Origin of the sequence: Ideonella sp. BN130291, assembly GCF_036231905.1 — a bacterium.
GTDB lineage: Bacteria > Pseudomonadota > Gammaproteobacteria > Burkholderiales > Burkholderiaceae_C > CAMLIZ01.
In genome coordinates, this window is the sequence record NZ_JAZARE010000005.1 from 56,624 (window position 1) to 112,689 (window position 56,066).

Here is a 56,066-nt window from a genome sequence, read left to right on the forward strand (position 1 = left end):
CATCAGCGATGCGGCGCACCAGCTGCGCACGCCGCTGGCGGGGCTGAAGAGCCAGACCGAGCTGGCCCTCAAGGAGGCCAGCGAGCCGGCCCAGCGCGCCCGCCTGGAGCGGGTGCATGAAAGCGCCACCCGCAGCGCCCACCTGGTGAACCAGCTGCTCGCGCTGGCGAGGGCGGAACCCGAGTCCGCCATGCGGCAGGCGCGCACCCGGGTGGACCTGCAGCGCCTGGCGCAGGAGGTCACGGCCGAGCTGGTGCCACGGGCGCTGAACGCGGGCGTGGACCTGGGCTATGGCGAGCCGGACGCCGAAGGGCCCGGGCCCGCGGTGGCTGGCGTGGAGCTGCTGCTGCGCGAGGCGCTGGTGAACGTGATCGACAACGCGCTGCGGTATGCCGGCCGCGGCGCGGTGGTGACCGTGCAGGTGGGGCAGGATGCCCGCCACGCCTGGCTGGAGGTCACCGACAACGGCCCGGGCGTGCCTGACGCGCTGCACCGCACGGTGTTCGAGCGCTTCTTTCGTGCCACCCACGAAGGCAGCGGCTGCGGCCTGGGCCTGGCGATCGTGAAAGAGATCGCCGAACGCCATGGTGGCAGCGTCACCCTGGCCAACGCCGCCCCGCACGGGCTCACCGTGCGCATCACCCTCCCCCTCGCCTCCTGAAAAGCGCTTCGTGCGCCTTCACCCCGCTGGGGTGGGCGCAGCCCTGTGCTCGTTATCCCTAATGAATGAATCATTAATATTTCTTTAATATTCATCCCGCATGCACAGAAGATGAACGTTCGTCGAATCAAACCCAACCGACGACCACAGGAGACTCAGATGACACCGACTCCCCGCCACGCGCTGGCTCCGCTTGCGCTGGCCGCCCTGCTTGCCAGCGGCTCCGCCAACGCGCTGGACTACTCCGGTTACTTCCGCGCCGGCCCGGGCCTGACCTCGGCCAACAACACCTCGCGCGCCTGCTACGGCCTGAACGGCGGCTCCTCGGGCATGAAGTACCGCCTGGGCAACGAATGCGACTTCTACGGCGAGTTCCAGCTCAGCCAGGGTTTCAAGAAGGACGGCATCGAGTACAGCGCCAACCTGATGGTCAACCACTACACGGCGGCCACCCAGAACAACCCGGACAAGGGCCTGAACATCGAGCAGATGTGGGCCGAGGCCAAGGGCTTTGACATCGCGCCGGAAGCCACCTTCTGGATCGGCAAGGAGCGCGGCCGCCGCGGCGACGTGCACATCGTCGACACCTACTTCATCGAGATGCTGGGCGTGGGCGCCGGCGCCAAGGGCTTCAGCGTGGGCCCGGGCAAGCTCGGCGTGGCTTACTACAAGACCGACAGCGACGCACCCCACCCTGGCAACCGGGTGAACGTGGAGTACGTGGGCCTGGGTCTGAACCCCGGCGGCACGCTGAACTTCTTTGCCACCGCCACGCAAGGTGACTTCGACGGCGGCACCAAGGGCGCAGGGCTCACGATCCGCCACGACCAGAAGGACCTCTTCGGTGCCGGCAGCGGCGTGAACAACGTGATCTGGCTGCAGGCCTCGGCCGGCTCCACCGCCCTGAACGCCAACTTCGGCGACCTCACCCGTCCGTTCGACAACAAGAGCTGGCGCGTGGTGGAAAGCATCAACTGGCAAAAGGGCGCCTTCGGCGGCCAGGCGATGGCGCTGTTTGCACGCGAGAAGGATGCGGCTGGGGTCAATACCGACTCCACCAGCATCGGTGGCCGCGTTTCCTATGCGATGACCAAGAACTTCAAGTTCCTGGCCGAAGTCGGCGTGTCGCAGTACAAGCCTGACGGTGGCGAGAAGGCCCGCCTGACCAAGGTGACGCTGGCGCCCACGTTGTCGGTGGGCCCGGGCTTCTTCGACCGGCCGGAGTTCCGCCTGTACGTGACGCACGCCAAATGGAACACCGCTGCCGGCAACATCACCGGCCAGCCGGCGTTTGCTGACAAGACCTCGGGCACCAGCTATGGCGCCCAGGTCGAGTGGTGGTTCTAATCGTTCATCCCCTCAAGGAGACAAGCATGAAGACAAAGATGTTCAAGCCGACGGTCCTTGCCCTGAGCCTGTTCGCCGCGGGCGCCAGCTTCGCCGGCGAGATCGAGGTGCTGCACTGGTGGACCTCCGGCGGCGAGGCCAAGGCCGCATCGGCGCTGAAGCTCACGCTGCAGCAAAAGGGCGACCGCTGGAAGGACTTCGCGGTCGCCGGTGGCGGCGGTGATTCCGCGATGACGGTGCTGAAGTCGCGCGTGGTGTCGGGCAATGCCCCCTCGGCCGCGCAGATCAAGGGCCCGTCCATCCAGGAGTGGGCACAGGAAGGCGTGCTCGCCAACATGGACGACGTCGCCAAGGCCGAGAAGTGGGACGAGTCCCTGCCCAAGGTCGTGTCCGACATCATGAAGTACAAGGGCCACTACGTCGCCGTGCCGGTGAACGTGCACCGCGTGAACTGGCTGTGGGCCAACCCCGAGGTCTTTAAGAAGGCCGGCGTCAAGGTGCCCACCACTTGGGACGAGTTCTTCACCGCGGCCGAGGCGCTCAAGAAGGCCGGCGTCACCCCGGTGGCGCACGGCGGCCAGAACTGGCAGGACTTCACCACCTTCGAGGCCGTGGCCCTGGGTGTGGGCGGCACCGACTTCTACAAGAAGGCCCTGGTGCAGCGTGATGCCGCCACCCTCTCCAGCCCCACCATGGAGAAGGTGCTCACCACCTTCAAGAAGGTGAAGGACTACACCGACAAGAACGCCCCCGGCCGCGACTGGAACCTGGCCACCGCGATGGTCATCAACGGCCAGGCCGGCATGCAGATCATGGGCGACTGGGCCAAGGGCGAGTTCCTGGCCGCGGGCAAGACGCCGGGCAAGGACTTCGTCTGCGTGCCGGCCCCCGGCACTGACAAGGCCTACACCTTCAACGTGGACTCCTTCGCAATGTTCAAGCTGAAGGACAAGGCCAACATCGAAGCCCAGAAGCACCTGGCCGCGGCCATCATGGCGCCCCAGTTCCAGGAGGTGTTCAACCTCAACAAGGGCTCCATCCCGGTGCGCCTGAACATGCCGATGGACAAGTTCGACGACTGCGCCAAGACCTCCTCCAAGGACTTCGTGGCCACGTCCAAGAGCGGCGCCCTGCTGCCCTCCATCGCCCACGGCATGGCGGTTCCCTCCGCCGCCGAAGGCGCGATGAAGGACGCGGTGAGCCAGTTCTGGAACGACGACAAGATGACCGCCAAGGACGCGATGGCCAAGATCGCCTCCGCTGCCAAGGCGCAATAAGCCTTCTCCTGGCGACGTTGCAAGGGCCACCAGCCCACTCTTGCCAGGATCAGGCTCGTTGCTCTTGCAAGTTGGCCGCGCACGGCCGATCCTCCGCCGTGCGCGGCCTCTTTTTCACGGCTGCATTTCCGCTCCCTCCATGTCCGCCCCCTCCTCATTGCGCACGCCCTGGCTGCCCAAGCTGGTGATCGCGCCCGGCTTCCTGCTGGCCTTTGCCTTCATCTACGGGCTGATGGCATGGAACGGCTACCTGTCGCTGTCGGCCTCGCGGCTGCTGCCCAATTACGAGTTCGTGGGGCTGGAGCAGTACGAGCGCCTGTTCGACAGCGAGCGCTGGTGGGTGGCTCTCACCAACCTCGGCATCTTCGGCACCCTGTTCATCGGCGGCGCCATGGCCATCGGCCTGCTGCTGGCGATCCTGCTGGACCAGAAGATCCGTGCCGAAGGCCTGCTGCGCACCATCTACCTCTACCCGATGGCGCTGAGCTTCATCGTCACCGGCACCGCCTGGAAATGGATCCTCAACCCCGGCCTGGGCATCGAGCACCTGGTGCGGCAATGGGGCTTCGAGAACTTCAACTTCGACTGGCTGGTCACGCCCGACCGCGCGATCTACTGCGTGGTGATCGCCGGCGTGTGGCAGAGCGCCGGCTTCGTGATGGCGCTGTTCCTGGCCGGCCTGCGCGGCATCGATGAATCCATCATCAAGGCCGCCCAGGTGGACGGCGCCAGCCTGCCGCGCATCTACTGGCGCATCCTCATCCCCTCCTTGAGGCCGGTGTTCTTCAGCACGCTGATGGTGGTGAGCCACCTGGCGATCAAGAGCTTCGACCTGGTGATGGCGCTCACCGCCGGCGGCCCGGGCTACGCCACCGACCTGCCCGCCACCTTCATGTACGCGATGGCGTTCTCGCGCGGCCAGATCGGCCTGGGCGCGGCCAGCGCCACCATCATGCTGGCCACCGTGGCCGCCATCGTGGTGCCCTACCTGTATTCCGAACTGAGGTCGCGCAAATGAGCAGCATCGCCTCGCCGCTGCCCGCGGCCCACACCGCACCGGCCGCTGGAGCCCGCATGAACCGAATCCACCTGCATCGCATCGTGCTCTGGGGCCTGTTGGCCGTGTTCGCGGCCTTCTTCCTCACGCCGCTGTACGTGATGGTGACCACCTCGCTGAAGGACATGAACGAGGTGCGCGGCGGCAACCTGCTGGCGCTGCCGCATTCGCCCACCTTCGCGGCCTGGGCCAAGGCCTGGGGCACCGCATGCACGGGCACCGACTGCGGCGGCCTGAAGCCCTTCTTCATGAACTCGGTGGCCATGGTGCTGCCGGCCGTGCTGGTGTCCACCAGCATCGGGGCGATCAACGGCTATGTGCTCAGCAAGTGGCGCTTCCGTGGCAGCGAGCTGATGTTCGCGCTGCTGCTGTTCGGCGTGTTCATGCCGATGCAGGTGGTGCTGCTGCCGATGAGCCAGATCCTCGGCTGGCTGGGCATTGCCAGCTCGATCTGGGGGCTGATCCTGGTGCACGTGCTGGCCGGCATGCCCAGCACCACCTTGTTCTTCCGCAACTACTACGTCGGCCTGCCGGACGAGCTGATCAAGGCCGCGATGCTGGACGGCGCCGGTTTCTGGCGGATCTTCTGGCGCATCGTGCTCCCGCTGTCCACGCCGATCCTCGTGGTCACCCTGATCTGGCAGTTCACCAACATCTGGAACGACTTCCTCTACGGCGTGGTGTTCTCCGGCAGCGACAGCAAGCCGATCACGGTGGCGCTGAACAACCTGAGCAACACCTCGAGCACGGTGAAGGAATACAACGTGGACATGGCTGCCGCCATGATCGCCGCGCTGCCCACCCTGTTCGTCTACATCGTGGCAGGCAAATACTTCGTGCGCGGCTTGACGGCCGGCGCAGTCAAGGGCTGAGAGAAAACAATGGGCGCGCTTTCCATCCGCAACGTTCGCAAGACCTTCGGCCACACCGAGATCCTGAAAGGGATCGACATCGAGGTGGAAGCCGGGGAGTTCCTCATCCTCGTCGGCCCCTCGGGCTGCGGCAAGTCCACCCTGCTGTCCATGATCGCCGGGCTGGACACGCCCACGGCGGGCAGCATCCACATCGGCGAGCGCGATGTGACCCACCTGCCCAGCAAGGACCGCGACATCGCCATGGTGTTCCAGAGCTACGCGCTCTACCCGAACATGAACGTGGCGCAGAACATCTCCTTCGCGCTGGAGATGCGCAAGGTGGCCAAGCCGCAGCGCGAGGAGATCGTGCAGCGCGTGGCCAAGATGCTGCAGATCAGCCACCTGCTGGACCGCAAGCCGGGCCAGCTGTCCGGCGGCCAGCGCCAGCGCGTGGCGATGGGCCGGGCCCTCGCGCGCGACCCCAAGCTCTTCCTCTTCGACGAGCCGCTGTCCAACCTGGACGCCAAGCTGCGGGTGGAAATGCGCGCCGAAATCAAGCTGCTGCACCAGCGCACGAGGACCACCACCGTGTACGTCACCCACGACCAGGTGGAAGCCATGACCCTGGGTGACCGCATCGCGGTGATGAAGGACGGCGTGGTCCAGCAGTTCGGCACGCCGGACGACATCTACAGCCGGCCCGCCACCCGCTTCGTGGCCGAGTTCATCGGCTCGCCGGCGATGAACATGATCCAGGGCATGCGCAGCGGCGATGGCCTGTCCGCTCAGGGCGTGCAGCTGGCGTTGTCGCAGGAACAGCGCGGCGGCCTGAACGGCAGCTCCGAGATCGTGTACGGCCTGCGGCCCGAGCACCTGAGCTTCGGCGCGCAAGGCCTGCCCGGCACGCTCACCATGCTGGAGCCCACCGGGCCCGAAACCTATGCCCTGGTGCATACCCCCGTGGGCCTGCTCACCGCACGCGTGCCCGGCAAGGTGAACGAACGCGTGGGCGACCCGGTGATGCTGGCCTGGGACGCCAGCAACGCGCACCTGTTCGACGCGAAGACGGATGCTCGGCTGGGGTAGCGGCACGGCGCGTCGCCGCCGGCTGTCGTTTTTCGGCGTAACAGTGTGTCCTGCGCCATACTGATTCCGCCGATGCGGCCTCGCCGCTGGCGTACCGCTTGCTCCTACCGTCTCACGCCCCATGAAGCCCCTGCCGCCCGACTTCCGCTCGCCCGAATTCCTGCGGGCACACATCCTCCACACGATGTCGTTTTATGACGGCCGTTGTGTCGATCCTTCCGGGGGCTTCTTCCATTTCTACAAGGACGACGGCACCGTCAACGACCGCAGCACGCGCCATCTGGTGAGCAGCACACGGTTCGTGCTCACCCATGCCTGGGCGGCGCGCCACTTTCCGGAGCATGAGCGTGCACCGGCCTGGCGCGACGCAGCGCGGCATGGCCTCGATTTCGTGCGCGACGTGCACCGCGATCCGGCCACCGGCGGTTATGCGTGGATGCTGAAGTGGGAAGAAGGCGGCTACAAGACGGTGCTGGACGCCACCAACCACTGCTACGGGCTGGCCTTCGTGCTGCTGGCGCATGCCCATGCGGTGCTGGCCGGCATCGAGGAGGCGCGCACCGGCATCGAAGAGACCTTCGATCTCATGGAGCAGCGCTTCTGGGAGCCGCAGCACCGGCTCTACGCCGATGAAGCCACGGCCGACTGGACGCTCTCGCCCTACCGCGGCCAGAACGCCAACATGCATGCCTGCGAGGCGATGCTCGCCGCCTTCGAGGCCACCGGCAACCCACGTTACCTGGAACGTGCCGCCACGCTGGCCACCTCGGTCACCGAGCACCTGGCGGAAAAGGCCGGCGGCCTGATCTGGGAGCATTACCACGCCGACTGGACCCCCGACTGGGAATACAACCGGCACGACAGCAGCAACATCTTCCGCCCCTGGGGTTTCCAGACCGGCCACCACACCGAATGGGCCAAGCTGCTGCTGGCGCTGGAGCGCGCCCGGCCCGAGCATCCGCACAACGAAGCGCTGGTGCACCGCGCGCGCAGCCTCTTCGCCTGCGGCGTGGACCACGGCTGGGACCGCCAGCACGAGGGCCTGGCCTATGGCTTCGCACGCGACGAGACGCCGGGCCACGAGGGCCGCTATGTGCTGTGCGATGCGCACAAGTACTTCTGGGTGCAGGCCGAGAGCTTCGCCGCCGCCGCCATGCTGGCCGAGCGCACCATCGAAGGTGGCTACTGGGACTGGTACGACCGCATCTGGGCCTATGCGTGGGAGCACTTCGTGGACCACGAGCATGGCGCGTGGTATCGCATCCTCTCCCCGGACAACCGGAAGATCACCGACGAGAAGAGCCCCGCCGGCAAGGTGGACTACCACACGATGGGCGCCTGCTACGAGGTGCTGGCGTCCCTCGCCCGCGGCTGACTTCGCGCGCCCGCCGCCTCAGCGCTGCGGCCGCACCCGGTAGATCCCGTTGTCGCGGTCCGCGCTGAAGTACACCGTGCCGTCGCCGCCCACCGCCACGCCGGTGGGCACATAGGGTGGCGGCATGCCGGGGCCGGGCTCGAAGCCGATCGGTAGGTTCTCCGCAATGCTGCGCTTGGCGCCGCTGGCGGGGTCGATCTCCGTCAGGCGGCGCGCCGCCGTCTCCGCCACCACGAAGCTGCCCCACGGCGTCTGCGCCAGGCCTTCGGGCAGCGCCAGGCCGGAGGCCAGCACCGTCCTCGCACCATCGGCGAGGGCCACCCGCAGCAGCGTGCCGGCCGCCTCGGTGACGTACAGCGCGCCATCGCGGCCCAGCACCATCTGCACCGGCCCGGCCAGGCCGCTGGCCACCACCCGCCGCTGCTGGAAGTCCGCGCCCCAGGCCTGCGTGATCGTGCCAGTGGCGATCTCGGCGAACACCACGCTGCCGTCGGGCAGCAGCAGCGCGTCGTAGGGCGCCTTCAGGCCATGGATCATCGCGGCCGTCTTCAGGGTGGCGCGGTCCACGATCTGCACGCTGCCGGTGAACCAGGAGGTGAGCGCAAAGCGGGTGGGCGACAGGCCGACCGCGAACGGGTACTCCATGTCGGAGGACTGCATGCGGAAGATGTCAGCCACGGCACCGGTGTTCACGTCCACCTTGCGGAAGCTGAAGACGTCGGCCACAAACAGCGTGTCGCCCTCCAGCTTCAGCCCCGCCGGCACCGACACCTTGCCACCGGTGAGCAGGCGCACCTCGCCGGTGGCGGGGTTCACCGCCTGCACCGAGTTGTCCGCCATGTTGGCCACGTACACGGTGCCATCGGGCGCGATCGCCAGGTTGTCGATCGCCCGGTTGAGCGTCTTCACCACCGTCTTGCGGCCACTGGCCAACTCCACCCGCGAGAGCTCGCCGGTGCGGGTGTCCACCACCCAGAGGTGGCCCTTGCCGTCCAGGTTGGCCGCGGCGGGGATCTTGAAGTCGCCGTTGATGACGGTGACCTTGCCGTCGGCCGGGTCCACCTTCACCACCTGGCCCTTGAACCACAGTGGGCCGTAGATCATGCCGTCCGGGCCGACCTCGAAGCCGTTGAGCCCGCCCAGGTCCTTGGCGATCAGGCGCGGCGGCTGCACGCCGGCCACGTCGATCTCCCACAGCGCGTCGCCCAGGAACACCTGGGTCGCGTAGAGCTTGCCGTTGCGGCGGTCGAAGTCCAGCGAGTTCAGGCCCGGCAGGCCCTTGGCGAGCTCGCGGATCGGCGCATCGTCACTCGCGCGGTAGTGCAAGGCGCCTTGCAGGTAGGCCGTCCAGGCGAGCTCGCCCTTGGGGCCGACCGCAATGTCGTCCGCCTGCCCCTGCGGCCCGCCGATGAACACCTTGGCCGCCCCGCTCTGGCGATCGACTTCCCAGATCGCGTTGCCCACGACGCTGGCCGCGAGCAGCCGCCCGCGGCCGTCCACCGCCAGGCCGTGCACGCCCTTGAAGGCGCTGGGCTGCACCAAGGCTTCCGGGGCTTGCCAACTCGCGGGCCGCGTCGGCGGCGCGGTGGAAGCGCAGGCGCCCAGAGCGAGCGCCACGACGAGCCAGAGCCAACGGACAAGGGACAGCGTCTTCATGGACCTCTCCTGCGATGCCTTGGACGGCGCATGCTAGCGCCGGCCCCGCCAGGCAGGGTCGCGGAGGTGACAGGGGAAAGGTAAGTGCCGGAGGCGCGCGTTCAGCGCGGCTCGCTCAGCAGCTTGAGCAGCACGGACTCTTCCACCGGCTTGATCAGGTGGCGGTCGAAACCCGCCTCGCTGGCCTGGCGCTGGTCTTCGGCCTGGCCCCAGCCGGTGAGCGCCACCACCGTGGCCACCCGGCCCCAGGGCTGCTGCCGCAGCTTGCGGCACACCTCGTAGCCGTTCATGCCGGGCAGGCCGATGTCCAGCAGCACGATCTCGGGCTGGAACTGCTCGGCTGCCTGCAGCGCCTGCGGGCCGTCATGGGCGGTGCGGATTTCATGGCCCATCAGCTCCAGCAGCAGTGCCAGCGTATCGGCCGCGTCGCGGTTGTCGTCCACGACCAGCACGCGCCGCGCCACGGCGCCCGGCGCTGCGCCAGGAGGCAGCTCGTGCGCGGCAGAAAAAGGACGGGGAGAGGGCAACAACAGGCGTGACATGGTGCGGAGTATCGCCTCCAAGCCTCACGAGTCAGCAAACGCCGTGCCGCTCCGCCCCGGCAGCTTCACTTCCTGGCCCGCAGCTGGGCCAGCTGCGCCTGTGTTTCATGCCAGAGGTCCATGCCGACGTTGGCCGCGATGCCGGCGTTCACCCGGGTGAGCTTGTCGCGCATGCGGGCGGCTTCGGTGGGCGACAGTTCGTTGATCTGCATGCCCTTGGCCTTGAGGTCGGCCAGCGCCTTGGCGGCTTCGTCACGCGTGTCCTTGCGCTCGAAGTCGCGGCTCTTCTTCGCCGCGTTCATCAGCACCGCCTTCTCGTCCTTGCTCAAGCCGTCCCAGTACTTCTTGCTCACCAGCACGATCCAGGGGCTGTAGACGTGGTTGGTGATCGTGAGGTACTTCTGCACCTCGTAGAACTTGCTCGACAGGATGGTGTTGTAAGGATTCTCCTGGCCGTCCACCGCCTTGGTCTCCAGCGCGCTGAACAGCTCGGAGAAAGGCAGCGGCACCGCGTTGGCACCCAGGGTCTTGAAGCTGTCGAGGAACACGTTGTTCTGCATCACGCGCAGCTTGATGCCGTCGAGGTCCTCGAGCTTGTTCACCGCGCGCTTGTTGTTGGTGAGGTTGCGGAAGCCGTTCTCCCAGTACACCAGCCCGACCAGGCCTTTTTCCTCGAGCTTGGCCTTTACCTTCTCACCCACCGGGCCGTCGAGCAGCGCGTCGGCTTCCTTGGCGTTGTTCACCAGGAAGGGCGTGTCCCATAGCGCCATCTCCTTGGTGATGCCCACCAAGGTCGCGGTGGAGCCGACCATCATCTCCTGCGCGCCGCCGATCAGCGCCTGCTGCATCTGCACGTCGGAGCCCAGGCTGGCGGCACCGAAGGGGCGGATCTTCATCTTGCCGCCGGAAAGCTTCTCCACCTCCTCGGCAAACACCTTGGTGGCACGGCCCTGGTTGGACTGCTCGTTCAGCCCGTAGCCGAAGCGGATGAGGCGCGGCTTGATGTCCTGCGCCTGCGCGGCGCCGAAGGTGGCCACGGCCAGCGCCACGGCAGCGATGAGATAACGGCGTTGCATGCTTGTCTCCTGTGAGCAAAGGGTCAGCGCATCCACGCCACCGGTGCGGTGACGATCTGTGGAAACGCAGTGAACATGGCAAGGATCACCAGGTAGGTGATGAGGAAGGGGTTCACGCCGCGGATCACCTCGTTGAGCGACATGCGCCCCACGCCAGCCACGACGTTGAGCACCGTGCCCACCGGCGGGGTGATCAGGCCGATGGCGCCGTTGAGCACGAACATCAGGCCGAAGTACACCGGGTCGATGCCCGCCTTTTGTGCAATAGGCAGCATCACCGGCGCGAAGATCAGGATGGTGGGCGTGAGGTCCAACGCGGTGCCGATCAACACCAGCGCCACCATCATCGCGGCCATGAGCAGGCGCGGGCTCTGCACCAGCGGCCCCAGCCAGGCCGTCATGGTGGACGGCAGGTCGGCCAGGGTCACCATGTAGGAGGCGACCTGCGCACCTGCGCAGAGGAACATCACGATCGCGGTGGTCTTGGCGGCGCGCACCAGCACCTGGTGGAGTTCGGCCAGGGTCATCTCGCGGTGCACGAAGAAGGCGATCACCAGCGCATACACCGCCGCCACCACCGCGGCCTCGGTGGGCGTGAACACGCCGCTGCGCATGCCACCGATGATGATGAGCGGCATCAGCAGCGCCCAGAAGGCCTCGGCGGTGGCACGCAGCCGCTCGCGCATCGGCATTGGCTCGCCCTGCGGCAAGTCGATGCTGCGCAGCTGCAGTTTCCACGCGATGACCAGGCCGGCGCCCATGATGAGCCCCGGCACGATGCCGGAGAGGAACAGCGAGGAGATGGACGTGTTGGTCGTCACGCCATAGATCACGAAGGGCATCGACGGCGGGATGATGGGCGCGATGATGCCGCCCGAGGCCATGAGGCCGGCGGAGGTGTGCATCGGGTAGCCGTGCTTGCGCATCATCGGCAGCAGGATGGTGGCCAGCGCCGCGGTGTCGGCCAGTGCCGAGCCCGACATGCTGGCCATCAGGATGGCCGCGCCGATGGTCACGAAGCCCAGGCCGCCGCGGATGTGCCCCACCCAGGCCTGCGCCATGGTGATGATGCGGCGGCTGATGCCACCCGCGTTCATCAGCTCGCCGGCCAGGATGAAGAAGGGCACGGCCAGCAGCGGAAAGCTGTCCACCCCGGCCACCAGGTTCTGCGCAAACAGCTGCGTGTCCCAGAAGTCCAGCGTCCAGGCCATCGCCGCGCCGGTGAGCACCAGCGAAAACGCCATCGGCACACCGATGCCCATGAAGCCCAGCATGGCCACGATGAACACCACCGCCACTGCCGCCTGGTTCATGCCCATGCCTCCCGCATCGCTGCGTTCATTCGACCTCCGGGTCGTGGTCGATCTGGATCGGTTTGCCGCGCAGCAGGTCCACCAGCGCCATCAGGCCGATGGCCACGGACGACAGCAAGGCGGGCAAGGGCAGCAGCGCCGCGGGATAGGCCAGCACCACGCTGTGGCTGTCCATGCCCACGACCACCTGCTGCCAGGCGCCCCACCCCACCAGCACGCAGGTGAGCAGCACCAGCGCATGGACCAGGCGTGTCAGCAAGCCCAACGCCGTGGCACCGAACCAGCGCTCCCAGGGCCGCAGCAGGCTGGTGAACGCCATGTGCTGGCCCAGCGGATAGGCCGCTGCCGCGCCGATGAACACCATCCACACGAACAGCAGCCGCGACAGCTCCTCGCTGGCCGCCACGCCGCTGCCGAAGCCGTATCGCAGCACCACGTTGAGGAACACCGCCGCCGCCATCACGCCCAGGCAGGCGGCCATGGCGCCGTGCGCCAGCCGCTGCCAGGCCGGCTCCGCGCGCTGCTCACTGCTCACGGGCCACTCCTTCGGCTTGCAACCACTGCAGCACCTGCTGCTGCAGCCGCGCCAGCGGCAAGGCGCCGTCGAGTGTCAACACACCGGGCTCGCCGGTGGGCCGCTCCAGTGCCGCGAACTGGCTGGGCACCAGGCTGGGCGGAAAGAGGTGATGCGCGGCCCGCGCGGCCACCCGCTCCAGCGCGAGCGCCTCGCTGATGTCGAGGAAGGCAAAACGCAATGCAGGCACCTGCGACCGCAGGCGTTCGCGGTAGGCGCGCTTGAGTGATGAACAGGTGACCACCGCGCCCGCCGGGCGGGCGTTCAGCTCGCGCGCCACCGCGTCCAGCCAGCCGATGCGGTCGGCGTCCTCCAGCGGAATGCCGTGGCGCATCTTGTCCTGGCTGGCCTTTGAATGGAAATCGTCGCCCTCCACGAACTCCAGGCCCAGCGCTTCGGCCACCTTGGCGCCCAGCGTGGACTTGCCACAGCCGGCCACGCCCATGGTGACCAGGCGGCAAGGTTGGAGCAGGAGGTAGGACATTTGGATAGCGCTATCTTTGACGAGAAAACAAAAGGCCCGTCGGGGCTCTTTCCCATGCGGCTTGGCATCTTCCGAAGAGCTGATTGCCGCGAGGTTTGGATAGCGCTATCCTAGGCACTCGCACTCTCCACAACATCAGGGATAACCCGTTGACACCCTCTCCTCGCCGCCGCCGCTCCGGCGGCCGTGTGACGCTGGCCGAGGTGGCCGCCGCCGCGGGCGTGAGCCCCATTACGGTGTCTCGCGCCCTGCGCGGCGAACGCAGCGTTGCGCCCGATCTCGTGGCCAGGGTGCAGGCCGCGGTGCAGCAGCTGGGTTATGTGCCGGACCCGGCCGCCCGCGCCCTCGCCTCCCAGCGCAGCACCCAGGTGCCGGTGCTGGTGCCCATGCTGTCCAACACGCTGTTCGTGGACTTGATCGAGGCGGTGCACCGCACGCTGTTTGCAGCCGGCTACCAGCCGCTGATCGGCGTCACCCACTACGCGCCGCTGGAGGAGGAAGAGCTGCTGGCCAGCTACCTGGCCCACCGGCCGGCCGGTTTGCTGGTGACCGGCTTCGATCGCACCGAGCGCAGCCGCCAGCTCATCGCGGCCAGCGGCGTGCCCTGCGTGCACCTGATGGAGACCACCGATGCGCCCGGCGTGCACTGCGTCGGGTTCTCGCAGCAGGACGCGGGCGCGGCGATCGCGGACCATCTGCTGGCGCGCGGCCGCCGCCGCATCGCCTTCGTGGCCGCCCAGCTGGACCCGCGCACCATGCAGCGCGCCGAAGGCTACCGCCGCAGCCTGCGCGCGGCCGGCTGCTACGACGCCCGCCTGGAGGTGCTGAGCCCGGAGCGCTCCTCCATCCGGCTGGGCGCGCAGCTGCTGGAGGACCTGCTGCGCAGCCGCCCCGAAGTGGACGCGGTGTTCTTCTGCAACGACGACCTCGCCCAGGGCGGCCTGCTGGCGGCCCAACGCCTGGGCGTGGCAGTGCCGCAGCGCATCGCAGTGGCCGGCTTCAACGACCTGGCGGGTAGCGACCAGATGGTGCCGCCGCTCACCACGGTGCGCACGCCGCGCAGCGAGATCGGCGAGGCGGGCGCGCGCATGCTGCTGGCGCTCATGCGCGGCGAGCGACCGCACCCCTCCTGCGTGCGCCTGGGTTACGAGGTGGTGGTGCGGCAAAGCAGCTGAAGCGGCCCGGGCAACCTGACAAAGCGTTACCCCGCGGCCCGCAAATCGGCCGGCGTGGCCACTTGCCGTATGGCGGCTCGCGGCCTATGGTCCATGCACCGGCGCCCGCTGCACCGCACGCCTGCGCCGCTCATCCCCCACCGCCTTCAGGAGGAACCGCATGGCCACCAATGCGAACCGAGCCGCGACCAGCGGCCGCAAGACCCCGACCCGCCCCGTGCAGGACAACGCCGGCGACCCCGCTGACGCACAGGCCGCAACGGCCGGCGAACCGCAAGCGACCGGCACCGATGACACCGGCAACGACGCCTGGCCGGCCCAGGCGGCACGCGACCACCTCGCCTGGGAGATCGCCAGCTGCAGCGCCGTGCTGCGCGGCGCACGCGCGCTGCGCGAAGCGCAGATGCAGGCGGCCGAACGCGCCGAGCAGGCCCATCTGCAGGCGGCGGAACGGCTGCTCACCGCCGGCGGACTGGACGAGATCGCCGACATCCAGCTGCAGCTGCTGCGCACCGACGCCGAGCAGGCCCTGCAGTACTGGCAGCGGCTGAGTGAGCTGGCCACCCGCGGCGCCCTGGACACGCTGCAGGAAGCCATGGCCGGCTGGGCCCAGGCCAGCGCGAGCGCCTGGAGCGGCATGTCGCAGTGGACGCGTCTGCCCGGAGCCTTGCAGGCGACGGCCGAGAAGGCCGAAGCCGAGGTCGAGCATGCGGCCAACCCGCTGGCTGCTTCTCCGCTGGTGTGGCCGGCGCAGGAGGCCACCCGGCAGGCCATGGACCTGGCCAACGCCACCTGGAACGACTGGATGAGCTGGACCGGCCGCCTGGCCGACGGCAGCGCACGCCCGCACTGAAGCCGGCGGGCTACCAATACAAAGGGCACCTCGCGGTGCCCTTTGTGCTTGATGCGCCCCGGCTGTTATTCCGCCGGTACGCCTGCGGCCATCGGCGCCTGGGCCGGCCGATGCCCGCGCCGGCGCTTGAGCCAGTCCGCCAGGCCTTCCATGTAGCTGTAGAACACCGGCACCACCACCAGGGTGAGCAGCGTGGACGTGACCACGCCGCCGATGATCGCCCGCCCCATCGGCGCCTGGATCTCGCCGCCGTCGTTCAGGGCGAGCGCCAGCGGCAGCATGCCGAACACCATGGCGGCGGTGGTCATCAGGATCGGCCGCATCCGGATCATGCCGGCCTGCAGCACCGCCTCGGCCACCGTGGCGCCGGCGCGGCGCGCATGGTTGGCAAAGTCCACCAGCAGGATGGCGTTCTTGGTCACCAGGCCCATGAGCATCACCAGGCCGATCATCGAGAACACGTTCAGCGTGGAGTGCCAGAACAGCAGCGCCAGCATCACGCCGATCAGGCTCAGCGGCAGCGACGCCATGATGGCCACCGGCTGCAGGAAGCTGCCGAACTGGCTGGCCAGCACGATGTAGATGAAGATGACCGCCAGCGCCATCGCGCCCAGCATGCCCTTCATCGCCTCATCCTGCTGCTGTGTGTCGCCACCCACGTCGAAGCTGTAGCCCGGCGGCAGGTTGGTGTTCTTCACCAGCTTCTGCACCTCGCCGCCCACGTCGCCCACCGGCCGGCCCTGCACGCCGGCGAAGATGGCTTCGCGCCGCTGCAGGTTCTGGCGCCGTATCACGTCGGGGTTGTTCACCGGCTCGATGGTGGCCACGGTGTCCAGGCGGATCGGCGTGCCGTCGGCGGCAAAGGCGATCGGCAGCTGGCGCATCTGGGCGATGCGCTCACGCTGCTGCTCGGGCAGGCGCAGCAGCACCTCCACCTGCTCGCCGTCGGGCGTGGTCCAGTAGGTGGCCACGTCGCCGTTGACATACGCGCGCATCGAGGCGGCGACCTGCGGCGCGGTGAGCCCCAGCTCGCGGATCGCACCGGGCTTGAGCTTCACTGCATAGGCCGGCAAGCCGGGCTTGGCCGACACGTCCACGTCCACCACGCCGGGGATCTTCTTCAGCTTCTCGGCAAAGTCCTTGGTGATGCGGATCAGGCCTTCCGGATCACTGCCCAGGATGGCCACGTAGATCGGCTTGTTGAAACCCACCGACGCCTCGATGCCCGGGATCTTGGCGATCTGCGCGCGCATCGCGTCCTCGATCTCGGTCTGCGAGCGCTTGCGGTCCTTGCGGTCCACCAGGCTGATGTTGATGCTGGCCTGGCCGCGGCCGACCGCGAAGCCGTTGCCCTGCCCACCCACGTTGGTAGACATCATCTTCACTTCCGGGAAGGACGAGACGATCTCCTCCACCTGGCGCACCTTGGCGTCGCTGCGCTCCAGGCTGGAGCCCACCGGCATGCGCAGCGACAGCTGCGTGAAGCCCTGGTCGGTCTGCGGCACGAACTCGCTGCCCACGAACGGCGCCAGCATCAAGGCGCCCACGAAGCTGGCAAAACCCACCGACATGATGATGCCGCGCGGCGTGAGCGTGGCGATGCGCAGGCGGCGCGGGCGGGTGGTGTCGCGCCGGCCCTGGGCATCGAAGCCACGGCCGTACACGGGGATGGGCAGCACCCACAGGCGGTAGCGCCGGCCGGAGAAGGCCCAGCGGATCAGCCGGTCGTACACCGTGTGCATCACCTCCAGCACATGGTCGGTGCCGGTGATGAGCTGCTTGATCACCGGCCAGTTGCGCACCCGGTGCGTCGGCGGGTCGTGCCACACCGAGGACAGCATCGGGTCCAGCGTGAAGCTGACGAACAGGCTCACCAGCACCGCCACCGCCACCGTGATGCCGAAGGGGTAGAAGAACTTGCCGATGATGCCGCCCATGAAGGCCACCGGCACGAACACCGCGCAGATCGCGAAGGTGGTGGCCATCACCGCCAGGCCGATCTCGTCGGTGCCTTCGCGTGCGGCGGTGAAGTGGTCCTTGCCCATGTGCACATGGCGCACGATGTTCTCGCGCACCACGATCGCATCGTCGATCAGCAGGCCGATGCACAGGCTCAGCGCCATCATCGTCATGAAGTTCAGCGTGAAGCCGAAGGCATACACCGCGATGAAGCTGGAGATCACCGCGATCGGCAGGGTCAGGCCGGTGATCACGGTTGAGCGCCAGGAGTGCAGGAACAGGAACACGATCGCCACCGTGAGCAGCGCGCCCTCGATCAGCGTGTGCTTCAGGCCTTCGAGCGAGCCCTTCACGAAGTCGCTGTTGGCGTAGATCAGCTCCAGCGTCACGTCCGCGGGCAGGCTCTTGCGCAGCTCGTCGGCCGCCGCCTTCACCGCCTCGCCCGTCTTGACGATGTTGGCGTCCTGCTGCTTGAAGATGTTGAAGCTCACCGCCTTCTGGCCGTTGATGCGGGCCACCGAGTCGGGCTCCTTCTCGCGCTCCACCAGCGTGCCGAGGTCACCCAGGGTCAGCGGCAATCCGCCCTTGCGGCCCACCACCACGTCGGTGAACTGCTTGGGATCGCGCACCCGGCCTTCCACCCGCAGGATGGAGTCCTGGTTGTTGTCGCTCAGCAGGCCCACCGGCTGGTCGCTGTTGGCCTGTGCGAGCGCGGTGCTGATCTGCGCCGGCGTGATGCCGTAGGCGCGCAGCCGGGTCGGGTCCAGGTCGATGCGCACCTCGCGCGTGGCCAGGCCGTTGATGTCGATGCGGGCCACGCCCTCGGCCCGCTGCAGGCGCCGGCTCACCACCTGGTCGCCCAGGATGGACAGCTCGCGGGCGGAGCGCGTCTTGGACATCAGCGCCATCACCACCACCGGCTGCGCGTTGTCGTTGTTGAAGCGCGAGATGTTGGGCGCCTTGGCGTCCTTGGGGAACGCCGGCTGGATGGCGGAGAGCCGGTCGCGCAGGTCCTCCATCGCACGCGTCATGTTCGCGTCCAGGCTGAACTCCACGCTGGTCTGGCTGCGGCCTTCGAAGCTGCGCGAGGTGATCTTGCGCACGCCGGCGATGCTGTTGAGCGCCTCCTCCACCACCTTGCTGACCTCGCGCTCCACCGCCTCGGGCGAGGCGCCCGGATAGGCGATGTCCACGAAGGCGCCGGGGAAGGTGATGTCGGGCATCTGCTCCACGCCCAGCTTGCCGTAGGCGAAAAGCCCCATCACGCACAGCGCCACCATCACCATGGTGGCGAAGACGGGGTTGTTGATCGAAACGCGGGTGATCCACATGGCGATCCCCCTACTTCACGATCACGGTGGAGGCGGCGGCAGAGGCCACCGGCGCGGTCTTGTTCACCACCACCGCCTTGCTGCCTTCGCGCAGGTTGTCGAAGCGCGCGGCCAGCACCTGGGTGGCCGGCGTCAGGCCTTTGAGCACCTCGATGCGCCCGCTGCTGTCATCGCGCCGCCCGGTGGTGACGGCCCGGCGCAGCAGTGCGCCGTTTTCGATCACCCACACATGGTCCTGGCCGGAGGTGTTGCCCACGGCGGCCACCGGCACGGTGAGGCGGTCGCTGGTGTCCGGCAGCACCACGGTGGCCAGCGCGTACTGGCCGGCGCGGAAGGTTTCCTTCGGGTTGGCCACCGTGATGGTGACGCCGATGGAGCGGGTGCCGGGCTCGGCCGCGGGCGCGATGCGCGCGATCTTCCCGCGCACGGCCTCGTCCACACCCTCGACCTTCACTTCCACCGGCATGCTGGGCGTGAGCATCGACACCTCGTGCGTGCCGACATTGCCCGCCAGCTCCAGCGTCTGCAGGTCCACGATGGTCACGATCTGCTGTTCGGCGCTCAGCTTCTCGCCGGGCACCACGTGGCGCTTGGCCACCACGCCGGAAATCGGCGCCACCAGCGCCGCGTCGCGCAGGCTGACGCGGGTGGTGTTGAGCTGGGCCTGTGCCGCCTGCAATTGGGCACGCGCGGTGTCCAGCGCAGCACGGGAGGAATCGAGCGCGTTGGAGGAGATGAACTTCTGGTCGGCCAGGCGCAGGTTGGATTCATGCGTGCGTTCGGCCTGCGCCAGCTGGGCCTTGGCCGACTCCAGCATCGCGTTGCGCTCAGCCACCCGGCTGTCGAGCTCGGCCAGGTCTACCTTGCCCAACACCTGCCCGGCTTTCACCCGGCTGCCTTCGGCCACGTTGAGCGCCAGCAGGGTGCCCGGTGCCTTGGCCCGCACCACCGCGGTGGACGGTGCCACCAGCGGGCCGGAGAACTCCACCCGCCCGGGCAGCGGCGCCAGCGCCGGCTTCACCACCTCGCGCGGCGTGAACTCCAGGGCCACCTCGGCCTTGCCCTTGGACGGCTCGGCCGCCTTGCCCTTGCTGCCCACGGCGACGGCCGCGCCGATCCCGATCGCAACCGCCAACCCCACACCCCCGATGACCCAGGCCTTGCGCATACCGCCGTCCTTTCCTCTTGTCGTGCCGAAGCTCTTTTGAAGCGATGGCAGTGTAGGCAGCCGCCCCCGGCAGAACGGCCACTATGCGACAAAGCGCGCCTTCCGGGCGACGAACTGCGAACGCGGTGGATCAGTGGTCAGGCGCCCGAGGACGGCGTGGCAGCTGCCGCCCGGGCTTCCAGCCGCCAGGCGCGCCAGCAGCTCAGGGTGGCCAGCAGCGCCACGCCGGCGGCGGCCCAGAACACCATGCGCAGGCCGTGGTGTTCGCTGATCGCGCCGCCGGCCAGGCCGCCCAACACGCCGGACAGGCCGTAGCCCAGGGTGGTGTACAGCGCCTGGCCGCGCCCGCGCAGCCGCCCGGGGAAGTGGCGGTTCACCGTGGCGATGCAGGCTGCATGCTGCGCGGCAAAGGTGATGGCATGGAGCAGCTGGGACACCACCAGCACGACAGCCGAGCTGCCGAAGGCGGCGGTGGCGGCAAAGCGCAAGGCGGTCACACCGGCCGCCGCCAGCAGCCACTGCTCCGGCGAGAAGCGGTGGAACCAGCGCCCCTGGTACAGAAAGAAGCCGATCTCAGCCAGCACGGACACGGCCCAGAACAGGCCCACCGCCGCCTTGCCGTAGCCCAGGTGGTCGAGGTAGAGCGAGAAGAAGGCGTAGAGGCTGGTGTGCGCGAGCACGGTGAGGAACACGCCGGCGAAGAACCAGCGCACGCGGGCACTGCGCAGCACATCGATCGCACTGCCGGGCAGGCCGGCCGCATCGGCCGGGCCGTCGCCGGCACCACCCGGCAGCCGCAGCACCGCGAAGACCAGGCCGGCCAGCATGGTGGTCACCAGGATGGGGAACACGCCGATGTCCAGCCCCTGCAGCAGCAGGCCGAACAGCAGCGCCGATGCAAGGAAACCCAGCGAGCCCCACACGCGCACCCGGCCGTAGCGGCCGGCGTCCATGCCCTTGTCGGTCTGCAGGTGGTGCGACAGCGCTGCTTCGGACAGCGGCACGATGCCGCCATTGGCGAGGAACAGCAACAGCACGAACAGCGCCACCCAGGAGTAGCTGCGTGCCAGCAGCAGCCCGGCCGAGGACACGCAGGCGAAGATGGCGGCCACCGCCAGCAGCTCGGTGCGCCGGCCGCTGTGGTCAGCCACCCAGCCCCAGGCATAGGGTGCCACCACCCGGGTCCAGGCCTGCAGCGCAGCCAGCACGCCGATCGCCAGGGTGGAAAAGCCCAGGTACTTGAACCACAGCGGCGCATAGGGGTTGAACAGGCCCACCGAGGCGAAGTAGGCGAAGGACACCGCGGCAAAGGCGCGCAAGGCCAGCTGCTGACGCTTGCGTTCCGTGACGCCGCCGCGCGCCGGCGCAAGCAGCACGGCCGGCGGTTCCTCGCGGCGCGGCCGGTTCGGCGGCCCGAAGTCGCTCATCGCACGCGCGGCAAGCGGCTCATTGGTGCACCCTTCGCGCTGCGCGCGTTCCCGCCACGCGGGAATTCCTCTTCGGGCGGACGGGCGAGGCTCATGCGCCGATCGAGCCGGCGATGGGCGGGATCGGCAGCTGCACGTCGCCACACTGCGCGCGGTGGCGCAGCGCATGGTCCATCAGCACCAGCGCCAGCATCGCTTCGGCGATCGGCGCAGCGCGGATGCCCACGCAGGGGTCGTGGCGGCCATGCGTCTCCACCGTGGTGGGCTCGCCGGCGCGGTCGATCGAGGCCTTGGCGCTGCGGATCGAGCTGGTGGGCTTGATGGCGATGGACACACGCAGATCCTGGCCGGTGGAAATGCCGCCCAGCACGCCGCCCGCATGGTTGCTGCGGAAACCCTCGGGGCTCAGCTCGTCGCCGTGCAGCGTGCCACGCTGCGCCACCACGCCGAAGCCGTCGCCGATCTCCACGCCCTTGACCGCGTTGATGCCCATCATCGCGTAGGCGATGTCGGCATCCAGCTTGTCGAACAGCGGCTCCCCCAGGCCCACCGGCACACCGGACGCCACCACCTCGATGCGGGCGCCACAGGAGTCGCCCGCCTTGCGCAGCGCGTCCATGTGCGCTTCCAGCTGCCCGATCACCGAGGCGTTGGGCGCGAAGAACGGGTTGTTGGGGATGTGCTCGGCGCTCTCGAAGGGAATCTCGATCTCGCCCAGCGCGCTCATGTAGGCGAGAAAGCGCGTGCCGTGCTGCGCAGCCAGCCACTTCTTGGCCACCGCGCCCGCTGCCACCATGGGCGCGGTGAGCCGTGCCGAGGACCGGCCGCCGCCGCGCGGGTCGCGCAGGCCGTACTTGCGCCAGTAGGTGTAGTCGGCGTGGCCGGGCCGGAAGGTGTCCAGGATGTTGCCGTAATCCTTGCTGCGCTGGTCGGTGTTGCGGATCAGCAGGCAGATTGGCGTGCCGGTGGTGCGGCCCTCGTACACGCCGGAGAGGATCTCCACCGCGTCAGGTTCGTTGCGCTGGGTCACGTGGCGCGAGGTGCCGGGGCGGCGGCGGTCCAGGTCGGGCTGGATGTCTGCTTCGGACAGCGCCATGCCGGGCGGGCAGCCGTCGATCACGCAGCCGATGGCGGGGCCGTGGCTCTCGCCGAAGTTGGTGACACGGAACAGGAGGCCGAAGGTGCTGCCGGACATGGGGGAGCCGAGAGTGGATCAGGGATTTTACGGGGGCCACCAACGACACAGGGCGCCTTGCGGGCGCCCTGGTGTGCGGGAAGCGGCGAGCGCTCAGAGCGAGACGCGCGGCTCCTGGTCCTCTTCCGCCGGCCAGTCGCGGATGTAGGCCTTGAGCATGCGGTTCTCGAAGTCCTGCCCGTCGACCACCGCCTTGGCGACGTCGTAGAACGAGATCACGCCCATGAGCATCAGCCCGTTCATCACAGGCATGTAGCGCGCGTGGCGGCCCAGCATCATGCGGCGCACCTCGTCGATCTCGGTTTCCGGCGTGCAGGTGAGCGGCGCATCGTCCATCACCGTGCGCACGATGGTGGAGCCCACCGAGCCGCCGTTGCGCACCACCGCCTGGATCACCTCGCGGAAGGTCAGCATGCCCACCACGTGGCCATACTCCATGACCACCAGCGAGCCGATGTCGCGCTCCGCCATGGTGGTGACCGCGTCGGCCAGCGGCTGGTCGGGGGACACGGTGTACAAGGTGCCGCCCTTGACGCGCAGGATGTCGCTGACTTTCATCTCGTTCTCCTCTATCGGCACTACGGCTGCCGTGGGGCCAACATAGCACACAATCTCGCGCACTCCCAGCCCCCGGAATGACGAGATGCCCGGCTACTCCGACCCCGCTTTCGACACGCTGGCGCTGCATGCCGGCGCTGCGCCCGACCCCGCCACCGGCGCCCGCGCGGTGCCCATCCACCTGAGCACCTCCTTCGTGTTCGAGAGCAGCGAACACGCGGCCTCGCTGTTCAACATGGAGCGCGCCGGCCATGTGTACAGCCGCATCTCCAATCCGACCAACGCGGTGCTGGAGGAGCGCGTGGCCGCGCTGGAAGGCGGCGTGGGCGCCATCGCCACGGCCAGCGGCCAGGCGGCGCTGCACCTGGCCATCGCCACCCTGGCCGGCGCCGGCTCGCACATCGTGAGCTCCTCGGCGCTGTATGGCGGCTCGCACAACCTGCTGCACTACACGCTGGCGCGCTTCGGCATCACCACCACCTTCGTGAAGCCGGGTGACATCGACGGCTGGCGCGCCGCTATCCGGCCCGACACCCGGCTGCTGTTCGGCGAAACCCTGGGCAACCCGGGGCTGGACGTGCTGGACATTCCCACCGTCAGCGCCATCGCGCACGAGCACGGCTTGCCCCTGCTGGTGGATTCCACCCTCACCTCGCCTTACCTGATCCGGCCCTTCGACCACGGCGCGGACCTGGTGTACCACTCGGCCACCAAGTTCCTCTCCGGCCACGGCACGGTGGTGGGCGGCGTGCTGGTCGACGGCGGGCGCATGGATTGGGAGCGGTCCGGGCGCTTCCCCGAGTTGACCGAGCCCTATGCGGGTTTCCACGGCATGGTGTTCACCGAGGAAAGCACCGACGGTGCCTTCCTGCTGCGCGCCCGCCGCGAAGGCCTGCGCGACTTCGGCGCCTGCATGAGCCCGCACACCGCCTGGCTGATCCTGCAGGGCATCGAGACGCTGCCGCTACGCATGGCGCGCCATGTGGACAACGCGCGCAAGGTGGTGGCGTTCCTGGCCGCACATCCGATGGTCGCGTCGGTCGGCTACCCGGAACTCGAATCGCACCCGGATCACGAGCGCGCGAAGCGCCTGCTGCCCAAGGGCTGCGGCTCGGTGTTCAGCTTCGACCTCGAAGGCTCGCGCGCCCAGGGTCGTGCCTTCATCGAGGCGCTGAAGATCTTTTCCCACCTGGCCAACGTGGGCGACTGCCGCTCCCTGGTGATCCATCCCGCTTCCACCACCCACTTCCGCATGGACGACGCGGCGCTGGCGCAGGCCGGCATCGGCCCGGGCACCATCCGCCTGTCGATCGGCCTCGAAGATCCGGACGACCTGGTGGACGACCTGAAGCGCGCGCTCAAGGCCGCGGAAAAGGTGGCGGCATGAAGCTCACCGTCAACGGCCGCAGCGCGTATGCCTACACCGGCGGCAAGCCCTTGGACCCCACCCTGCCCTGCGTGGTGTTCGTGCACGGCGCGCTGAACGACCACACCGTCTGGACGCTGCTGGCGCGCTGGTTCGCGCACCACGGCCACAGCGTGCTGGCGGTAGACCTGCCCGGCCACATGCGCAGCGACGGCCCGCCACTGCCCGACGTGGAAGCCATGGCCGACTGGGTGCTGGCGCTGCTGGACGTGGCCGGCGTGAAACAGGCGGCCCTGGTGGGCCACAGCATGGGCTCCTTGATTTCGCTGGAGCTGGCCGGCCGGGCGCCGGAGCGCATCACCCGCCTGGTGATGGTGGGCACCGCCTACCCGATGAAGGTGTCGCCCGCGCTGCTGGACACGGCGCGCGAGCAGCCGCTCAAGGCCATCGACATGGTGACCACGTTCTCGCTGTCCAGCTTGGCCAACAAGCCGTCGTACCCGGGGCCAGGCGTGTGGCTGCACGGTGGCAGCCGGGCGCTGATGCGGCTGGCGCTCTCGCACCAAGACAACCCCATGCTGTTCCACCATGACTTCTCGGCCTGCGACCGCTATGCGAACGGCGAAGCGGCCGCTGCGAAGCTGAAGTGCCCGGCGGTGATGGTGCTGGGCGCCAAGGACCAGATGACGCAGCCCAGGCAGGCGCAGGCGCTGGCCCAGGCGCTCAAGGCCCGCATCGTCACCCTGCCCGCCGGGCATTCCCTGATGGCCGAGGCGCCGGACGGGCTGTTGAATGCGCTGAAGGAGGCTCTTCGCCCATGAACACCGCCACCGCCGCCGCCGTGGACCCGCGCTCGTTCAAGAGCTTCCCCGAGTTCTACCCCTTCTACCTGGGCGAGCACAGCAACCGCACCTGTCGGCGCCTGCACTTCGTGGGCTCCACCCTGGCCCTGCTGTGCCTGGCCACGGCCTTCTGGCGCGGCGCCGGCCAGTACTTCGTCTATGCGCTGCTGTGCGGCTACGGCTTTGCCTGGGTGGGCCACTTCGTGTTCGAGAAGAACAAGCCCGCGAGCTTCAAGCGCCCGCTCTACAGCTTCATGGGCGACTGGCGCATGTACGCCGACATCTGGGCCGGCCGCATCCCCTTCTAGTGGCCGCGCCCAACGCGGCTCACTGCTTCACCAGTTCCACCCGCCGGTTCTTCTCGCGGCCCGCTTCTGCATCGTTGGACGCCACCGGCGCCAGCGAGGCCACGCCCTTGGCGAGCATGCGCCTGCCATCGATCTTGTAGCCGCCCTCCAGCGCCTTCACCACCGCGTCGGCGCGGCGCTGTGACAGCTCGAGGTTGTGCGCCAGCGTGCCCTGCGCGTCCGTGTGGCCGACGATGTACACCTTCAGCTCCGGCTGGCTCTTGAGCAGCTTGGCCATCTCGTCCAGCGCCGCCTTCGACTGCGGCTTGACTTCCGCCTTGTCAGTGTCGAAGTACACGCCATAGATGGCCACCTTGCCTTCGCTGGCGATGTTCTTGGCCATGGTCTCGGCGCTGAGGTTGGCGGTCACCTTGCCGGTGTCCATGGCACGCGCTTCCACGATGTCCAGCAGCACGCCGCCGTTGCGCTTGTCCACCGGGTCCACCACGTAAATGGCCGCATGCACCACCGAGCCATCCGGCCGGGTGCCGCGGGCCAGCAGGTAGCGCTCGGCGTCGCGGCCGTGGTTGAACGGCTCCCAGTAGGCGGTGGAGCCCTCGATCATGTGGGCATCGATGCGCGCCAGCATCATCTCGCCAAAGTCCTTGCCGCAGGCCGCGGTGGCGCAGGAGAACAGCGTGATGAACCCGGCCGCCTGCAAGGCGGCCTCGTGGTTGCGCATCACCTCCAGGCCGGAGCGCTCGGGCGCGAAGTTGTAGATCAGCCGCGTGGTCCGCCCTTCGAGCGCCAGTTCCTTCTCGGGCTTGCGCTTGGCGTCGTCGGGCACCTTGCCGGCCACCAGCGAGGCGGCGTCGAATTCCTTGGCCGCGTAGCCCACCAGCTTGGCCCCTGCAAAGCGGCTCAGCAGCGGATGGTCCTTGCCGGCCTTCACCGTGTCCTGCTTCGGCATGTCGGCCATTGCGGGGACAGTGGCCAACATGAGCGCAAGCGCGCCGGCGAGTGAGCGAATGTGCATGCGGTCTCCCAGGGAAGGCGGCGCATGCTATCGGGCGGGTGCGGCGCGCCCATCCCTAGAGTGAAAGCCGGCCCGGCGCGCGGGTCAGGCGACCTTGCGCTGCACCTGCGGGCGCAGGTTCTCCAGCATGTCGTCCACCATCGCCTGCAGGTCGTACTGCAGCCGCCAGCCCCAGTCGCGCTGCGCCACGCTGTCGTCGATGGAGTTGGGCCAGCTGGCGGCGATCTGCTCGCGGAAGTCGGGCTCGCAGCTCAAGGTGAAGCCGGGAATGCGGCGCGCGATCGCGGCCGCGATGTCCTTGGGCGTGAAGCTCACACCCGCCAGGTTGTAGGAGCCGCGTTCGGTGATCGCGTCAGCCGGCGCTTCCATCAGCTCGATGGTGGCACGCAGGGCGTCGGGCATGTACATCATCGGCAGCGCCTGGCCTTCGCTCAGGAAGGCGGTGTAGCGGCCTTCCTTCAGCGCCGCGTGGAAGATCTCCACCGCGTAGTCGGTGGTGCCACCGCCGGGTGGTGTCTTCCAGCTGATGAGGCCGGGGTAGCGCAGGCTGCGCACGTCCACGCCATGGTTCTTGTGGTACCAGGCGCACCAGCGTTCGCCGGCCAGCTTGGAGATGCCGTACACCGTGGTCGGGTCCATCACGCAGGCCTGGGGCGTGGCATCGGCCGGCGTGGTGGGGCCGAAGGCGGCGATGGAGCTGGGCCAGAACACGCGCTCGATCTTCTGGGTGCGTGCCAGTTCCAGCACGTTGAGCAGGCCCACCATGTTGAGGTTCCAGGCCCACTGCGGATGCTTTTCGCCGCTGGCCGACAGCGCCGCGGCCAGGTGGTAGATCTGGGTGACGTGGTGGCGCTTGGCCACCGTGGCCAGCGCGGAGGCGTCGGTCACGTCCAGTGATTCATGCGCGATGCCGGCCACGCGCCCCACCGGCGCCAGGTCGCTGGTGACGACCGCGTCAGCGCCATGGCGGCGCACCAGGGCTTCGGCCAGCTCGGTGCCGATCTGGCCGTTGGCCCCGATGATCAGGATCTTGGGCGCCGCGCTCATTGGCGGGCCCCGATCAGGCCGAGCTCATCCCCAGCCTGCTTGAACGCCGCCACCGCCTGCTCCAGGTGCGCGCGTTCATGCACCGCGCTCATCTGCACGCGGATGCGCGCCTGGCCCTTGGGCACCACCGGGAAGAAGAAGCCCACCGCGTACACCCCCAGCTCCAGCAGGCGCGCGCTCAGCTGCTGAGCCTTGACCGCGTCGTACACCATGATGGGGATGATCGGGTGCTCGCCCGGCTTGATGTCGAAGCCGGCCTCAGTGATCGCCTGGCGGAAGAAGCGGGTGTTGTCCTCCAGCTTGTCGCGCAAGGCGGTGGAGCCTTCCAGCAGGTCCAGCACCGCGATCGAGGCGCCCACGATGGACGGCGCCACGGTGTTGGAGAACAGGTAGGGCCGCGAGCGCTGGCGCAGCAGCTCCACCACCTCCTTGCGCGCCGCGGTGAAGCCGCCGGAGGCCCCGCCCAAGGCCTTGCCCAGCGTGCCCGTGATGATGTCGATCTTGCCGAAGACGCCGCGGTACTCGTGCGTGCCGCGGCCGGTCTTGCCGAGGAAGCCGCTGGCATGGCATTCGTCGATGCCCAGCAGCGCGCCATGGCGGTCGCAGATGTCGCGGATCTTGTCGAGCTGCGCGATGGTGCCGTCCATCGAGAAGGCGCCGTCGGTGAACACCAGCTTGAAGCGCGCGCCCTGGGCCGCGGCGTCCTGCAGCTGGCGCTCCAGGTCCGCCAGGTCGTTGTGGGCGTAGCGGAATCGCTTGGCCTTGCACAGCCGGATGCCATCGATGATGGAGGCATGGTTCAGCGCATCGCTGATCACCGCATCCTCCTCGCCCAGCAGAGGCTCGAACAGGCCACCGTTGGCATCAAACGCGGCGGCATAGAGGATCGCGTCCTCGGTGCCCAGGAAACGCGCCAGCCGGCCTTCGAGCTCCTTGTGGATGTCCTGCGTGCCGCAGATGAAGCGCACCGACGACAGGCCGTAGCCATGCGTACGCAAGGCCTCGTGAGCCGCCTCGATCACTTTGGGGTGGGACGACAGGCCCAGGTAGTTGTTGGCGCACAGGTTGATCACCTCCCGCCCGTCGGTGGTGCGCACCACGGCGCCCTGCGGGGTGGCGATGATGCGCTCGGTCTTGTACAGCCCGGCGTCGCGGATGCCTTGCAGCTCGGTGCGCAGGTGCTGGTAGAAGGGCTCGGTGGAGGTCATCGTGCGGCCTTTGATGGGTTGTGCGGCACAATCGGTCCTGTGCTGCATCGAACAAAGTTCGTTATATCGAACTGCTGTGCAGTATCTTGGATTCATTCGTGCCGGTCAAGGAGACCCGATGGCCCGACCCGGAGTTCCGGCGCCGCCCCCCGAGCCGCCCCGTGTGGGCATCACCCTGCAGCAGCTGCGGCAATCACAGGGCCTGTCGCTGGACGAGTTGTCGCGCAAGGCCGGGGTCTCGAAGTCGATGCTCTCGCAGATCGAGCGCAACCAGGCCAATCCCACGGTGGCTGTGGTGTGGCGCCTGGCCACCGCGCTGGGCGTGGGCGTGGGGGAGCTGCTGGGTGACGGCCGGCCCGCGCCACCGGCCATCGTCACCGTGCCGGCCCACGGCACGCCCACGCTCAAAAGCCCGGACGGCAAGTGCGAGCTGCGCATCCTGGGGCCGATCGACCTGGCCGGCGAGTTCGAGTGGTACGAGCTCACGGTGCAGCCCGGTGGCGCCCTGGAGTCCGAAGCGCATGAACCCGGCTCGCGGGAACACCTGAGCGTGCTGGCGGGCACGCTGGAGGTGAGCGCCGGCAGCGACACCAGCCGGCTCAAGGCGGGCGAAACCGCCCGCTACGCGGTGGACCTGCCGCACGCGATCCGCAACACCGGGAAAACCATCGCTTCCGCGCTGCTGGTGGTGCTGCACGCGGCCTGAGGGAGCGCACCCCCTGGTTTTTCGGATAGACGGCCGCTGGACAGCAGCGGATCATCCCGCGCATGTCGCTCGCACCGGTCCGCCACGATCCCGAAGACCAGCGGCGCGTGCACACCGAAACGCTGGTCGACGCGATCGACCTGCCGATCGGCCGCTGGTCGCAGGACGGCCGCCTGGTGTTCTGCAACGCGCCCTACGAGGCCTGGGCGCTGCGCGACCGGGCCGCGCTGATCGGCCGCAGCCTCGCCGAGCTGTACGGGCACGATGCCTGGCACGCCGCCCAACCGGCCTTCGCCCAGGCCTTCGAGGGCCGCACGGTCAGCTACGAACGGCGGCTGACGCACAGAGGCGGCCGCTGGGCCCGCATCCAGGTGTTCCCGGATTTCCGCCCCGACGGCAGCGTGGAGGCCGTCTACACCATCGCCTTCGACATCCACGACGACGTGGAGCAGCGCAAGGCCCTGCAGGACGCGAACCGGCGCCTGGACCGCTTCACCGAGAACATCCCCTACCCGCTGACCTACATCGACCGCGACTGCGTCGTGCGTTTTGCCAACAAGGCCTACCTGCAGGTGGCCGGGCAGACAGCCGATCAGGTGGTGGACCGCCACATCGGCGAAGTGCGCGGCCGCAAGCGCTGGGAGGAACACGAGCCCTTCTTCCAGCGTGCTCTGGGCGGCGAGATGGTGCAGTACACCCGGCTGGTGGACTGGCCCAAGCTGGGCCGGCGCTGGGTGCGCACCAGCTACGTGCCCGACTTCGACGCCGAGCACCGGGTGGTGGGCCTGTACACCGTGACCACCGACGTGCATGAGCTCACCGTGGCGCAGGAGCGCCTGAAGCGCAGCGTGGAGGTGGACGCCCTCACCGAGGTCTACAGCCGGCGCGCCATGATGGACCGCATCGATGCCGCCGTGCTGAACGCGGCGGACCATCCGGCCGCCTTGTTCTTCATCGACCTTGATGGCTTCAAGGCGGTGAACGATGCCTGCGGCCATCGTGAAGGTGACCGGGTGCTGTGCGCGATTGCGCAGGCGCTGAAGGAGGCGGTGCGCACGGAGGACTCGGTCGGCCGCTTCGGCGGCGACGAGTTCCTGGTGCTGGCGCCGGTGCATGACCGCCAGGGTGCGCATGTGATGGCGCTGCACCTGCTGGAGGCGGTGCGCGCGGCCGGTGCGCTGGCCGCGCCGCAGCATCGCGTGACGGCCAGCATCGGCTATGCGCTCACGCCGCTGGATGCCACGCAGCCGCTCAAGCTGATCCAGCTGGCCGATGGCGCGATGTACGCGGCCAAGCGCCTGGGGCAGAACCGGGTGCTGAGCGGCATGGCGCAGGCCACGCCGTGGCCCCTCGCAAGCTGATTCTCCAGCCCTCCCCTGAGCTAGGAGTCTGGGCGGCAGAGCATCGGAGCCTTCTTCGCGGGTCGAGCAGGCTTATAACGGCGGGGCACGCAGTCGCAGGACTGTCCCCCGGCGCCGTCCTGCGGCCGCCGCCTCCTCCTTTATGTCCCGCGCCTGCGCGCCCCGCCATCCTGAGCGGCACCGGTGTGCCGTGCCCCGGCCCTTCAAGTGCAATGCATCCTCGCCATGCGCCTCAGGCTCAGTGCCAGGCACACCAGCTTCCACTCGGCCTGCACACGGTGCAACCCCCGCAGGCTGAACTGGCGGAACCCCAGCACGTTCTTGATCCACCCATTGGGCGGCTCGGCGATCCACTTGCGCCGCCGGTACGCGGCCTTGCCTTCGTCGGTCTGCAGCTTGGCGGCCATGGCCGCGGTGTGGGGTGAGCGCTCGGGATCGAAGTGCAGGGCCTGCTTGCCTTCGCGCCCCAACGCCACCACCAGATCGCAGCCACTGCACGCCAGGGCCTCGAACACCGCCTCGGCCTTGTAGCCAGTGTCGGTCAGCGCCTGCTCGGGCAGCACGCCCAGGTTGTCCTTGACGGCCTGCAGCATCGTGGGCAACTGGGCTGCGTCGCTGGCGCTGTTGGTCAACTCGGCGGCCACGACGATGTGCGCCGTATCGTCCACCGCCGTCTGCGCGTTGTAGCCGGCGTCGAAGCCGCCGCCGGCGCGCTTCATGATGCGGCTGTCGGGGTCGGTGAAGTTGTCCTGCGCCTTGTCCTCGGGTTGGCCGAACTCGCGCTTGTGGCGCCCTCCGCGCGGCGGCTCGTCGGGGTCGCGCCCGCGCTGCATGTCGGCTTCGCACTGGCGCTGCTCCAGGCGCCCACGCGCCTCGGCGATGGCCGCCAGGCGTGCCTCGCGCCGGGCGATCTCGGCCGGAATGTCTAGCTCGGCCTCGTTCTTCTCGGCTTCGTCGGCCTGCTGTGCGCGCTTGAGCAATGCGTCGATCTGCGCCTTGAGCTCGGCCTCGGCCTTGAGCATGTGGCCGTAGCTCATGGCCTTGTGGCGGCTGGCGTTGGCCTTGAGCTTGGTGCCGTCCACCGCGATGGTGCCCAGCTTGACCAGGCCCATCTCGCGCGCCAGGCGCACCACCTGCACGAACAGCTCGCTCAGCTCCTTCAGATGGAAGGCCCGGAAGTCGCCGATCGTGCGGTGGGCGGGGAAGTTGCCCGCCCCCAGGCACCCTGAAGGCCACGTCCTCGTGCAGCTTCCTGGCGATCTTGCGCGAGCTGAACACGCCCGTGGCGTAGCCGTACACCAGCACCTTGACCATCATCGCCGGGTGGAACGGCTGGTTGCGCGGGCCGCCTTTGTCGTAGCGGGCGTGGAACGCGCTCAGATCCAGCGTGTCCACCGTGTCGCTGATGAAGTGCGCCAGGTGCCCTTCGGGCAGCCAGTCCTGAATCGCCTCGGGCAGCAGCAGCATCTGCTGCGGGTCGTACGGAAGGTAGTTCGCGGCCATGGCCGGCGAAGCTACCTCAACCTCCCATCGCCGTCACCTGCTTCTTCTGCCGCCCAGACTCCTAGTTTTCCAGCAGGTCCTTCAGCGTCATGTTCTCGAAGCCGGCCTGGTGCCAGAAGCGCCCGAGTTCGGGCGCCGGCTGCAGCAGCAGCTGCGCCATCAGCGGGCGCGCCGGCGTGGTGGTGGGCTCGCACAGCAGCACATGCCGCTGCGCACCGGCTTCATCCAGGCGCGCCGCCCAGTCCATGGCCACCAGCGTGTCGAGGATGGGCTCGATCTGCAGCGGTTCGGTTCGCAGGCGCTGGGCCAGGTCGGTGATGGACACGCCGTGCGTCTGCGAGCGGCGCGCCGCTGCCAGCTCGCGCAGCACCGCCACGGCCAGCACGAAGCGATGGCCCGGCGTCGAAGGCCGTCGCACCACCCGCATCTGCAGGCTGGGCGCATACGCCGCCACCACTGCGCCCAGCAGCACGATCACCCAGCCGAGGTAGAGCCACACCAGGAAGATGGGCACGGTGGCAAAGGCGCCGTAGATCGTGGAATAGGTGGGCACCGATTGCACATACCAGGCGAGCGCGCGCTTGGCGATCTCGAAGCCGACCGACACGAACAGCCCGCCCGCCAAGGCATGGCGCCACAGCACCAGCGTGTTGGGCACGTAGTGGAACAGCCCCGCGATGGCGGCCGTGAGCATGCCGAACTGCAGCAGGCCCAGCAGCACGCTCAGGCTGCCCGGCATCGCGCCCACCAGGCCGTTGGAGGCCGTGACCGCATACGAGGTGAGCGACAGGCTCACGCCCAGCACCAGCGGGCCCAAGGTGACGGCGGCCCAGTACACCAGCACCCGCTGCGCGATCGGCCGCGGCGAGCGCACGCGCCAGATGCCGTTGAGCGTGCGGTCGATCGTGAGCATCAACGCGATGGCGGTGAACACCAGCACCACCAGGCCCACGCTGCCCAGCCGGCTCGCCTTGGCCGCGAACTGCGTGAGCGCGCCCAGCACGGGCTTGGCGATGGTGTCCGGCACCAGGCTCTGCAGGAAGTACTTCTCCAGCGCACCGCGGAAGTTGCCGAACATCGGGAAGGCGGAGAACACCGCCAGCATCACGGTGAGCAGCGGCACCAGCGCGATCAGCGTGGTGAACGTGAGGCTGCTCGCCGTGAGCCCGAGGCGGTCTTCACGAAAGCGCAAGCGCAAGGTGCGAAGGGTGTCGAACCAGGGCCAGGTGCGCAAGGTGCGCAGCAGGAACGCGACCGCTTCTTTCCAGGTGGCGGTCTTCAACAAGGGGGGCACGGTCATGCTGGCTATCATGCCAAACATGGTGGTCACTTCAGACGTGGTGCGCGCGACGCGCGTGTTGGCCGTGGGCAGCGTGCTGGGCCTCATTGCGCTCGGGCTGGCATGGGAACTGTGGCTCGCCCCCACCGGCAGCCGCAGCCTTGCGCTGAAGGTGCTGCCGCTGGCCCTGCCGCTGGCCGGGCTGCTCAAGCACCGCATGTACACCTACCGCTGGGTGAGCCTGCTGGTGTGGATCTACTTCACCGAAGGCGTGGTGCGCGCCACCAGCGAGCGCGGCATCAGCGTGTGGCTGGCTTGCGTGGAGATCGTGTTGTGCCTGGTGCTGTTCACCGCCTGCGCGCTGCACGTGCGCTGGCGCCTGCGCAACGCGGCATTGCACAACCAGGAACAGGAGGCGCGCGCATGAGCGGCCCGTTGTTGAATGCGCTGCGCGACGCGGTCGGCGCGGACCAGGTGATCACCGAAGGCGACTTGTCCGCCTGGGAGCTGGACTGGCGCAAGCGCTTCCGCGGCAAGGCACTCGCCGTGGTGCGGCCGGCGGACACCGCGCAGGTGGCGGCGGTGGTGCGCGCCTGCGCCGCACACGGCGCGGCGCTGGTGCCGCAAGGCGGCAACACCGGGCTGGTGGGCGGCAGCGTGCCGGACACCAGCGGCACACAGGTGCTGCTGAGCCTGGGGCGGTTGAACCGAATCCGCGCGATCGACAAGGCCAACCTCACGCTCACCGCGGACGCCGGCTGCGTGTTGCAGACGGTGCAGGAAGCCGCCGCCGCGCAAGGCCTGCTCTTCCCCTTGAGCCTCGCCGCCGAAGGCAGCTGCACCATCGGCGGCAACCTGGCCACCAATGCTGGCGGCACCCAGGTGCTGCGTTACGGCAATGCACGCGAGCTGTGCCTGGGCCTGGAAGTGGTTACCGCCGCCGGCGAAGTGTGGGACGGCCTCTCGGGCCTGCGCAAGGACAACACCGGCTACGACCTGCGCGACCTCTTCGTGGGCAGCGAGGGCACGCTGGGCATCATCACCGCGGCCACGCTGAAGCTTTATCCACTACCGGCGGCCGAGATGACGGCGCTGGGCGCGTGCGACTCGATGGCGCAGTGCGTGCAGCTGCTGGGGTTGGCCCAGGCCAGGCTGGGCGCCGGCCTGACCGGTTTCGAGGTGATGGGGCGGTTTGCGCTCGACCTGGTGGCCAAGCACTTCCCGCAGTTGCCCAAGCCCTTGCCGGGTGCGGCGTGGACCGTGCTGCTGGAGCAGTCCGACGGCGAAGGCGAACAGCATGCACGCGCTTTGTTCGAAGCCCTGCTGGAGCAGGCGCTGGAAGACGGCCTGGTCTCGGACGCGGTGGTGGCCGAGAGCGTGGCCCAGTCGCACGCGCTGTGGCACCTGCGCGAGTCGATTCCGCTGGCCCAGGCGGAAGAAGGCCTGAACATCAAGCATGACATCGCCTTGCCGGTGTCCCGCATTCCCGCCTTCGTGGAGCAGGCCGATGCCGCGCTGCTGGAGCGCTTTCCGGGTGCGCGGCTGGTGAACTTCGGCCACCTCGGCGACGGCAACCTGCACTACAACCTGCAGGCCCCGGAAGGTGTGGTCGCCGATGAGTTCCTGGCCGCGCACGAAGCTGCCGTCAACGCGCTGGTGTACGACGCGGTGCAGGCGCACGGCGGCTCCTTCTCGGCGGAGCACGGCATCGGCAGCCTCAAGCGCGAGGAACTGGTGCAACGCAAGTCGCCGGTGGCACTGGGCCTCATGCGGGCCATCAAGCAGGCGCTCGACCCGCAGCGGCTGCTCAACCCCGGCAAGGTGCTCTGAGTCGCGCCTGCCGCAGGCTCGTGGGCGCTATTGCAGCGGCTCTTTCAGGGCCTTCGGCAATGGCAAGGCAGCCACCTCGATGCCCTCTTCCAGCAGCGCCTCCGCATCCTCGGGGGTGGCCTGGCCGCGGATGCCTCGTTGCTCGGCTTCGCCATAGTGGATGCGCCGCGCTTCGTCGGCAAAACGTTCGCCCACGTCTTCGGTATTGGCCATCACGTGGCGCACGGCCTTGAGCCACAGGGCCTGCATCTCGGCCGGTGTGGGTGGTGCCTGGGGCGCCGCAGCTGCGCCTGCCGGCGCCACGGACGCTTCCTTCGGCGCAGTGGATGGCAGTGCAGGCGCCTTCGCGCCCGACAGGTTCAGCCGCGGCGCGCTGGGCAGGCGGCTGATCACCCGGTCGGCACACAACGGGCATTCCACCAGGGCGCGGCCGTTCTGCGACTGGTAGTCGTCCTCGGAGGCAAACCAGCCCTCGAACCCATGGCCGTTGGCGCATTGCAGGTTGAGGACCTTCATGACAGCTCTATCGGCAGCCGCGGGGGGGATTCAAGCCGCCACCGGCTGCCACTGCAGCGGCCAGGCGCCTGCGCGCCAGCGCGACAGCCACAGCAGCCCGATGAGGGTCTTGGCGTCGGTCAGCTCACCGCGCGCAGCCAGCGCTTCGAGTTCTTCGGCTGCCATCGGGAGGACATCGATGTGCTCGCCATGGTCCAGGTCGCGCTCGCCCAAGCTCAAGCCGCGCGCGAACCACACCTCGATGGCTTCGGTGGAATAGGCGGCGGCGTTGTGCATCACGCAGGCCCGTGCCCATTCGGCCGCGCGATAGCCGGTCTCCTCGGCCAGCTCGCGCGCCGCGCAGGTGAGTGCGTCTTCGCCCGGATCCATCTTGCCGGCCGGGAACTCGAGCAAGACCTGCTGCAGCGGCCAACGGTACTGGCGCTCCATCACCAGCCGGCCGTCGTCGAGGATGGGCACCACCATCACGGCGCCCGGGTGCACCACGTACTCCCGCGTGGCGGTGTCGCCGGTGGGCAGGCGCACGGTGTCGCGCTGGGCGTGCAGGAAGCTGCCGCGCAGCAGCGGCTCGGACTGCAGGGGCGTCTCGATCAGGTGGGTGTCATCAGCCATGGTGGCGGCGCAGCTGGCGCCAGACAAAACCGGGGAAGGCAAAAGTGAGGAAGAGGCAGGCGAAGGCGGCATAGAACTGCCAGCCTTGCGAGTGCACCTGGCCGATGCGCGCCTCCAGCAGCCAGCCCACGGCCAGGCTTGCGCCGGCCAGCAGCACCAGCTCGGCCAGGCGCCACACAAAGGCCTTGTGCGCGGGCTTGGGCCCCACCAGCAGGATGCGCTGGCTGATGAACGGCAGGTTGGCCGCCAGCAGCGTCACCAGCAGCACCAGCCAGACCTCGGGGCCATGAGCCATCGTTCGCCCGTCAGGTGGACAAGGCCTTGACGATGGCGTCGCGGCACATCGCCATCAGGCCGTTGGGCAGCAGCCCGAAGACCAGCACCGCCGCGCCGTTGAGTGCCAGCAGCGTGCTCATGCCGCCGGTGCCCACCACGGGCTGCTCGTCCACCGGCTCGTCGAAGTACATGACCTTGACGATGCGCAGGTAGTAGAAGGCCGCAATCAGCGACAGCAGCACCGCCACCACCGCCAGCCAGATGTAGCCGATGAGGTTGGTGGTCACCAGCGCCTGCAGCACCGCCAGCTTGGCGTAGAAGCCCACCGTCGGCGGAATGCCGGCCAGCGAGAACATGAACACCGCCATCACGCCGGCCAGCCAGGGGTTGCGCCGGGCCAGGCCTGCGAGGTCCTGGATCTCATCGGCCTCGAAGCCCTGGCGCGCCATGAACAGGATGAGCCCGAAGGTGCCCAGCGTGGTGAGCACATAGGTCACCAGGTAGAACATGGACGAGCTGTAGCCGTTGGCGGCCGACAGCGTGTTGAGCGACACCACCGTCGGCGTGAGGCCGAGGATCATGAAGCCCATCTGGCCGATGGTGGAGTACGCCAGCATGCGCTTGAGGTTGCTCTGCGCGATCGCGGCCAGGTTGCCGATGACCAGCGAAGCCACCGACAGCACGATCAGCATCTGCTGCCAATCCTGGCCCAGGCCCACCATGCCCTCCACCAGCAGGCGGATGGTGATGGCAAACGCGGCGATCTTGGGCGCACCGGCGATCATGAGCGTCACGGCCGTGGGAGCGCCGTGGTACACGTCCGGAATCCACATGTGGAACGGTGCCGCACCCAGCTTGAAGCCCAGCCCGGCCACGATGAACACCACGCCGAACACCAGCACCTGCTTGTTGGGCGTGCCGGTGGAGATGGCATCGAACACGCGGGGGATTTCCAGCGAGCCGGTGGCGCCGTACATCATTGACAGGCCGTACAGCAGGAAGCCGCTGGCCAGCGCACCGAGCACAAAGTACTTCATGGCCGCTTCGGTGGACACTGCATGGTCACGCCGCATGGCCACCAGCGCGTAGGTGGACAGGCTCATCAACTCCAGGCCCAGGTACACCACCAGGAAGTTGTTGGCCGCGATCATCACCGAGATGCCCAGCAGCGAGAACAGCGACAGGGTGAAGAACTCGCCCTTCAGCATGTCGCGCGAGGCGATGTACGGTTGGGCGTACGCCATCGTGAGCATCACGGCCAGCGTGGAGAACAGCGCCAGCAGGTGCCCCATCGGGTCGCTGACCACCATGCCCTGCATCGCATAGGCGGTGGTGCCGGCGTCGAAGTTGTTCAGGTGCAGCACGGCCACCGCGGCCAGCGACGCCTGGGTGAGCCAGAAGGTCACGCGGCGCTGGGGATGCGTCACGAACAGGTCCACCAGCGCGACGCAGCATGCCATCACCAGCAGCAGGATCTCGGGGCTGATCACCAGCCAGTTCATCGAGTTCATCATGATGGGATCAGGTGGGCAGCTTGGAGGTTTGCACGTGCTTGAGCAGTTGCTCCACCGACTGGTGCATCACGTCGGTGAACGGCTTGGGGTACACCCCCATCCAGAGCACGGCAGCCGCCAGCAGCGCCAGCATCGAGAATTCACGCGCGTTGATGTCGGTGAGCGTGCGCACGTTGTCGTTCGTCACGTCGCCAAAGTACACCCGCTTATACATCCACAGCGTGTACGCGGCGCCGAAGATCAGCGTGGTGGCGGCGATGGCGGCCAGCCAGAAGTTGGCCTTCACCGTTCCCAGGATCACCATCCATTCGCCGACGAAGCCGCCGGTGCCCGGCAGGCCGCAGTTGGCCATGGCGAAGAACAGGGCGAACGCGGCGAACTTGGGCATGGTGTTGACCACGCCTCCATAGGAGGAAATCTCGCGCGAATGCACGCGGTCGTAGAGCACGCCGATGGCCAGGAACATCGCACCCGACACGAAACCGTGCGAGATCATCTGCACGATGGCACCCGACACGCCCAGCTCGCTGAAGATGAAAAAGCCGAGCGTCACGAACCCCATGTGGGCGATGGACGAGTAGGCCACCAGCTTCTTCATGTCCTGCTGCACCAGGGCCACCAGGCCGATGTACACCACCGCGATCAGGCTCAGCATGATCATGAACCAGGCGTACTCGTGGCTGGCGTCCGGCGCAATCGGCATCGAGAAGCGCAGGAAGCCGTAGGCACCGAGCTTCAGCATGATGGCCGCCAGCACCACCGAGCCGCCGGTGGGCGCTTCCACGTGGGCATCGGGCAGCCAGGTGTGCACCGGCCACATCGGCACCTTGACGGAGAAGGCCGCAAAGAAGGCGAAGAACAGCGCCGTCTGCGAGCCCAGGGACAGCGGCAGCTTGTGCCAGGTGGCGATGTCGAAGCTGCCACCCGACTTGTAGTACAGGTAGAGCAGCGCGATCAGCATCAGCAGCGAGCCGAGCAGCGTGTACAGGAAGAACTTGAACGCCGCATACACCCGCCGCGGGCCGCCCCAGACGCCGATGATGATGTACATCGGAATCAGCGTGGCTTCGAAGAAGGTGTAGAACAGCAGCCCGTCCAGCGCCGAGAACACACCGACCATGAGCCCGGACAGGATGAGGAAGGCGCCGTAGTACTGGTGCAGCCGGTCGGTGATGACCTCCCAGCCCGCCATCACCACGATCACGGTGATGAACGCGGTGAGCAGCACGAACCACACCGAGATGCCGTCCACGCCGAGGTGGTACTGCACATTGAAGCGCTCGATCCAGGGCATGTTTTCCTGGAACTGCATCGCAGCCGACGCGGTGTCGAAGCCGGTGACCAGCGGAAGCGTGACCACGAAGCTGGCGATGGCCGCCAGCAGCGCCAGCCAGCGCACCGCCTTGCCGTTGCCCTCGCGCCCCAGCGCCAGCAGCAGGCCGCCCGCAAGAATCGGCAGCCAGATCGCAACACTCAAGAGACCCATTTGTTGTTCTCCGCCTTCTGCTTCAGCGCGCCACCAGGCGCGCGAGAAGGCTTGTCAAGTCAGGCCACAGCTGCCAGGTCATCAACCCGAACACGCCCAGGATCATGACCAGCGCGTACCAGTAGAGGTGGCCGGTCTGGAAGTAGCGCGACACCTGGGCCAGCCCGCCCACGGCACGCGCCGACCCATTGACGATGGCGCCATCGATGAGGCCCACGTCGCCGCCCTTCCACAGGCCCAGGCCCAGGCCGCGCGCAGCCGCCGCGATGATGTTTTCGTTGATCCAGTCCAGGTAGTACTTGTTCTCCAGCAGCCGGTACACCGGCCGGAACGTGCGCTGGATGGCCGCCGGAATGCCGGGCGCCTTCATGTAGAACCACCAGGCCAGCACCACGCCGGCGACGGCCAGCCACAACACGGGCGAGCGCAGGCTGTGCAGCGCCATCGCGGCCGGGCCGTGGAACTCCATCGCCATCTCATGCATGGCCGGGTGCTTGTCGGCATCCACCGTGATGGCGTCCTTGAAGAAGTCGCCATACAGCATCGGGCCGATCGTCATGAAGCCGATCACCACCGAGGGAATCGCCAGCAGCAGCAGCGGCGCCGTCACCACCCAGGGGGATTCATGCGGCGTGTGCGCATGGTGGTCGTCATGGTGCGGTTCGTCTTCTTCCGGCGGGAAGGGCTTGTGGTGGAAATGCTCCTTCCCGTGGAACACCAGGAAGTACATGCGGAACGAATAGAAGGCGGTGACGAACACACCGGCCATCACCGCGAAGTAGGCGAACGGAGACGCCCACAGGTGGCTGGCGTGCACCGCCTCGATGATGCTGTCCTTGGAATAGAAGCCCGAGAACAGCGGCGTGCCGATCAGTGCCAGCGAACCCAGCAGCGACGTGATCCAGGTGATGGGCATGTACTTGCGCAGGCCGCCCATGTTGCGGATGTCCTGGTCATGGTGCATGCCGATGATCACCGAGCCCGCGGCCAGGAACAGCAGTGCCTTGAAGAAGGCGTGCGTCATCAGGTGGAACACCGCCACCGAGTAGGCGGAGGCGCCCAGCGCCACCGTCATGTAGCCCAGCTGGCTCAGGGTGGAGTACGCCACCACGCGCTTGATGTCGTTCTGGATGATGCCGAGGAAGCCCATGAACAGCGCGGTGATCGCGCCGATGACCATCACGACGTTCAGTGCGGTCTGGCTCAGTTCGAACAGCGGCGACATGCGCGCCACCATGAAGATGCCGGCAGTCACCATCGTGGCCGCGTGGATCAGCGCGGAGATCGGTGTCGGGCCTTCCATCGAGTCGGGCAGCCACACATGCAGCGGGAACTGCGCGCTCTTGCCCATGGCGCCGATGAACAGGCAAATGCAGGTCACGGTGACCAGCATCCAGTTGGTGCCGGGGAAGTTGAGCTTGGCCAGTTCACCGGCCTTGGCGAAGGTCTCGGCATAGCTCAAGGTGCCGGCGAACGCGGCGATCAGGCCGATGCCCAGGATGAAGCCGAAGTCGCCCACCCGGTTGACCAGGAAGGCCTTGAGGTTGGCGAAGATCGCGCTCGGCTTCTTGTACCAGAAGCCGATCAGCAGGTACGACACCAGGCCCACCGCCTCCCAGCCGAAGAACAGCTGCAGGAAGTTGTTGCTCATCACGAGCATCAACATCGAGAAGGTGAACAGCGAGATGTAGGAGAAGAAGCGCTGGTAGCCCGGGTCTTCCTCCATGTAGCCGATGGTGTAGATGTGCACCATCAGTGACACGAAGGTCACCACCACCATCATCATGGCGGTGAGGCCGTCCACCAGAAAGCCGACCTCCATCTTGAAGCCGCCCAGGTTCATCCATTCGTAGACGGTCTCGTTGTAGCGCGCGCCCTCGCCGGCCACGCTCTTGAGCACCATCACCGAGACGATGAAGGAGACCAGCACGCCGAGGATGGTGGCGACGTGCGCGCCGCGGCGGCCCACCACCTTGCCAAGGAACCCTGCAATGACCGAGCCGGCCAGTGGCGCCAGCGGCACCGTGAGCAGCAGCCCCTGCGTAAGTTGTGCGGACATGTTCTTGTTATCCCTTCAGCACATCGAGCTCTTCGACCGCGATCGATTCGCGGTTGCGGAACAGCACCACCAGGATCGCCAGGCCGATGGCCGATTCGGCCGCCGCCACCGTGAGGATGAAGAACACGAACACCTGCCCCGCCATCGGGTCGGACAGCTTCGGGTCCAGGTAGTGCGAGAACGCGACGAAGTTCAGGTTCACCGCCAGCAGCATCAGCTCGATGGCCATCAGCAGCACGATGAGGTTGCGGCGGTTCAGGAAGATCCCCAGCACCGACAGCGCGAACAGGATGGCGCCCAGCGTGAGGAAGTGGGCGAGTGTGATCGGACCGAGCATCAGGCCTTCCCTCCGGCGTTGGGCTCAGCGGCGGCAGGTGCCGACGGGACGTCGATCTCGGGCTTCATCGACACGATGCGCAGGCGGTCGGCCTTCTTGGCCTTCACCTGCTGCGACGGATCCTGGTAGCGCGAATCCTTGCGGGCGCGCAGGGTGAGCGCAATGGCCGCGATGATCGCCACCAGCAGCAGCACGGCCGCGATCTGCAGCGGGTACAGGTACTTGGTGTAGATCTCGATGCCCAGCAGCTTGGTATTGCCCAGCTTGGCCGCCTCGGCGGTGGGCACCGGTGCGTCGCTCAAGCGGAAGCCGCCCATCAGCACCAGCGCCATCTCCAGCGCGATCAGCGCACCGATGAAACCGGCGATCGGAAAGTGCTTCCAGAAGCCGTGCCGCAAGGCATCGGTGTCCACGTCCAGCATCATCACGACGAAGAGGAACAGCACCATCACGGCGCCCACGTACACCAGCACCAGCGCGATGGCCAGGAACTCCGCCTTGAGCAGCAGCCAGATGGCCGCGGCATTGAAGAAGGCCAGCACCAGGTACAGCGCCGAGTGCACGGTGGAGCGCGCGGTGATCACCCGGAACGACGCGAACAGCAGGATCGCGGCGAACAGGTAGAAAAGAGCAGTCGTTGTGTTCATGGGCCCTTTCCTCAGCGGTACTTGGCGTCTGCCGCCTTGGAGGCCGCGATTTCTTTTTCGTAGCGATCGCCCACGGCCAGCAGCATGTCCTTGGTGAAGTACAGGTCGCCGCGTTTTTCGCCGTGGTATTCGAGGATGTGGGTCTCCACGATCGAGTCCACCGGGCAGCTTTCTTCGCAGAAGCCGCAGAAGATGCACTTGGTGAGGTCGATGTCGTAGCGCGTGGTCTTGCGCGCGCCATCGGGCCGCACATCGGACTCGATGGTGATGGCCAGCGCCGGGCACACCGCTTCGCACAGCTTGCAGGCGATGCAGCGCTCTTCGCCGTTCTCGTAGCGGCGCAGCGCGTGCAGCCCGCGGAAGCGCGGCGACAGCGGCGTCTTCTCCTCCGGGAACTGCACCGTGATGTTCTTGGACAGGAAGTGGCGCCCGGTGAGCGCCATGCCCTTGAAGAGTTCGGTGAGCATGAAGCTCGACACGAAGTCCTTGATGGAAGCAACAGCAGACATGGTGAAGGGAACCTTCTCTTACTTCCAGATGTTCAGCGGGGACTGGATCCACAGGCCCACCACCACCAGCCACACCAGCGTGATGGGGATGAAGATCTTCCAGCCCAGACGCATGATCTGGTCATAGCGATAGCGCGGGAACGTCGAACGCACCCACAGGAAGAAGGTGACGACCACGAAGGTCTTGCCGAACAGCCAGAACCAGTCCCAGAACCACATGGTGTCGGCAATCCACTGCGGGGTGGTCATCCCGAAGGCACTGAACCCGATGGGAGCCATCCAGCCGCCCAGGAACATGGTGACCGCCAGCGCGGACACCAGGATCATGTTGGCGTACTCGGCCAGGAAGAACATGGCGAAGGCCATGCCGGAGTACTCGATCATGTGGCCGGCCACGATCTCCGATTCACCCTCCACCACGTCGAACGGATGGCGATTGGTCTCGGCCAGGCCGGAGATGAAGTACACCAGGAAGATCGGCAGCAGTGGCAGCCAGTTCCAGGACAGGAAGCTCACGCCGTGTGCGGCGAACCAACCCTTGGCCTGGCCCAGCACGATGTCCGTCATGTTGAGGCTGCCGGTGACCATGAGCACCACCACGAGCGCGAAGCCCATCGCGATCTCGTAGCTCACCATCTGGGCCGACGCCCGCAGCGCGCCGAGGAAGGCGTACTTCGAGTTCGACGCCCAGCCGGCAATGATGACGCCGTACACCTCCATGGACGTGATCGCCATCAGGAACAGCAGGCCCGCATTGATGTTGGACACGGCCCGCTCGGGCCCGAACGGCACCACCGCCCAGGCCGCGAGGGCCGGCATGATGGTCATGATGGGCGCCAGGAAGAACAGGCCCTTGTTGGCCGCCGTGGGGCGGATGATCTCCTTGAAGATCAGCTTCACGGCGTCCGCGATCGGGGTCAGCAAGCCGAAGGGGCCCACGCGGTTGGGGCCCGGGCGGATCTGCGTCCAGCCGATCGCCTTGCGTTCCCACAGGGTGAGGTAGGCCACGCAGATCATCAGCGGCGCCACCAGCGCCACGATCTTCACGAGGCTCCAGACCAGCGGCCAGGCGCCACCGAACCAGCCGGTGCCGTAGTGTTGGAAGGTGTCGATCATGTCCTGAACCTCACGCCTTCTCGACGGTGATGTCACCGAACATCGCGCCCAGGGTGGCCGTGGCGGGGTGGCCGGCCGGCACGCGCACCGCATTGGCGGCCAGCGTCGGCTCCAGGCGTGCGGGCAGTACCGCGCTGGCGTTGCCTTGTGTCACGCGCACCGCGGCACCCGGCTGGAGGCCGAGCTGGTCCCACAGGGAAGCGGAGATGCCGGCGAACGGCGCATTGCGCGCATCGCTGGTCAACTGCAGCGGCGGCGAACGCCGCACCAGGGCATCGCTGTGATAGATGGGCACATCGGCAATGCGCTCCAAGCCCTCGCCGGCCGCGGCCTGGGAGGTCGGCATGGCCGCGCCGCGGTTGGACAAGCGGCCAGCGAGCGCGGCCACGTCACCCAGCGCCTCGGCGCGCACTTCGTCCACCGTTTCCTGGTTGAAACCATCCAGCCCCAGCAGGTTGCCCAGCACGCGCAGCACCTTCCAGGCCGGGCGGGTGTCGCCCAGCGGCTTGACCACGCCGTGGAAGCTCTGCACGCGGCCTTCAGCGTTGACGAAGGTGCCGGCGGTTTCGCTGAACGGCGACACCGGCAGCAACACGTCGGCAAAGTCCTGCGCCACGTTCTTGAAGGGTGACATCGCCACCACCAGGCCGGCGCCCTGCAAGGCCGAGATGGCAGCTGCGGCGTTGGCGCTGTCGAGCACCGGCTCCACATGCAGCATCAGCAGCGCCTTCATCGGCTGCGACAACATCTGGCCGGCATGGAGGCCACCCTGGCGCGGCATGGCACCGACCAACTGGGCGCCCACCGTGTTGGCCGCTTCAGTGAGATAGCCCACGGTGGCGCCGGTCTGTTCGCCAATCCAGTTGGCGAGCGCCAGCAATTGCGAGGCTTGCGGATGATGCGCGGCGGCGTTGCCCAGCAGCACGGCCTTGCGCTCGCCGGAAAGCAAGGCCGTGGCGACGGCCTTCGCGGCATCGTTGGCCTGGCCTTGGGCCGGCGCGCCGATGCCCTTGGCGTCGGCAACCGCTGCTGCCACATCGGCCAGCGTCTGCAGCCACTGCGACGGCGCCGCGGTGATGCGGTTGGCCACCGGCATCGCCCAGTCGTCGTGCACCGCGTTCAGGCTGTGCACCTTGCCACCATGGCGCACGGCCTGGCGGATGCGCTGCGCGAACAGCGGATGGTCCTTGCGCAGGAACGAGCCGACGACCAACACCTGTTGCAAGCGGGTAAGCGACTGGATGGACGTGCCCAGCCAGCGCACGCCGTCGGCGCTGGAGAAGTCCGCATGGCGCAGGCGGAAGTCCACGTTGTCGCTGCCCAGCGAGCGGGTGAGCTTTTGCAGCAGGTGCAGTTCTTCCACCGTGCTGTGGGCCGAGCCCAGGGCACCCACGCCCTGCGGGCCGAACTCCGCGATCACGCGCTTGAGGCCATCGGCCACGTAGTTGAGCGCGGTGGTCCAGTCCACCGTCTGCCACTGGCCGCCCTGCTTGATCATGGGCGCGGTCAAGCGGTCGTCGCTGTTGAGGGCTTCGTACGAGAAGCGGTCGCGGTCGGCGATCCAGCACTCGTTGACGTCCTCGTTCTCCAGCGGCAGCACGCGCATCACCTTGGCGCCCTTGACCTGCACCACGAGATTGGCCCCGGTGGAGTCATGCGGGCTCACGCTCTTGCGGCGCGACAGTTCCCAGGTGCGGGCGCTGTAGCGGAACGGCTTGCTGGTGAGCGCGCCCACCGGGCACACGTCGATCATGTTGCCCGACAGCTCGGAATCGATGGTCCGGCCGACGAAGGTCATGATCTCGGAATGCTCGCCGCGATGGGCCATGCCCAGCTCCATCTGGCCGGCGATCTCCTGGCCGAAGCGCACGCAGCGGGTGCACTGGATGCAGCGGGTCATTTCCGCGGCGGAGATCAGTGGGCCCAGTTCCTTGTGGAACACCACGCGCTTTTCTTCCGAGTATCGGGAAGACGAAGCGCCGTAGCCCACCGCCAGGTCCTGCAGCTGGCATTCACCACCCTGGTCGCAGATGGGGCAGTCCAGCGGGTGGTTGATGAGCAGGAACTCCATCACGCCCTGCTGCGCCTTCACCGCCTTCTCGCTTTGCGTGCGCACGATCATGCCCTGCGTCACCGGCGTGGCGCAGGCGGGCATCGGCTTGGGCGCCTTCTCCACGTCCACCAGGCACATGCGGCAGTTGGCCGCGATGCTCAGCTTCTTGTGGTAGCAGAAGTGGGGGATGTAGGTGCCGGCCTTGTCGGCCGCATGCATCACCATGCTGCCTTCGGGCACCTCGACCTTGCGGCCGTCCAGTTCGATTTCGATTGCCATAGTGGGTTGGTCCCGTCAGACGTACTGCGGGACCAGGCAGGTCTTGTGATCGACGTGGTAGACGAACTCGTCGCGGAAGTGTTTGATCATGGCGCGCACCGGCATGGCCGCGGCATCGCCCAGCGCACAGATGGTGCGGCCCTGGATGTTGTCGGCCACCGAGTTCAGCAGGTCGATGTCTTCCATGCGGCCCTTGCCGTGCTCGATGCGGTCCACCATGCGCCACAGCCAGCCCGTGCCTTCGCGGCACGGCGTGCACTGGCCGCACGACTCGTGCGTGTAGAAGTAGGACAGGCGCAGCAGGCTCTTGACCATGCAGCGGGTGTCGTCCATCACGATCACGGCACCGGAGCCCAGCATGGAGCCGGCCTTGGCGATGGCGTCGTAGTCCATCGTGGTGTCCATCATGATGTTGGCCGGCAGCACCGGCGCCGACGAGCCACCCGGGATCACGGCCTTGAGCTTGCGGCCCGAGCGCACGCCACCGGCCAGCTCCAGCAGCTTGCTGAACGGCGTGCCCAGCGGTACCTCGAAGTTGCCCGGCAGGTTGACGTCGCCCACCACCGAGAAGATCTTGGTGCCGCCGTTGTTGGGCTTGCCGATCTCCAGATACGGCTGGCCGCCATTGCGGATGATCCAGGGCACCGCCGCAAAGGTCTCGGTGTTGTTGATCGTGGTCGGCTTGCCATACAGGCCGAAGCTGGCCGGAAACGGCGGCTTGAAGCGCGGCTGGCCCTTCTTGCCTTCCAGCGACTCCAGCAGCGCGGTTTCCTCGCCGCAGATGTAGGCGCCGAAGCCATGGTGGGCATGCAGCTGGAAGCTGTAGCCGCTGCCCAGGATCTTGTCGCCCAGGTACCCGGCCTCGCGCGCCTCGCGCAGCGCCTCCTCGAAGCGTTCGTACACCTCGAAGATCTCGCCGTGGATGTAGTTGTAGCCCACGGAGATGCCCATCGCGTAGGCGGCGATGATCATGCCCTCGATGACGATGTGCGGGTTGTACGCGAGGATGTCGCGGTCCTTGCAGGTGCCAGGCTCGCCTTCGTCGGAGTTGCACACCAGGTACTTCTGGCCAGGGAACTGACGCGGCATGAAGCTCCACTTCAGGCCGGTGGGAAAGCCCGCGCCGCCACGGCCGCGCAGGCCCGAGCCCTTGACCTCGGCGATCACCTGGTCAGGCGTCATGCCTTCGCCGCCACCGGTGCCGAGGATCTTGCGCAGGGCCTGGTAGCCGCCGCGCGCTTCGTAATCCTTCAGGCGCCAGTTGCTGCCGTTGAGGTCGGCATAGATCTGGGCGTTGATATGGCGGCCATGGAAGCACGTCTCGGTGCCGGCGGCCTGGAATCGCGAGAGGTCCAACATGGTCTGGGATGCCGCTGTCATTTCGCTTGCGCCTTGAGCATGGCGACCAGTTCGTCCAGCCGCTCGGGGCTCATGAAGCTCACCATCTGGCGGTCGTTGACCAGCATCACCGGTGCATCGGCGCAGGCGCCCAGGCATTCACTCTTCTGCACGGTGAACACGCCATCCGCCGTGGTGCCGCCCTCTTCCACATCCAGCTTGTGGCACAGGTGCTTGAGCGCCTTCTCGCCGTCGCGCAGCTGGCACGGCAGGTTGGTGCAGACGTTGAGCTTGAACTGGCCCACCGGCTGCTGGTTGTACATGTTGTAGAAGGTGGTCACCTCGTACACCGCGATCGGCGGCATGCCGAGGTACTGCGCGATCAGGTCTTCGGCCTCGCGCGACACGAAGCCCTGCTCCTGCTGCACGATGGCCAGGCAGGCCATCACGGCGCTCTGCTTCTGGTCCGCGGGGTACTTGGCCACTTCGCAGTCGAAGCGGGCCTTGGTGCTGTCAGAGAGCATCATCGATCGATCTCGCCAAACACGATGTCCATGGTGCCGATGATCGCGACGGCGTCGGCGATCATGTGGCCGCGCGCCATCTCGTCCAGCGCCGCCAGGTGCGGGAAGCCGGGCGCGCGGATCTTCAGGCGATACGGCTTGTTGGCGCCGTCGCTCACCATGTAGATGCCGAACTCGCCCTTGGGATGCTCCACCGCGGCATAGGCCTCGCCCTCAGGCACATGCATGCCTTCGGTGAAGAGCTTGAAGTGGTGGATCAGCTCTTCCATGTTGGACTTCATGTCCACGCGCGAGGGCGGCGCCACCTTGTGGTTGTCGGTGATCACCGGGCCGGGGTTCTTGCGCAGCCAGTCCACGCATTGCAGCACCACGCGGTTGGCCTGGCGCATCTCTTCCACACGGACGAGGTAGCGGTCGTAGGTGTCGCCGTTCTTGCCGATCGGCACGTCGAAGTCCATGCGGTCGTACACGTCGTACGGCTGCTTCTTGCGCAAGTCCCAAGCAATGCCGGAGCCGCGCAGCATCGGGCCGGTGAAGCCCATGTTCATCGCACGCTCGGGTGATACCACGCCGATGCCGACCGTGCGCTGCTTCCAGATGCGGTTGTCGGTGAGCAGCGTCTCGTAGTCGTCGACGTTCTTCGGGAAACGCTTGCAGAAGTCCTCGATGAAATCGAGCAGCGAACCACCGCGGTTGCGGTTCATCTGCTGGATGGCGCGCTCGTTGTGGATCTTGGAGGCGCGGTACTGCGGCATGGATTCCGGCAGGTCGCGGTACACGCCGCCCGGGCGGAAGTAGGCCGCGTGCATGCGCGCGCCCGACACCGCCTCGTACATGTCGAAGATGTCCTCGCGTTCGCGGAAGCAGTAGATGAGGATGTTCATCGCACCGCAGTCGAGCCCGTGCGCGCCCAGCCACAGCAGGTGGTTGAGGATGCGGGTGAGCTCGGCGAACATCACGCGGATGTACTGCGCGCGGATCGGCACGTCGACGCCCAGCAGTTTCTCCACCGCCAGGCAGTACGCATGCTCGTTGCACATCATGGACACGTAGTCCAGACGGTCCATGTACGGCAGGTTCTGCAGGTAGGTGCGCGTCTCGGCGAGCTTTTCGGTGGCGCGGTGCAGCAGGCCGATGTGGGGGTCGGCACGCTGGATGACCTCGCCGTCCAGCTCCAGCACCAGGCGCAGCACGCCGTGCGCCGCCGGATGCTGCGGGCCGAAGTTCAGGGTGTAGTTCTTGATCTCAGCCATAACGCTCTAGTGAAGGCCGCCGTAGTTGTCTTCGCGGATCACGCGCGGCACGATCTCGCGCGGCTCGATGGTCACTGGCTGGTAGATCACGCGCTTCTGCTCTTCGTCATAGCGCATCTCCACGTTGCCCCAGGTCGGGAAATCCTTGCGGAAGGGGTGCCCGATGAAGCCGTAGTCCGTGAGCAGGCGCCGCAGGTCCAGGTGGCCGTCGAAGATGATTCCGTACAGGTCGAAGGCTTCGCGTTCGAACCAGTTGGCGGAATTCCAGATCTCGGTGATGGAGGCCAGCACCGGCAGGTCGTCGTCGGGCGCAAACACCTTCAGCCGCAGGCGCCAGTTCTTGGTGAGCGACAGCAGGTGCGACACCACGCAGAAGCGCGGGCCGTCGTACTGGCCGTCCTTGTAGGTGCTGTAGTCCAGGCCGCACAGGTCCATGAGCTGCTCGAATTTGAGAGCCTCATGGTCGCGCAGCGTGCGAGCCACCTCCAGGTAGTCGGCCGCCGCGACCGTGATGGTCAGTTCGCCCAGCTCGCGCTGGAGCCGCTTGATCTTGCCGCCCAGCACCGCTTCCAGCGCCGCCTGCAGGTTGTCGAGTTTCTGAGTCATCGTGTGAGCCGTCGATTCCCGCGTCAGCGCGCGATGGTGTTCTCGCGCCGGATCTTGGCCTGCAACTGCAGGATGCCGTACAGCAGCGCCTCGGCCGTGGGCGGGCAGCCCGGCACGTACACATCCACCGGCACGATGCGGTCGCAACCCCGCACCACCGAGTAGCTGTAGTGGTAGTAGCCGCCGCCGTTGGCACAGGAGCCCATGCTCAGCACCCAGCGCGGCTCGGCCATCTGGTCGTACACCTTGCGCAGGGCCGGGGCCATCTTGTTGCACAGCGTGCCGGCCACGATCATCAGGTCGCTCTGGCGCGGGCTGGGACGGAACAGCATGCCGAAACGGTCGATGTCATAGCGCGCCGCGCCGGCGTGCATCATTTCCACCGCGCAGCAGGCCAGGCCGAAGGTCATCGGCCACAGAGACCCGGTCTTGGACCAGTTGACAAGCTTGTCGACCGAGGTGGTGACGAAGCCTTCTTTCAGAACGCCTTCAATACCCATGGCGCAACTTCCTAATGTGTGCAGGTGATGGGCGGGCCGGGCGCCGGGCCGCTGCCGAGCTGGACGGGGAGCACATGACTACTCCCAGTCGAGGGCGCCCTTCTTCCATTCGTAGACGAAGCCCACCACAAGGATGGTGAGGAAGATCATCATGGCCCAGAAGCCGGCGGGGCCGATCTCCTTGAGCGCCACCGCCCAGGGGAAGAGGAACGCGATCTCCAGATCGAACAGGATGAAGAGGATGGCCACGAGGTAGTAGCGCACGTCGAACTTCATCCGCGCGTCTTCGAAGGCCTCGAAGCCGCATTCGTAGGGGGAGTTCTTGGCTGCATCGGGCCGGTTGGGGCCGAACACAAAACCCAGCGCCTGCGGCAGCACACCGACCGCCACGCCCACGAGGATGAACAGGATGACAGGCAGGTAGGCTTGCAGGTCCATAGCGGGGGCAGGTGGGCTGGGTTAAAGGCGTTTGGGCTTCAACCATCCGGCCATGAAAAGAGCGCGCCGTCCACAATGGCCTTGCGACCACCGCACACAAAGCGCGCCCACGTTGTTCCCTGCTTGCGTATGCCAGGGCGCCCGGTGTTCAGGCCGGATGAGGCTGACCACCGAAAAGATCTGGTGCCGACGGCGAGACTCGAACTCGCACAGCTTTCGCCACTACCCCCTCAAGATAGCGTGTCTACCAATTTCACCACGTCGGCGGCACGTCAAAACGCTGTCTGAGTGGCATGAGGTTGGCGCCTCAGACAGCCTCGAATTCTAACCCGAAAACCGTGCCTGTTTCGGGTTTTCACCACGCCTTGATGCAGCGCACGGCAGCGGTTTTTGGACCCGCCGCCACGCGCCGGAGTTCACTGCGCCGCGGAGCCCGCGGCAGCAGGCGGCGCGACAGGCGCAGCGGGCGTGACACCGGGGATCTGCGCAGCACCGGTCGGTGCGCTCGCGGCCGGTGCCGTCGGGGCGGCACGATCGAGCACGCTGCCGCCATCGGTGGCGGCCGGGCGGGCATTGCCGAGGTAGGCCAGCGCAAGCGTGCAGCAGAAGAAGATGACCGCGCACACCGCCGTGGAACGCGACAGGAAGTTGGCGCTGCCGGTGGCGCCGAACAGGCTGCCCGAGGCACCGCTGCCGAAGGAGGCGCCCATGTCGGCACCCTTGCCGTGCTGGATCAGCACCAGGCCGATCATGGCGATGGCCGCCAGCAGCTGGATCACCAGCACGATGTTCAACCAGATATGCATGTGATGTTCTCTTTGAAAAGGTTCTTATTCCGCCGCGCGGCAGATGGCGGCGAAGTCGGCCGCCTTCAACGCGGCGCCGCCGATCAGGCCGCCGTCGATGTCGGCCTGCGCAAACAGGGTGGCCGCGTTGTCCGGCTTGACGCTGCCGCCATACAGCAGCCGCATGTCCGCCGCGTGGGGCGTGGCGGCCAGCAGCTGCGCGCGCAGGAGTGCATGCACCTGCTGCGCCTGTTCGGGCGAAGCGGTGCGCCCGGTGCCGATGGCCCACACCGGCTCGTAGGCCACCACGATCTCGCCGATGCAATGCGTCAGCGTGTGGATCACCGCCGAGAGCTGGCGCTTCACCACGGCCTCGGTCTCGCCCGCTTCCCGCTGCTGCAGCGTCTCGCCCACGCAGACGATGGGCGTGACACCGCGCGCCAGCGCCGCCTTCGCCTTGTCGGCGACCAGCTGGTCGCTTTCGGCGTGATAGGCCCGGCGCTCCGAGTGGCCCACGATCGCGTAGCGGCAGCCGAACTCGGCCAGCATGGCGGCCGACACCTCGCCGGTGTAGGCGCCCTGTTCGTGGGCCGACACGTCCTGCGCACCCCAGCGCAGCTCGCTGCCCGCCAGGGTGACCGCGGTCTCCGACAGGTAGGGGAACGGCACGCAGACCGCCACATCCGTGTTGAACGGGCGTGCGCCCAGGATGCCGGCCAGCAGCTCCGCGTTGGCGGGGTGGCTGCCGTGCATCTTCCAGTTGCCGACGACCAGCTTGCGTCGCATCGTGTTCATCTCCTCAGTTCCACTGCAGCACGATCTTGCCGACGTGCTGGCTCGATTCCATCAGGGCGTGCGCCTGCGCCGCGTCGCGGGCCTCGAAGCTGCGGTAGATCACGGGCTTGATCACACCAGATTCCAGCAGCGGCCACACCCGCTCACGCAGCGACTTCGCAATCGCGGCTTTGAACGCCACCGGCCGCGGCCGCAGGGTGGAGCCGGTGATGGTGAGCCGCCTGCGCAGCACCGCCCCGGCATCGATCTCCGCCTTGGTGCCGCCTTGCACCGCAATGATCACGATGCGGCCGTCTTCAGCCAGGCAGTCGATCTCGCGGCCCACATAGGGGCCCGCCACCATGTCGAGCACCACGTCGGCCCCCCGGCCGCCGGTGATGCGCTTGACCTCGGCCACGAAGTCGGCGCTCTTGTAGTTGATCGCGTGGTCCGCGCCCAGCGCCTTGCAGGCATCGCACTTGTCGTCGTCGCCCGCCGTCACCACCACGGTGGCGCCGAACGCCTTGCCGAGCTGGATGGCCGTCACACCGATGCCGCTGGAGCCGCCTTGCACCAGCAGCGTCTCGCCGGCCTGCAGGCGGGCGCGCTCGAAGACGTTGGACCAGACGGTGAAAAAGGTCTCCGGCAGGCTGGCGGCTTCCGCATCGCTGAAGCCGCGCGGCACCGGCAGGCATTGGCCGATGGGCGCCACGCACAGCTCGGCATAACCGCCGCCGGCCACCAGCGCGCACACCCGGTCGCCCAGCGCCAAGCCGGCCGCGGCCAGCTCGGCCGCGTCGCCGCCCACCACTTCGCCGGCCACTTCCAGCCCTGGCAGGTCGCTCGCGCCAGGAGGCATCGGATAGAGGCCCTTGCGCTGCAGCACGTCGGGGCGGTTGATGCCCGAGGCACGCACGCGGATGAGCAGTTCACCCGCGCCCGCAGCCGGGTCGGGCCGAACCGTCTCGCGCAGCACCTCAGGGCCGCCGAACTGGGCGATTTCGATGGCTTTCATGCAAGCAAACGGGGCACGAGGCCCCCTGCCCTCACTGCTGCTGTTGCTGCTCGGCGTCAGCGTCGGACGGCGTTTCGGCCGGGCGCTGCTCCTGGCGCTCGGCACGCTCACCACGCGGCGGGCGGTCACCGCGGTCGCCACGGTCGCCGCGATCACCACGGTCGCCACGCGGGGGGCGGTCGCCGCGGTCGCCACGGTCGCTGCGTTCGGCCCGCTCGGGCATGCCTTCCGGCCGCTCGGCCAGCGCCTTCATCGACAGCTTGACACGGCCCTTTTCGTCGGTCTCCAGCACCTTCACGCGAATGACCTGGCCTTCCTGCAGGTAGTCGGTCACCTTCTCGACGCGCTCGTGCGCAATCTGGCTGATGTGCAGCAGGCCGTCCTTGCCGGGCAGCAGGTTCACCAGCGCCCCGAAGTCCAGGATCTTGGTGATCGGGCCTTCGTAGACCTTGCCGATCTCCACTTCGGCGGTGATCTCCTCGATGCGCTTCTTGGCGTAAGCCGCCTTGTCGGCATCGGTGGAGGCGATGGTGATGGTGCCGTCCTCGCCGATGTCGATGGTGGTGCCGGTCTCTTCGGTGAGCGCACGGATGGTGGAGCCGCCCTTGCCGATCACGTCGCGGATCTTCTCCGGATTGATCTTCATGGTGTACAGGCGCGGGGCGAACTCCGACACCTCGGCGCTGGCGCCGGCCACGGCCTCGACCATCTTGCCCAGGATGTGCAGGCGGGCTTCCTTGGCCTGCGCCAGCGCCACCTGCATGATCTCCTTGGTGATGCCCTGGATCTTGATGTCCATCTGCAGGGCGGTCACGCCGGTGGTCGTGCCGGCCACCTTGAAGTCCATGTCGCCGAGGTGATCCTCGTCACCCAGGATGTCGGTCAGCACCGCGAAGCGGTTGCCTTCCTTGATCAGGCCCATGGCAATGCCGGCCACGTGGGCCTTCATCGGCACGCCGGCGTCCATCAGCGCCAGGCAGCCACCGCACACCGACGCCATCGACGAGGAGCCGTTGGATTCGGTGATCTCGGACACCACGCGGATGGAGTACGGGAAGTCTTCCTTGCTCGGCAGCGCGGCCACGAGGGCGCGCTTGGCCAGGCGGCCGTGGCCGATCTCGCGCCGCTTGGGGCTGCCCACGCGCCCGGTTTCGCCGGTGGCGAACGGGGGCATGTTGTAGTGCAGCATGAAGCGCTCTTCAAACTCGCCGGCCAGCGCGTCGATGCGCTGGGCGTCGCGGTCGGTGCCCAGGGTGGCGATCACGACGGCCTGGGTTTCGCCGCGGGTGAAGATCGCCGAGCCGTGGGTGCGCGGCAGGATGCCGGTGCGGATCTCGATCGGGCGCACGGTGCGGGTATCGCGGCCGTCGATGCGGGCTTCGCCGCTGAGGATCTGGCTGCGCACGATGCGCGCCTCGATGTCGAACAGCAGGCCTTCGACCTTCACTTCGTCGAAGGCGGCGCCTTCGGCCTTGAGCGCTTCCTTGACGGCAGCGTAAGCCTCGCGGGTGGCTTGCGTGCGAGCCTGCTTGGAGCGGATCTGGTAGGCGGCACGCAGCTTCTCCTCGGCCAGCGCGGTCACCTTGCCGATGAACGACTCGTCCTTCGCGGGCGCCTGCCAGTCCCAGGTGGGTTTGCCAGCGTCACGCACCAGCTCATGGATGGCGTTGATGGCGATGTTGCCCTGCTCATGGCCATAGACCACGGCGCCCAGCATCACTTCTTCGCTCAGCTGGTCGGCTTCGGATTCCACCATCAGCACGGCGGCTTCGGTGCCGGCGACCACGAGGTCGAGCTTGCTGTTGGTTAGCTCGGTCTTGCCGGGGTTCAGCACGTATTCGCCGTTGATGTAGCCCACGCGGGCGGCGCCAATCGGGCCGTTGAACGGGATGCCGGAGACGGACAGCGCGGCGCTGGACGCGATCAGCGCGGCGATGTCGGCCTGCACTTCCGGGTTGAGCGACATCACGTGGACGACGATCTGCACTTCGTTGAA

The 56,066-nt window shown here is 67.6% G+C and carries 52 protein-coding genes, 1 tRNA gene and 1 pseudogene (2 of these 54 running past the window's edge); 16 read left to right on the plus strand and 38 right to left on the minus strand.

Annotated elements, in window-relative coordinates; all coding sequences use genetic code 11:
• The 7 genes from VPH43_RS11805 to VPH43_RS11835 all read left to right on the plus strand — a co-directional run.
• Positions 1-661 carry the end of a sensor histidine kinase gene (locus VPH43_RS11805; RefSeq protein ID WP_328577905.1) on the plus strand. The gene continues 770 nt to the left of window position 1, outside the view, so only the last 661 of its 1,431 coding nucleotides appear in the window; its start codon lies beyond the left edge, outside the window; its stop codon occupies positions 659-661.
• A 159-nt stretch (positions 662-820) separates the two neighbouring features.
• Positions 821-2,008: a maltoporin gene (locus tag VPH43_RS11810; RefSeq protein WP_328577906.1), complete on the plus strand. Its 1,188-nt coding sequence runs from the start codon at positions 821-823 to the stop codon at positions 2,006-2,008.
• A 26-nt stretch (positions 2,009-2,034) separates the two neighbouring features.
• Positions 2,035-3,285, plus strand: a complete 1,251-nt coding sequence (locus VPH43_RS11815; RefSeq protein WP_442909273.1) for an ABC transporter substrate-binding protein — start codon at positions 2,035-2,037, stop codon at positions 3,283-3,285.
• Between the two features lie 139 nt (positions 3,286-3,424).
• The gene (locus VPH43_RS11820) at positions 3,425-4,303 is read left to right on the plus strand and encodes a carbohydrate ABC transporter permease (protein ID WP_328577907.1); all 879 of its coding nucleotides are present in this window, start codon (positions 3,425-3,427) and stop codon (positions 4,301-4,303) included.
• 56 nt (positions 4,304-4,359) lie between these two features.
• Entirely contained in the window at positions 4,360-5,214 is an 855-nt protein-coding gene (locus tag VPH43_RS11825) for a carbohydrate ABC transporter permease (protein WP_328577908.1), read from the plus strand.
• 9 nt (positions 5,215-5,223) lie between these two features.
• Positions 5,224-6,282, plus strand: coding sequence for an ABC transporter ATP-binding protein (locus tag VPH43_RS11830; protein WP_328577909.1), 1,059 nt, complete (start codon positions 5,224-5,226; stop codon positions 6,280-6,282).
• 121 nt (positions 6,283-6,403) lie between these two features.
• On the plus strand, positions 6,404-7,657 hold the full coding sequence (locus VPH43_RS11835) for an AGE family epimerase/isomerase (protein WP_328577910.1): 1,254 nt from the start codon (positions 6,404-6,406) through the stop codon (positions 7,655-7,657).
• Between the two features lie 18 nt (positions 7,658-7,675).
• Here the strand turns inward: VPH43_RS11835 and VPH43_RS11840 are convergent, their stop codons facing one another.
• The 6 genes from VPH43_RS11840 to VPH43_RS11865 form a co-directional block, all read right to left on the minus strand.
• Complete coding sequence (locus VPH43_RS11840) at positions 7,676-9,313, minus strand: Vgb family protein (protein WP_328577911.1); 1,638 nt, start codon at positions 9,311-9,313, stop codon at positions 7,676-7,678.
• 101 nt (positions 9,314-9,414) lie between these two features.
• On the minus strand, positions 9,415-9,855 hold the full coding sequence (locus tag VPH43_RS11845; RefSeq protein WP_328577912.1) for a response regulator: 441 nt from the start codon (positions 9,853-9,855) through the stop codon (positions 9,415-9,417).
• A 65-nt stretch (positions 9,856-9,920) separates the two neighbouring features.
• Positions 9,921-10,931, minus strand: a complete 1,011-nt coding sequence (locus VPH43_RS11850; RefSeq protein WP_328577913.1) for a TRAP transporter substrate-binding protein — start codon at positions 10,929-10,931, stop codon at positions 9,921-9,923.
• A gap of 23 nt (positions 10,932-10,954) precedes the next feature.
• On the minus strand, positions 10,955-12,244 hold the full coding sequence (locus VPH43_RS11855; RefSeq protein ID WP_328577914.1) for a TRAP transporter large permease: 1,290 nt from the start codon (positions 12,242-12,244) through the stop codon (positions 10,955-10,957).
• A gap of 25 nt (positions 12,245-12,269) precedes the next feature.
• Positions 12,270-12,779: a TRAP transporter small permease subunit gene (locus VPH43_RS11860; RefSeq protein ID WP_442909275.1), complete on the minus strand. Its 510-nt coding sequence runs from the start codon at positions 12,777-12,779 to the stop codon at positions 12,270-12,272.
• Positions 12,769-13,302: a gluconokinase gene (locus tag VPH43_RS11865; RefSeq protein ID WP_328577915.1), complete on the minus strand. Its 534-nt coding sequence runs from the start codon at positions 13,300-13,302 to the stop codon at positions 12,769-12,771. The genes VPH43_RS11860 and VPH43_RS11865 overlap by 11 nt, the downstream gene beginning before the upstream one ends.
• 149 nt (positions 13,303-13,451) lie before the next feature.
• On the opposite strand from VPH43_RS11865, the gene VPH43_RS11870 reads away from it, so the two are divergent.
• Together VPH43_RS11870 and VPH43_RS11875 are read left to right on the plus strand one after the other, a co-directional pair.
• Positions 13,452-14,477, plus strand: a complete 1,026-nt coding sequence (locus VPH43_RS11870; RefSeq protein WP_328577916.1) for a LacI family DNA-binding transcriptional regulator — start codon at positions 13,452-13,454, stop codon at positions 14,475-14,477.
• Between the two features lie 160 nt (positions 14,478-14,637).
• Positions 14,638-15,330: a phasin family protein gene (locus VPH43_RS11875; protein ID WP_328577917.1), complete on the plus strand. Its 693-nt coding sequence runs from the start codon at positions 14,638-14,640 to the stop codon at positions 15,328-15,330.
• A gap of 65 nt (positions 15,331-15,395) precedes the next feature.
• On the opposite strand, the gene VPH43_RS11880 is transcribed toward VPH43_RS11875, so the two are convergent.
• The 5 genes from VPH43_RS11880 to VPH43_RS11900 all read right to left on the minus strand — a co-directional run bounded on the left by VPH43_RS11880 (position 15,396) and on the right by VPH43_RS11900 (position 22,968).
• Complete coding sequence (locus tag VPH43_RS11880; protein WP_328577918.1) at positions 15,396-18,620, minus strand: efflux RND transporter permease subunit; 3,225 nt, start codon at positions 18,618-18,620, stop codon at positions 15,396-15,398.
• Between the two features lie 10 nt (positions 18,621-18,630).
• A complete protein-coding gene (locus VPH43_RS11885) occupies positions 18,631-19,788 on the minus strand; it encodes an efflux RND transporter periplasmic adaptor subunit (RefSeq protein ID WP_328577919.1) in 1,158 nt (385 codons plus the stop codon).
• 137 nt (positions 19,789-19,925) lie between these two features.
• Positions 19,926-21,164: an MFS transporter gene (locus tag VPH43_RS11890; RefSeq protein ID WP_328577920.1), complete on the minus strand. Its 1,239-nt coding sequence runs from the start codon at positions 21,162-21,164 to the stop codon at positions 19,926-19,928.
• Between the two features lie 142 nt (positions 21,165-21,306).
• On the minus strand, positions 21,307-22,410 hold the full coding sequence (aroC, locus tag VPH43_RS11895) for a chorismate synthase (protein ID WP_328577921.1): 1,104 nt from the start codon (positions 22,408-22,410) through the stop codon (positions 21,307-21,309).
• Positions 22,411-22,503: 93 nt separating this feature from the next.
• Entirely contained in the window at positions 22,504-22,968 is a 465-nt protein-coding gene (locus VPH43_RS11900) for a CBS domain-containing protein (RefSeq protein ID WP_328577922.1), read from the minus strand.
• Between the two features lie 85 nt (positions 22,969-23,053).
• On the opposite strand from VPH43_RS11900, the gene VPH43_RS11905 reads away from it, so the two are divergent.
• Genes VPH43_RS11905 through VPH43_RS11915 form a run of 3 tightly spaced genes read left to right on the plus strand, consistent with a single transcriptional unit; the run spans position 23,054 to position 25,484 of the window.
• Positions 23,054-24,355 (plus strand): O-acetylhomoserine aminocarboxypropyltransferase, encoded by a 1,302-nt coding sequence (locus VPH43_RS11905; protein ID WP_328577923.1) that lies wholly within the window; start codon positions 23,054-23,056, stop codon positions 24,353-24,355.
• The gene (locus VPH43_RS11910; RefSeq protein ID WP_328577924.1) at positions 24,352-25,155 is read left to right on the plus strand and encodes an alpha/beta fold hydrolase; all 804 of its coding nucleotides are present in this window, start codon (positions 24,352-24,354) and stop codon (positions 25,153-25,155) included. Before VPH43_RS11905 ends, VPH43_RS11910 begins: the two co-directional genes overlap by 4 nt.
• Positions 25,152-25,484, plus strand: coding sequence for an Mpo1-like protein (locus VPH43_RS11915; RefSeq protein WP_328577925.1), 333 nt, complete (start codon positions 25,152-25,154; stop codon positions 25,482-25,484). The genes VPH43_RS11910 and VPH43_RS11915 overlap by 4 nt, the downstream gene beginning before the upstream one ends.
• A gap of 19 nt (positions 25,485-25,503) precedes the next feature.
• On the opposite strand, the gene VPH43_RS11920 is transcribed toward VPH43_RS11915, so the two are convergent.
• The 3 genes from VPH43_RS11920 to kbl all read right to left on the minus strand — a co-directional run bounded on the left by VPH43_RS11920 (position 25,504) and on the right by kbl (position 28,754).
• On the minus strand, positions 25,504-26,433 hold the full coding sequence (locus VPH43_RS11920) for an OmpA family protein (RefSeq protein ID WP_328577926.1): 930 nt from the start codon (positions 26,431-26,433) through the stop codon (positions 25,504-25,506).
• A gap of 150 nt (positions 26,434-26,583) precedes the next feature.
• On the minus strand, positions 26,584-27,546 hold the full coding sequence (locus VPH43_RS11925) for an NAD-dependent epimerase/dehydratase family protein (protein ID WP_328577927.1): 963 nt from the start codon (positions 27,544-27,546) through the stop codon (positions 26,584-26,586).
• On the minus strand, positions 27,543-28,754 hold the full coding sequence (gene kbl, locus VPH43_RS11930; protein ID WP_328577928.1) for a glycine C-acetyltransferase: 1,212 nt from the start codon (positions 28,752-28,754) through the stop codon (positions 27,543-27,545). Before kbl ends, VPH43_RS11925 begins: the two co-directional genes overlap by 4 nt.
• Before the next feature lie 118 nt (positions 28,755-28,872).
• Here kbl and VPH43_RS11935 point away from each other — a divergent pair, with 118 nt between their 5' ends.
• Together VPH43_RS11935 and VPH43_RS11940 are read left to right on the plus strand one after the other, a co-directional pair.
• Positions 28,873-29,460: a helix-turn-helix domain-containing protein gene (locus VPH43_RS11935; RefSeq protein WP_328577929.1), complete on the plus strand. Its 588-nt coding sequence runs from the start codon at positions 28,873-28,875 to the stop codon at positions 29,458-29,460.
• Between the two features lie 62 nt (positions 29,461-29,522).
• Entirely contained in the window at positions 29,523-30,821 is a 1,299-nt protein-coding gene (locus VPH43_RS11940; RefSeq protein WP_328577930.1) for a sensor domain-containing diguanylate cyclase, read from the plus strand.
• Positions 30,822-31,024: 203 nt separating this feature from the next.
• Here VPH43_RS11940 and VPH43_RS11945 read toward each other — a convergent pair.
• Together VPH43_RS11945 and VPH43_RS11950 are read right to left on the minus strand one after the other, a co-directional pair.
• A pseudogene (locus VPH43_RS11945) lies at positions 31,025-32,324 on the minus strand (IS1182 family transposase).
• A 61-nt stretch (positions 32,325-32,385) separates the two neighbouring features.
• Positions 32,386-33,624, minus strand: coding sequence for a YihY family inner membrane protein (locus VPH43_RS11950; protein WP_328577931.1), 1,239 nt, complete (start codon positions 33,622-33,624; stop codon positions 32,386-32,388).
• A 19-nt stretch (positions 33,625-33,643) separates the two neighbouring features.
• On the opposite strand from VPH43_RS11950, the gene VPH43_RS11955 reads away from it, so the two are divergent.
• The gene (locus VPH43_RS11955) at positions 33,644-34,030 is read left to right on the plus strand and encodes a DUF2069 domain-containing protein (protein WP_328577932.1); all 387 of its coding nucleotides are present in this window, start codon (positions 33,644-33,646) and stop codon (positions 34,028-34,030) included.
• Positions 34,027-35,433, plus strand: coding sequence for an FAD-binding oxidoreductase (locus VPH43_RS11960; protein WP_328577933.1), 1,407 nt, complete (start codon positions 34,027-34,029; stop codon positions 35,431-35,433). The genes VPH43_RS11955 and VPH43_RS11960 overlap by 4 nt, the downstream gene beginning before the upstream one ends.
• A gap of 27 nt (positions 35,434-35,460) precedes the next feature.
• Here VPH43_RS11960 and VPH43_RS11965 read toward each other — a convergent pair whose 3' ends face one another.
• The 22 genes from VPH43_RS11965 to pnp all read right to left on the minus strand — a co-directional run.
• Positions 35,461-35,949 carry a DUF1178 family protein gene (locus VPH43_RS11965; RefSeq protein ID WP_328577934.1) on the minus strand — a complete coding sequence of 163 codons (489 nt, stop codon included), beginning with the start codon at positions 35,947-35,949 and terminating at the stop codon, positions 35,461-35,463.
• A 30-nt stretch (positions 35,950-35,979) separates the two neighbouring features.
• A complete protein-coding gene (locus VPH43_RS11970) occupies positions 35,980-36,561 on the minus strand; it encodes an NUDIX hydrolase (RefSeq protein ID WP_328577935.1) in 582 nt (193 codons plus the stop codon).
• The gene (locus tag VPH43_RS11975) at positions 36,554-36,856 is read right to left on the minus strand and encodes a DUF2818 family protein (RefSeq protein WP_328577936.1); all 303 of its coding nucleotides are present in this window, start codon (positions 36,854-36,856) and stop codon (positions 36,554-36,556) included. Before VPH43_RS11975 ends, VPH43_RS11970 begins: the two co-directional genes overlap by 8 nt.
• Before the next feature lie 10 nt (positions 36,857-36,866).
• Positions 36,867-38,348: an NADH-quinone oxidoreductase subunit NuoN gene (nuoN, locus tag VPH43_RS11980; RefSeq protein WP_328578250.1), complete on the minus strand. Its 1,482-nt coding sequence runs from the start codon at positions 38,346-38,348 to the stop codon at positions 36,867-36,869.
• Between the two features lie 10 nt (positions 38,349-38,358).
• Positions 38,359-39,837 (minus strand): NADH-quinone oxidoreductase subunit M, encoded by a 1,479-nt coding sequence (locus VPH43_RS11985; RefSeq protein WP_328577937.1) that lies wholly within the window; start codon positions 39,835-39,837, stop codon positions 38,359-38,361.
• 22 nt (positions 39,838-39,859) lie between these two features.
• A complete protein-coding gene (gene nuoL / locus VPH43_RS11990) occupies positions 39,860-41,896 on the minus strand; it encodes an NADH-quinone oxidoreductase subunit L (protein WP_328577938.1) in 2,037 nt (678 codons plus the stop codon).
• A gap of 7 nt (positions 41,897-41,903) precedes the next feature.
• Entirely contained in the window at positions 41,904-42,233 is a 330-nt protein-coding gene (gene nuoK, locus VPH43_RS11995; RefSeq protein WP_328577939.1) for an NADH-quinone oxidoreductase subunit NuoK, read from the minus strand.
• On the minus strand, positions 42,233-42,880 hold the full coding sequence (locus VPH43_RS12000; protein ID WP_328577940.1) for an NADH-quinone oxidoreductase subunit J: 648 nt from the start codon (positions 42,878-42,880) through the stop codon (positions 42,233-42,235). Before VPH43_RS12000 ends, nuoK begins: the two co-directional genes overlap by 1 nt.
• Before the next feature lie 11 nt (positions 42,881-42,891).
• Positions 42,892-43,389: an NADH-quinone oxidoreductase subunit NuoI gene (nuoI, locus tag VPH43_RS12005; protein WP_328577941.1), complete on the minus strand. Its 498-nt coding sequence runs from the start codon at positions 43,387-43,389 to the stop codon at positions 42,892-42,894.
• 18 nt (positions 43,390-43,407) lie between these two features.
• A complete protein-coding gene (nuoH, locus tag VPH43_RS12010; protein WP_328577942.1) occupies positions 43,408-44,505 on the minus strand; it encodes an NADH-quinone oxidoreductase subunit NuoH in 1,098 nt (365 codons plus the stop codon).
• Between the two features lie 10 nt (positions 44,506-44,515).
• Positions 44,516-46,837, minus strand: a complete 2,322-nt coding sequence (nuoG, locus tag VPH43_RS12015) for an NADH-quinone oxidoreductase subunit NuoG (RefSeq protein ID WP_328577943.1) — start codon at positions 46,835-46,837, stop codon at positions 44,516-44,518.
• A gap of 15 nt (positions 46,838-46,852) precedes the next feature.
• Entirely contained in the window at positions 46,853-48,196 is a 1,344-nt protein-coding gene (gene nuoF / locus VPH43_RS12020; RefSeq protein ID WP_442909286.1) for an NADH-quinone oxidoreductase subunit NuoF, read from the minus strand.
• A gap of 17 nt (positions 48,197-48,213) precedes the next feature.
• Positions 48,214-48,702 carry an NADH-quinone oxidoreductase subunit NuoE gene (gene nuoE / locus VPH43_RS12025; protein WP_328577945.1) on the minus strand — a complete coding sequence of 163 codons (489 nt, stop codon included), beginning with the start codon at positions 48,700-48,702 and terminating at the stop codon, positions 48,214-48,216.
• The gene (locus VPH43_RS12030; protein ID WP_328577946.1) at positions 48,699-49,952 is read right to left on the minus strand and encodes an NADH-quinone oxidoreductase subunit D; all 1,254 of its coding nucleotides are present in this window, start codon (positions 49,950-49,952) and stop codon (positions 48,699-48,701) included. Before VPH43_RS12030 ends, nuoE begins: the two co-directional genes overlap by 4 nt.
• Before the next feature lie 6 nt (positions 49,953-49,958).
• Positions 49,959-50,558, minus strand: a complete 600-nt coding sequence (locus tag VPH43_RS12035) for an NADH-quinone oxidoreductase subunit C (RefSeq protein ID WP_328577947.1) — start codon at positions 50,556-50,558, stop codon at positions 49,959-49,961.
• Between the two features lie 23 nt (positions 50,559-50,581).
• The gene (locus VPH43_RS12040; protein WP_328577948.1) at positions 50,582-51,058 is read right to left on the minus strand and encodes a NuoB/complex I 20 kDa subunit family protein; all 477 of its coding nucleotides are present in this window, start codon (positions 51,056-51,058) and stop codon (positions 50,582-50,584) included.
• Between the two features lie 78 nt (positions 51,059-51,136).
• Positions 51,137-51,496 carry an NADH-quinone oxidoreductase subunit A gene (locus VPH43_RS12045; RefSeq protein ID WP_328577949.1) on the minus strand — a complete coding sequence of 120 codons (360 nt, stop codon included), beginning with the start codon at positions 51,494-51,496 and terminating at the stop codon, positions 51,137-51,139.
• A 181-nt stretch (positions 51,497-51,677) separates the two neighbouring features.
• A tRNA-Leu gene (locus VPH43_RS12050) sits at positions 51,678-51,762 on the minus strand.
• Positions 51,763-51,912: 150 nt separating this feature from the next.
• Entirely contained in the window at positions 51,913-52,302 is a 390-nt protein-coding gene (gene secG, locus VPH43_RS12055) for a preprotein translocase subunit SecG (RefSeq protein WP_328577950.1), read from the minus strand.
• A gap of 24 nt (positions 52,303-52,326) precedes the next feature.
• Positions 52,327-53,067 carry a triose-phosphate isomerase gene (gene tpiA, locus VPH43_RS12060; RefSeq protein ID WP_328577951.1) on the minus strand — a complete coding sequence of 247 codons (741 nt, stop codon included), beginning with the start codon at positions 53,065-53,067 and terminating at the stop codon, positions 52,327-52,329.
• A gap of 13 nt (positions 53,068-53,080) precedes the next feature.
• Positions 53,081-54,070 (minus strand): NAD(P)H-quinone oxidoreductase, encoded by a 990-nt coding sequence (locus tag VPH43_RS12065; RefSeq protein ID WP_328577952.1) that lies wholly within the window; start codon positions 54,068-54,070, stop codon positions 53,081-53,083.
• A gap of 31 nt (positions 54,071-54,101) precedes the next feature.
• A protein-coding gene (pnp, locus tag VPH43_RS12070) for a polyribonucleotide nucleotidyltransferase (protein ID WP_328577953.1) crosses the window boundary here: on the minus strand, positions 54,102-56,066 show its 3' portion. It continues 327 nt past the right edge of the window; only the last 1,965 of its 2,292 coding nucleotides appear in the window; the start codon falls outside the window, past its right edge — the gene reads right to left on this strand; its stop codon occupies positions 54,102-54,104.

Bases quoted from the DNA above. Each gene is read 5' to 3' on its own strand.
- VPH43_RS11885 (WP_328577919.1), bottom strand. From the start codon at position 19,788: ATGCGCAAGGCCTGGGTCATCGGGGGTGTGGGGTTGGCGGTTGCGATC.
- tpiA (WP_328577951.1), bottom strand. From the start codon at position 53,067: ATGCGACGCAAGCTGGTCGTCGGCAACTGGAAGATGCACGGCAGCCAC.
- VPH43_RS11855 (WP_328577914.1), bottom strand. From the start codon at position 12,244: ATGAACCAGGCGGCAGTGGCGGTGGTGTTCATCGTGGCCATGCTGGGC.
- VPH43_RS11830 (WP_328577909.1), top strand. From the start codon at position 5,224: ATGGGCGCGCTTTCCATCCGCAACGTTCGCAAGACCTTCGGCCACACC.
- VPH43_RS11865 (WP_328577915.1), bottom strand. From the start codon at position 13,302: ATGTCCTACCTCCTGCTCCAACCTTGCCGCCTGGTCACCATGGGCGTG.
- nuoI (WP_328577941.1), bottom strand. From the start codon at position 43,389: ATGTCTGCTGTTGCTTCCATCAAGGACTTCGTGTCGAGCTTCATGCTC.
- VPH43_RS11850 (WP_328577913.1), bottom strand. From the start codon at position 10,931: ATGCAACGCCGTTATCTCATCGCTGCCGTGGCGCTGGCCGTGGCCACC.
- nuoL (WP_328577938.1), bottom strand. From the start codon at position 41,896: ATGTCCGCACAACTTACGCAGGGGCTGCTGCTCACGGTGCCGCTGGCG.
- kbl (WP_328577928.1), bottom strand. From the start codon at position 28,754: ATGACCTCCACCGAGCCCTTCTACCAGCACCTGCGCACCGAGCTGCAA.
- VPH43_RS11950 (WP_328577931.1), bottom strand. From the start codon at position 33,624: ATGACCGTGCCCCCCTTGTTGAAGACCGCCACCTGGAAAGAAGCGGTC.
- VPH43_RS11970 (WP_328577935.1), bottom strand. From the start codon at position 36,561: ATGGCTGATGACACCCACCTGATCGAGACGCCCCTGCAGTCCGAGCCG.
- VPH43_RS11960 (WP_328577933.1), top strand. From the start codon at position 34,027: ATGAGCGGCCCGTTGTTGAATGCGCTGCGCGACGCGGTCGGCGCGGAC.
- VPH43_RS11810 (WP_328577906.1), top strand. From the start codon at position 821: ATGACACCGACTCCCCGCCACGCGCTGGCTCCGCTTGCGCTGGCCGCC.
- VPH43_RS11935 (WP_328577929.1), top strand. From the start codon at position 28,873: ATGGCCCGACCCGGAGTTCCGGCGCCGCCCCCCGAGCCGCCCCGTGTG.
- nuoN (WP_328578250.1), bottom strand. From the start codon at position 38,348: ATGAACTCGATGAACTGGCTGGTGATCAGCCCCGAGATCCTGCTGCTG.
- VPH43_RS11965 (WP_328577934.1), bottom strand. From the start codon at position 35,949: ATGAAGGTCCTCAACCTGCAATGCGCCAACGGCCATGGGTTCGAGGGC.
- nuoK (WP_328577939.1), bottom strand. From the start codon at position 42,233: ATGCTCGGTCCGATCACACTCGCCCACTTCCTCACGCTGGGCGCCATC.
- VPH43_RS11940 (WP_328577930.1), top strand. From the start codon at position 29,523: ATGTCGCTCGCACCGGTCCGCCACGATCCCGAAGACCAGCGGCGCGTG.
- VPH43_RS11905 (WP_328577923.1), top strand. From the start codon at position 23,054: ATGCCCGGCTACTCCGACCCCGCTTTCGACACGCTGGCGCTGCATGCC.
- VPH43_RS12065 (WP_328577952.1), bottom strand. From the start codon at position 54,070: ATGAAAGCCATCGAAATCGCCCAGTTCGGCGGCCCTGAGGTGCTGCGC.
- VPH43_RS12040 (WP_328577948.1), bottom strand. From the start codon at position 51,058: ATGGGTATTGAAGGCGTTCTGAAAGAAGGCTTCGTCACCACCTCGGTC.
- VPH43_RS12035 (WP_328577947.1), bottom strand. From the start codon at position 50,558: ATGACTCAGAAACTCGACAACCTGCAGGCGGCGCTGGAAGCGGTGCTG.
- VPH43_RS12045 (WP_328577949.1), bottom strand. From the start codon at position 51,496: ATGGACCTGCAAGCCTACCTGCCTGTCATCCTGTTCATCCTCGTGGGC.
- VPH43_RS11820 (WP_328577907.1), top strand. From the start codon at position 3,425: ATGTCCGCCCCCTCCTCATTGCGCACGCCCTGGCTGCCCAAGCTGGTG.
- VPH43_RS11955 (WP_328577932.1), top strand. From the start codon at position 33,644: ATGGTGGTCACTTCAGACGTGGTGCGCGCGACGCGCGTGTTGGCCGTG.
- VPH43_RS11910 (WP_328577924.1), top strand. From the start codon at position 24,352: ATGAAGCTCACCGTCAACGGCCGCAGCGCGTATGCCTACACCGGCGGC.
- VPH43_RS11845 (WP_328577912.1), bottom strand. From the start codon at position 9,855: ATGTCACGCCTGTTGTTGCCCTCTCCCCGTCCTTTTTCTGCCGCGCAC.
- VPH43_RS11825 (WP_328577908.1), top strand. From the start codon at position 4,360: ATGAACCGAATCCACCTGCATCGCATCGTGCTCTGGGGCCTGTTGGCC.
- nuoH (WP_328577942.1), bottom strand. From the start codon at position 44,505: ATGATCGACACCTTCCAACACTACGGCACCGGCTGGTTCGGTGGCGCC.
- VPH43_RS12030 (WP_328577946.1), bottom strand. From the start codon at position 49,952: ATGGCTGAGATCAAGAACTACACCCTGAACTTCGGCCCGCAGCATCCG.
- aroC (WP_328577921.1), bottom strand. From the start codon at position 22,410: ATGTCCGGCAGCACCTTCGGCCTCCTGTTCCGTGTCACCAACTTCGGC.
- VPH43_RS11915 (WP_328577925.1), top strand. From the start codon at position 25,152: ATGAACACCGCCACCGCCGCCGCCGTGGACCCGCGCTCGTTCAAGAGC.
- VPH43_RS11835 (WP_328577910.1), top strand. From the start codon at position 6,404: ATGAAGCCCCTGCCGCCCGACTTCCGCTCGCCCGAATTCCTGCGGGCA.
- VPH43_RS11815 (WP_442909273.1), top strand. From the start codon at position 2,035: ATGAAGACAAAGATGTTCAAGCCGACGGTCCTTGCCCTGAGCCTGTTC.
- VPH43_RS11985 (WP_328577937.1), bottom strand. From the start codon at position 39,837: ATGGGTCTCTTGAGTGTTGCGATCTGGCTGCCGATTCTTGCGGGCGGC.
- secG (WP_328577950.1), bottom strand. From the start codon at position 52,302: ATGCATATCTGGTTGAACATCGTGCTGGTGATCCAGCTGCTGGCGGCC.
- VPH43_RS11880 (WP_328577918.1), bottom strand. From the start codon at position 18,620: ATGTGGATCACCCGCGTTTCGATCAACAACCCCGTCTTCGCCACCATG.
- VPH43_RS11840 (WP_328577911.1), bottom strand. From the start codon at position 9,313: ATGAAGACGCTGTCCCTTGTCCGTTGGCTCTGGCTCGTCGTGGCGCTC.
- VPH43_RS11920 (WP_328577926.1), bottom strand. From the start codon at position 26,433: ATGCCGAAGCAGGACACGGTGAAGGCCGGCAAGGACCATCCGCTGCTG.
- VPH43_RS11975 (WP_328577936.1), bottom strand. From the start codon at position 36,856: ATGGCTCATGGCCCCGAGGTCTGGCTGGTGCTGCTGGTGACGCTGCTG.
- VPH43_RS11875 (WP_328577917.1), top strand. From the start codon at position 14,638: ATGGCCACCAATGCGAACCGAGCCGCGACCAGCGGCCGCAAGACCCCG.
- nuoF (WP_442909286.1), bottom strand. From the start codon at position 48,196: ATGTTGGACCTCTCGCGATTCCAGGCCGCCGGCACCGAGACGTGCTTC.
- nuoG (WP_328577943.1), bottom strand. From the start codon at position 46,837: ATGGCAATCGAAATCGAACTGGACGGCCGCAAGGTCGAGGTGCCCGAA.
- VPH43_RS11900 (WP_328577922.1), bottom strand. From the start codon at position 22,968: ATGAAAGTCAGCGACATCCTGCGCGTCAAGGGCGGCACCTTGTACACC.
- VPH43_RS11925 (WP_328577927.1), bottom strand. From the start codon at position 27,546: ATGAGCGCGGCGCCCAAGATCCTGATCATCGGGGCCAACGGCCAGATC.
- VPH43_RS12000 (WP_328577940.1), bottom strand. From the start codon at position 42,880: ATGAACACAACGACTGCTCTTTTCTACCTGTTCGCCGCGATCCTGCTG.
- nuoE (WP_328577945.1), bottom strand. From the start codon at position 48,702: ATGATGCTCTCTGACAGCACCAAGGCCCGCTTCGACTGCGAAGTGGCC.